The sequence below is a fragment of the Paracoccus sp. L-17 genome, from assembly GCF_056857655.1.
Map to the genome: position 1 here is coordinate 1 of NZ_JBSXNM010000045.1, position 54,796 is coordinate 54,796.

The window sequence follows — 54,796 nt, forward strand, 5'->3', positions numbered from 1 at the left end:
CAATGAACGCCTTCAGCCCATCAAGCGCACTGCGCCAATCCAATGCCGCCGCAGCCCATTCAGACACCGACATCCGCCAAATCCCCCATTCGTTTGGGAAATTGAATCAGAAGTCATCGTAATGCGCAACTGTAGTACTAGGCTGCCTGGCGCCCGTAATAAAGCTGCACGACATGACGCGCCTCGGCGAAGAACAGCCAGCGCGACACGAAGGCGCCGGCCAGATGCAGTGCGAAAGCCAGCCCGAACAGGGCCGGATGCCTGCCGAACAGAAGGACGATCGCGGGCAGGACCGCGATCAGGCCGATGCCGATCAGCCTCAGCTTGGCAGCGTGGCGCCGGGCGACCTGAAAGCCGAATTCCCGAAGCAGGTAATTGCTGCCGCTGTGAGGGGATTCGAACAGGCGCACCCGGCCCGACAGCCCGGTGGCTGAATTCATGTCGTGGCCGCGTTTGGCGAAGCGGCCGTCGCCCGTCAGCCAGCAGACCGCCTGCAAGAGCCCCAGGGCCACCAGCAGCGGAATCGACAGCGCCCATGATCCGGACAGCAGCGCCCCGGCGGTCAGCGCGCAGGCGATGAAATAGGCCGGTGTCAGGGGCGAGTTCCAGCGCGGCACCGTCTTCATCTGCGCATAGATCATCGAGGTGACGAACACGGTCGCGACCGACATGGCCGCGCCGATGATGCCCAGCGGCAGCAGCACCCGGCCGAAGAAGATCGCGGCGATGGCGAAAAGCGCCATCACCAGCAATGTCGTGACCGCCGCCCAGCCTTCGCGCGACAGCCAGCTTGTGCGCCATTGGGTGAACGCCAGCAGGCCGCGCTGCGGATTGCCGAGGTGGAAGATGGACGAGATCAGCCCGCCCGCGGCCATCGCGAAGGCCAGCGCGAATTGCCAGAAGGCCGGCCAGCCTGTCGTGGCGAATCCAAGACCCAGAAAGGCCAGATAGCCGAAGCCCGCGCCCGACAGGACGGTAAAGATGATGACGGAAGGGGCCGGATGCATCAGATCTTCTCCAGCGCGCGGTCGAGCCAGGCGAAGAAGCCTGACGCATCGTGCGGTTGCCGGGCCGGCGCCGACGGGGCCGGCCCGCCATCCAGCCGGTCCCTGGGCCGCGGCGGCAGGTATTTGTTGACCGGTCTGGTTCCCTGTTCCGGCATCAGGTCGAAACCGCCGCGTTCGGCCACCAGCTGGCTGACGGCGCTGTCCGGATCGCCCAGATCGCCGAAATGGCGCGCTCCGGCCGGGCAGGTGCGCACGCAGGCGGGCACGCGGTCCACCTCTTCCAGGTTCTCGTTGTAGATGCGGTCCACGCAGAGCGTGCATTTCTTCATCACGCCCGCGGCCTGATCCATTTCCCGCGCGCCATAGGGGCAGGCCCAGGCGCACAGGCCGCAGCCGATGCAGGCATCCTCGTTGACCAGCACGATCCCGTCCTCGGCGCGCTTGTAGCTGGCGCCTGTCGGGCAGACGGTGACGCAGGGCGCGTCCTCGCAATGCAGGCAGGATTTGGGGAAATGGACGATCTGCGCGCAGCCGCCGCCCTCGGGCTCGATCTCGTAGCTGTGGACGCGGTTCAGGAAGGTGCCGACCGGATCGGCGCCATAGGCATCCATGTCCGACAGCGGCGCGCCGTAATTTTCGGTGTTCCAGCCCTTGCAGCTGATCACGCAGGCATGGCAGCCGACGCAGGTGTCGAGGTCGATGACAAGGCCCAGCTTGCGTTCGGTCCGTTCCGGCAGCGCGGTCATCTGCCCACCTTCCAGCGCAGGTTGCGCGGGCCCCGGCCGACGGGCGAGGCGATGGCCGCGAATCCGGGATCGGCCTCGTCCTGCGGCGGCACCTTCTCGATCTTCACGCGCAGGTCGAACCAGGCTGCCTGACCGGTGATCGGGTCGGAATTGGACCAGCGCATCCCGTCGCCTTTCGGCGGCAGCAATTCATGGATCAGGTGGTTCAAGAGAAAGCCTTTCGTTGCCTCGGGCGCGTCCTCGTCCAACGCCCATGCGCCCTTGCGTTTGCCGATGGCGTTCCAGGTCCAGATGGTGCTGCCGTTCAGCCCGGCATGAAGGGCGACCGGAACGGTGATGCTGCCATGGACCGAACTGAGCCGCGCCCAGTCGCCATCGGCGAAGCCGTGCGATTCCCAGACCCCGCGCGGCAGATACATCGGGTTCCGCCCGTGGATCTGGCGCAGCCAGGCATTCTGGCCACCCCACGAATGATACATCGCCATCGGTCGCTGGGTCAGGGCGTGGATCGGGTATTCGGCGGGATCGGCGTGATCGTCCTCGAACGGGGGATACCAGATCGGCAGCGGCTCCATCACCCGGCGCAGCCGGTCGCGCAGGTGGTCGGGGGGCTGGCGCTCGCCGTGGCCTTCGGCGGCGCGCTGGAACTTGCGCAGCGGCTCGACATAGAGGCTGAAGAGGTAGGGCTGCGGCGCGTCGTAAAGGCCCATGCCGACGGCCCAATCCTGGTAATCCATGTTCCACGGCTTGTAGAAATCGGCGCCCTCGGGGATATGCGAGACGAAGAAGCCGCCATTGTCGACATAGCGTTTCAACTGGTCGGGGTTCGGCGCCCCGCGTCCCACCTCGCGGCCATCGCCGCGAAAGCCCGCCAGCGGACCGATGCCCGGCTTGCGTTCGTGGTTGACGATGTAATCGGCATAATCGCGCCATTTCGGGCGGCCATCCTCGTGCACGAAGCCGGGCAGTTTCATCAGGTTCGCCAGCTGGATCAGCACGGTCTGAAAGCCGCGCACATCGCGGTCGGGTTCGACCACCGGCCAGCGGATCGCATCCGCGGCGGCGCCGGCCTCGGAGATCGGGCGATCCAGCAGGCTGATGCAGTCGTGGCGTTCCAGATAGGTCGTGTCGGGCAGGATCAGGTCGGCATAGGCCACCATCTCGGATGCGTAGGCGTCGGAATAGATGATGCGCGGGATGACGTAATCGCCGTTCTCGTCGGTATCGGTCAGCATCTTCATGACGCCGCCGGTATTCATCGACGAATTCCACGACATGTTCGCCATATACATGAACAGCGTGTCGATCCGGTAGGGATCGCCGGCATGGGCGTTCGAGATCACCATGTGCATCAGCCCATGCGCCGACATCGGGTTTTCCCAGGTGAAGGCCTTGTCGATCCGGGCCGGGCTGCCGTCCTCCTTCAGCGCCAGATCCTCGGGGCCGTGGACAAAGCCCAGATGCGGGCCGTCCAGCGGCGTGTCGGGCGTCACCTTGCAATGCGGTTTCGGATGGGCGGTCGCGGGTTTTGGATAGGGCGGCTTGAAGCGGAACCCGCCCGGCACCTCGATGGAACCCAGCAGGATCTGCAGCATGTGCAGCGCGCGGCAGGTCTGGAAGCCGTTGGAATGGGCCGAGATGCCGCGCATGGCGTGGAAGGCCACCGGGCGTCCGGTCATGGTGTCGTGCCGCTCGCCCCGGAAATCGGTCCAGGGACGGTCCAGCACGATCGCCTCGTCAAAGGCCACGCGCGCGATCTCGTCGGCGACGGCGCGGATGCGGGCGGCGGGGATGCCGCAGCGGTCGGCGACCGCCTCGGGGGCGTATTCGGGTTGCAGATAGCGTTCGGCCATCAGCTGCAACACCGTGCGATGGCCGGGATGGGCGGCATTCAGGTCGGGGCGCACGCCCCTGCCGTCGAAGGCGGCCAGCCCGCCGGTGGCGCGGTCGATCACCAGCGCCCTGCCGTCCTGATCGCGCAGGAACAGGCCGGTCTGCTCATCGACCAGCAGCGGCGCGTCGGTATAGCGCGCCAGATAATCCAGATCGATCCGGCCCGCCGCCATCAGGCAATGGACCAGCGCCAGGATCAGCAGCCCATCCGTGCCCGGCGTGATCCCCAGCCATTCGTCGGCCACCGCATTATAGCCCGACCGGATCGGATTGACGCCGATGATGCGCGCGCCGCGCGCCTTCAGCTTGCCGATGCCCATCTTGATCGGATTGCTGTCGTGATCCTCGGCCACGCCGAACAGCATGAACAGCTTCGCCCGGTCCCAGTCGGGCTGGCCGAATTCCCAGAACGCGCCGCCCATCGTATAGATGCCCGCCGCCGCCATGTTGACCGAACAGAATCCGCCATGGGCGGCATAATTCGGCGTACCGAAGGCCTGCGCCCAGAAGCTGGTGAAGCTTTGCGACTGGTCGCGGCCGGTGAAGAAGGCCAGTTTCGACGGATCGTTCTTGCGAATGGGCGTCAGCCAGTCCTTCGCCAGACCCAGAGCCTCGTCCCAGGAAATCTCCTGAAACCGGCCCGAACCGCGCGGCCCGACCCGGCGCAGGGGCGCGCGCAGCCGGGATGGCGCATTGACCTGCATGATCCCGGCCGAACCCTTGGCGCACAGCACGCCCTTGTTCACGGGATGGTCGCGATTGCCCTCGATATAGGCGACGCGGCCGTCCTTCATGTGGACGTTGATGCCGCAGCGGCAGGCGCACATGTAGCAGGTGGTCTTGCGGATTTCGTCGGAAACCCTGGGCGAGGTGTCGATCCGGGGCTGGTTCATCATCGCTCCTTGGGCTTGGCCTGCGCGGGCTGGCGGCCGATCCGCGTCCGGACCGAGGGCCACAGCGACCACAGCACGAAGATCAGCGCCAGCGACAGGATCGTCGCGCTGATCGGACGTGTAAAGAAGACCGTGTAATCCTGACGGGAATTTGCAATCGAGGTGAGGAAATAGCGTTCCGCAAGCGGTCCCAGGATCACTCCCAGAACCAGCGGCGCCGAGGGAAAGCCCACCCGCTTCATCGCCCAGCCGATGACGCCGAAGACCAGGCAGACATAGACGTCGAAGATGTTGTTGCGCACCCCGTAGGCCCCGATCAGGCTGAGGATGACGATGAAACCGGCCAGGATCGCCGGCGGCGTCCGCATCAGGGTCGAGAACATCTGCGCCACGCCCACGCCCGCGCCGATCATCAGCACGTTGGCGATGATCATGGCGGCGAAGATCGTATAGACCATCGACGGATCCATGATGAACAGCAGCGGGCCGGGATTGACCCCTTGCAGCATCATCGCGGCTAGCATGATCGCGGTTGCCGCGCTGCCGGGAATGCCCAGCGTCAGCAGCGGCACCATCGCCGCCCCGGTGGTGGCGTTCTTGGCCGCCTCGGGCGCGGCCAGCCCGGCCTCGATCCCGGTGCCGAATTCCTTGCCGCGCGGATTGACCTGTTTCTCGACCCCGTATGCGATGACCGCGCCGGGTGTCGCCCCGGCGCCCGGAATGACGCCGATCATGCAGCCCAGGGCGGTGCCGCGCGCGATCGCGCCCTTGACGTTCCAGATGTCGCGAAAGCTGGCGCCGGCGACCTTGCCATCGGCCTTCCTGGGCCGCAGGTCGCGGTCGGTGGCGACCAGATCGACCACCTCGCCGATGGCGAAAAGCCCGATCATCACCACGACGAAGCGGATGCCGCTTTCGACCTCGGGGATGCCAAAGCTGAACCGCGCCTGGCCGTAAAGCGGATCGACGCCGACCGTGCCGATGGCCATGCCGCTGAGCAGCGAGATCATGGTGATGACCGGCTTGTCCTTGGCGATGGCGATGACGCTGACCAGCCCCAGCACGGTGGCGGCGAAGAATTCCGGCTGCGAGAACTTCATCGCGAAGGTCGCGAAGGGCGCCGACAGGAAGGTCAGCAGCAGCGCGCTGACCAGCCCGCCCACGGCGGAGGCTGTGACAGCGATGGTCAGGGCACGCTTGACCTGCCCCTTCTTCGTCATCGCATAGCCGTCCCAGGTCGCGGGCAGCGAGGCCGGCGTGCCCGGCACGTTGATCATGAGGGCCGAGATCGAGCCGCCGAAGACCCCGCCGACATAGATCCCGCCCAGAAACAGCATCGCGTGGGTCACATTCATCGCATAGGTGAAGGGCAGCGCCATCGCCATCGCGTTGACAAAGGAAATACCCGGCAGCGCGCCCGCGATCACGCCGACCAGCAGGCCCGCGACCACCGTCAGGAAGGCGGTGATCTGGAAGGCCGAGGCAAAGCCGGCCATCAGCAGGTCTATCGTCTGCATCGTCGCGCCCTCTCAGTAGATGCCCAGAAGTTGCAGCAGCCAGACGCTGAACCGGTCGAAGACGCCCGCGCCCCGGCTCAGCGGCATCAGCGCCAGACCCATGAACATCCACAACAGCGCCACCGTGCCGATGGTCGGCACCAGCAGCAGGACCGCCGGATGGCGCAGGCCGCCATACAGGCACCAGACCAGCAGAAATCCCGCGCAGGCCAGCGCGAAGCCCACGATCGGCAGCAGCCAGCCGAAGGCGATGACCAGAAGGATGCCGGTCAGCGCCTTTCCGTAATGATAGACATCCTCGTCATGCGGCGTGGCAAGGCTGGTCGAGACGCGGCCCCGGACCAGCAGCCAGACCTCGGAGAAAAGCCAGATCGCCGAACACAGCGCCAGCAGCGCCAGCACCGCGTTCGGCCATGCCGCCGGTCCAAGGCCGGGCACGTCCGGGCGCCGGTCGGAACTGAACATGAAGCCCGGCAGAGCCAGCGAAGCGGCCAGCAGCAGGGCGGGCACCGCGACCGGGATCAACCGTTTGGCGCGCCGCGCCCGCGGGGTCGGCGGCGCGGCGGCCTGTCGTGCCGCATCCTCGGTTCGCATGTTCGGGGCCATCGCCATCCTGCCGCCTCAGCTTGCCAGCTGGTCCGTGATCAGTTGCAGGAAATCGCGGATCATCGCCTGGGCCTCCTCGCCCGTGACCGGCTGGATGCAGCTGTAGGTTTCGGCACAGAAGGTCTGCCATTCCGCGCTGGCCACCGATTCCTCGACCGCCGATTGCAGCTTTTCGACGATGGCCGGATCGGTGCCGGCGCGCACCGCGACGGTGCGGAAATTGTCCAGCCCCGAGATGTCGTAGCCCAGTTCGACCGAGGTCGGAACGTCCGGAAAGGATGGGTGGCGTTCCTTGGAAAACACCACCAGCGGCTTCAGCTGCCCGGCCTTCAGGAATTGCGCGACATCGCCCGGTTCCTCGTACAGCACCGCCGTATGCCCGCCGATGGGCGAGGCATAGCGTTCGCCGGGCGCCTGGAACGGCACATTCTCCATCTGCACGCCGTCACGGGCCAGCAGCTTCAGCGTCACGTCGTCCTGCGTGCCATAGCCCGAGGTCGCCACCGTCAGTTCGCCCGGATTCTCCTTGGCATAGGCGAACAGATCCTCGGCCGTCTGGTAGGGGCTGGAGGCGGGGACGAACAGGAACGAGGGCGAGTTCTGGACCACGGCCAGAACCTGGAAATCCTCGGGCTTGCTGTCGCCCAGCCCGGATGCCCAGGACGCCACGGTCAGCGAGATCAGCGTCCCCATCGTATAGCCGTCGGCGGGATCGGTGCGCAGCCGCGTCAGCCCGGCATTGCCCGATGCCCCGGCGACGTTCGAGACCGGGATCGACACGCCCAGCGGCTTTTCCATCAGCCGCCCCATCTGCCGGCCCATCAGGTCGGCGCCGCCGCCGGGGCCGAAGGTCACGACCATCTCGATCGGGCGTTCGGGGTATTCCTGCGCGGCGGCCATTCCGGCCGATGCGATCAGCGCGGCGCTCCCGGCGCCGGTCAGGGCGGCTTTCAGCAAGGCGTTCAGGGTCATCTTCTTCTCCTCCCAGGGCAAATGTTGATCTTGTGGTTCCGTCCTCTCCTCCCAAAGCGGACGGGTTGCGGCGTCATCCGGTCATGTCCGCCAGCCGCAGGCGTTGAATCTTGCCGGACGGGCCCTTGGGCAGCTCGTCCATCAGGTGAATCACATCGGGCGACTTGAACCGGCCCAGCCGATCCTCGCAAAGCCGGGCCAGATCCGCGATCGTCAGCGCCGATCCCGGCCGCAGCGCCACCGCGGCCTCGACCCGTTCGCCGTAGCGGGCGCATTTGCGGGCGAAGGCGGCGGCCTCGATCACGTCGGGATGGGCGTAAAGCGCCTCGTCGATCTCGCGCGGGGCGATGTTCTCGCCGCCCTTGATGATCAGTTCCTTCAGCCGGCCGGTGACAAAGACATAGCCCTCCGCGTCGATCCGGCCCAGATCGCCGCTGCGCAGCCAGCCATCGGGCGTCAGCGCCGCCGCCGTGGCATCGGGATTGTCCAGATAGCCGCGCATCACGTTCGGGCCGCGCACGCAGATCTCGCCCTCGGTTCCGGGGGGCAGGGGCCGCAACCCGGCATCCATGATCGCCACCTCGTTGCCGATCGCCCGGCCGGGCGATCCGATCTTGCGCAATCCGGGCGGCAGCGGGTTCGACAGGATCTGGGCCGCGGTCTCGGTCAGGCCCATGGTCTCGACGATCGGGATGCCGAAACGCTGCTCGAACGCGCTCTGGACCTCGACCGCCAGCGCGGACGAGGCCGACCGGCCGAACCGGATTCGTGCCCGCGTGGCCGGATCCGGCGCCGCCTCGCCATGCAGCAGATGCGAGATGATGGTCGGCACGACCGAGAACCAGGTGGCGCGGTGTTCCTCGCACAGGGTCCAGAACCGGCCCGCCGAAAAGCGTTCGCAGACGATCGCCGCGCCGCCCGAGACCAGCGGCCCCATGATCGTCACGCACAGCCCGTTGATGTGATAGATCGGCAGCACGCACATCGCGCGGTCCCCGGGCGACAGACCATGCGCCGCGCAGGTGGTCCAGCCGCCCGCCAGCAGGCTGGCATGGCTGTGCAGCACGCCCTTGGGCCGCCCGGTCGTCCCCGACGTATACATCAGCAGCGCGTCGTCGCCGGACCCGTGCGGGTGCGGCGCGCCGGCAGCCCCGTCCCCTGGCCAGTCGAAGCCGTCCGCGCCCGCGGTCACGATCACCGGCCGGTCGGTCCGGGGCAGGGCGCGGTCCAGCAGATCGCGCTGCGACTCCGCCACCAGCACGATCGCCGCCCGCGAATGCGACAATGCATAGCCGATCGCCTCGGCCCCGGCGACCAGGTTGATCATCGTCGCGCGAAAGCCGCCATAAAGCGCACCGAACAGGCCCAGCACGGCGTTGCGCCCATTGGGCATCATCAGCGCGACGCTGGCGCCTTTCGGGATCCCCATCGCGGCCAGGCGCCCGGCAATGTCGGCGGCGCCGTTACGCAGTTCCGACCAGTTCAGGGTGCCGCCATCCTCGGGAAAGACATGGCAGATCCGCTGTGCCTCGTTCTCGGCACGGAAATCCAGCCAGTCGCGGATCGTGCCTTCGGGCGGCCGGTCGGGATCGAATCTCATCGCCCGGCCTCGGCCCAGTAGCCGGCGAAGATCTCGTCCAGTTCCGGTTCGCGGGGCGGGATCGCCCGCACGACGCGCGTTGTCTGCGTGAAATGCCGCCAATGCAGATTGGCGTCGATGGAATTGCCGCCCCAGGAACCGCAGCCCATCGACAGCGAAAAGGGCAGCCCGTTGTCGAAGGCCCCGCCGGTGGCGAAACAATGCGCCTGATTGACGATGACCCGGCAGACCGGCAGGTCGCGGCCTATTGCGACGGGCCGGTCGGGATCGGCCGAATGCAGGCCGATGGAATGACCCGCGCCCTGATGGGTCAGGATCCGGCGGGCGATGCGGGTGGCATCCGCGAAATCGCGCGCGCGATACAGCGCGGCGACCCGGCTCAGCTTTTCGCCCGACAGGGGATGATCCGGGCCGATCCCGTCGGTCTCGACCGCCAGAAAGCGCGTGCCTTCGCGCACCCGGCCGGTCAGGCCCAGCTTCTCGACCGTGACATCGGCGTCGCGCGCGATGATCTCGCGGTTCAGATGTCCGTCGGGCCACAATCTTGCGACGATGCCGCCCGCCTCGGCGGCGGGAACGACCGCGCCGCCTTCGGCCGCCATCGCGGCGAGGAAATCGTCATAGATCGCGTCGACCACGATCAGCGCGTTCTCGGACGAACAGGAGGTCGCGTTGTCGAAGGTCTTCGATGCCGCGATCCTGGCGGCGGCCGCGGCCAGATCGGCGGTCTCGTCCACGATCACGGCGACATTGCCCGCGCCGACCCCGATGGCGGGGGTGCCGCTTTCATAGGCGCGACGCACGTTGTCCTGGCTGCCGGTGACGATGGCCAGATCGCAGGTTTCCAGCAGCCGCTGCGTCTTGGCCTTGCTGCCCGGCGCGGGCAGCATCTGGACCAGCGCCTTGTCCTCGCCGATCTTGTCGAATTCGGCATGGATGTAATCCAGCAGCATCTCGCAGCAGGCCACACCCTTGGGCGAGGGCGACAGGATGATCGCATTGCCGCATTTCAGCGCGTTGACGATGTTGTTGGCCGGCGTCGCCGCCGGGTTGGTCGAGGGCACGACCGCGCCGATCACGCCGATGGGGCGGGCGATTTCGGTAATGCCGGTGGCCGGATCATCCGCGATGATGCCGAAGGTCCGAACGTCCCGGATGTCGCGCATCAGGCCCAGCGTCTTGCGGTGGTTCTTGGTGATCTTGTCGGCGACATTGCCAAGGCCGGTCGTCCTGACGGCCAGTTCCGCCAGCAGGCGGTTCCGCCCCGGCTCCATGATCGCCCAGGCGGCGGCCTGCGCGGCGCGGTCATAGCGCGACTGGCTGCCCTGCGCCTCGTATCCGGCCTGCGCGGCGCGTGCGCGGGTCATCACCCCGTCGACCGAAAGAATGTCATCGGCGATGTTCATCTGCCTCATCCCCCCCTTCGCGCGGCCGTCAAGCCCGGCCCGCGCGGATCCGCCAATCAGCCATTGCCGGATCGCAAGCTCCACGATAGGACATGAAAATAGTCTTGCAAATGTTTTCATGAAAATGCTGACTGTCGCCGGGGAACGATGAAAAAGCAAAGGGATAAGGCTGATATTGTTTCCGTGGCCAGGCTTGCGGGCGTGTCGGCGGCCACGGTGTCGCGGGCGCTGAACCATCCCCAGCTGGTCCACCCCGCGACGCGCAAGAAGATCGATCTGGCGATCCGGAAATCGGGCTATATCCGCAACCGTGCGGCGCAGACGATCCATGGCCGGCGCAGCGCGACGATCGGGCTGGTGGTGCCGACCATCGCCGATGTCATCTTCTCGGAACTGATCCAGGCTTTCAACGATGCGGTCAGCGCGCGCGGCTTTACCCTGCTGCTGGCCGCGCATGGCTATGATCTGGCCAACGAATATGCGCTGGTGCGCAAGCTGCTGGAACACCGGGTCGATGCGCTGGCGCTGATCGGGCTGGACCACGGCGCCGACACCTATCGCGTCCTGCGCGAACAGGGGCTGCCGGTTCTGGCGGTCTGGAACTACGATCCCGCCTCGATGATCTCGTGCCTGGGCGTGGACAATGCCGAGGCCGGGCGGATCGCGGCGGATCATCTGCTGATGCTGGGCCACCGCCGGATCGCTGCGATCTTTCCCGATACGGGCGAGAATGACCGCGCCCGCCTGCGCCGCGCGGCGGCGATGGCGGCGCTGCAGGCGGCCTCGATCCACACGCCCGAAGGCTGGCGCGTCCGCACCCCCTACAGCACCGCGCAGGCCAAGCGCGCCTGCCTGGATTTGCTGGCGGCGGCTGACCGCCCGACGGCGCTGCTTTGCGGCAACGACGTGATCGCCCAGGGCGCGCTCTATGCCGCGCTGAAGCTGGGCCTGTCGGTGCCGCGCGATCTGTCGATCATCGGCATCGGCGATTTCGTGGGCTCGGCCGAGCTGGAGCCGGCGCTGACCACGATCCGCATCCCGGCGCGCCGGATCGGCGCGGCCGCCGCCGAACATCTGGCCGATTCCGTGGACAGCGAGGCCGGTCAGCCGCTGGCCCGCACCCGGTTCGACTGCGAACTGATCATGCGCGCCACGACCGCGCCGCCGCCTGCCTGAGGCGGCATCCCCCGGGCGCCGCGCAAAGGCCGGTTCCCGCGCATCGTGCCAATCGGGCGATGGACGGCGCAGGCGGGCGCGGATATGGCGGGACCATGCTTGGACGTTACGCCCCCCATGTCGCGGCGACGCTGTCGCTGGGCCTGCCGCTGATCGGCAGCCATCTGGCGCGCATGGCCATCGGCGTCAGCGACACGCTGATGGTCGGCTGGCATGGCGTCGAATCGCTGGCGGCGCTGGTCATCGCCACCTCGTTCGTGCAGGTGCTGTTCTTTCTCGGCATGGGTTTCGGCACCGCCGTCATGGGCCTGATGGCCACCGCCATCGCCCGCGGCGACGAAACCCAGGTCCGCCGCGTCACCCGCATGGCGCTGTGGCTGTCCCTGGGCTTCGGCCTGCTGGTCATGCCCTCGATGTGGTTCTCGCGCCCCGTCCTGCTGGGGCTGGGCCAGACGCCTGTGGTGTCGCAACTGGCGCAGGACTACCTGCGCATCGCGGGCTGGGGGCTGATCGCCAACCTCGTCGCGCTGACGCTGAATTCCTATCTGGCCGCGCTGGAACGGACGCAGGTCGTGATGTGGGTCACGCTGGCCGGGCTGCCGCTGAACATCGCGCTGAACTGGGTCTTCATCTTCGGCAATCTCGGGGCGCCGGAACTGGGCGTCCGGGGCGCCGCCATCGCCAGCCTCGCGGTCCAGATCACCGCGGCGGTGATCCTGGCGCTGTATGCCGGCTGGCTGCCGGTCGCGCGCAAATACGAACTTTTCACCCGCTTCTGGCGGTCCGACTGGCAGGCGCTGTGCCGGGTCTTCCGGCTGGGCCTGCCGATCGGCGTCACCCTGCTGGCCGAAGGGGCGCTGTTCGTGGCCTCGAACGTGATGATGGGCTGGATCGGCACGCCGCAACTGGCCGCCCACGGCATTGCGCTGCAACTGACCGCGATCACCTTCATGGCGCATCTGGGGCTGTCGAACGCGGCGACGATCCGGGTCGGGCAGGCCAAGGGGCGCGACGATCGTCGGGGAATGCACGACGCCGCCATGGCGGTGACCGGGCTGGCGATCCTGTTCGCAATCCTTTTCATCGCCATCTATCTGGGTTTCGCGGCGCCGCTGGTGCGGGTCTTTCTGGACCCCGCCGATCCGCAGGCGCCGATGATCGTGTCGCTGGGCGTGACGCTGGTCATGTATGCCGCCCTGTTCCAGTTGACCGACGCGCTGCAGGTTGTCGCGGTGGGCTTTCTGCGCGGCGTCCACGACACCCGCGTCCCGATGTGGATCGCGGCCTTCAGCTATTGGGCCGTGGGGATGCCGGTCGCCTGGGGCCTTGCCTTTCCGCTGGGTTTCGGGCCGGTCGGGCTGTGGCTGGGCCTCTGCGCGGGGCTGTCGCTGGCGGCGGTCCTGCTGATGGGGCGGTTCTGGTCGGGCTGGGCGCGGGGGGACTGGACCGCCCCCGAGACGGCGCGCTAACCTGCCGCCCAGTCCCAACCCAAGAGGTCCCCATGCGCCCCGTCTTCGTCCAGTTCCGCTGCGAGCCCGGCCGCACCTACGAGGTTGCCGAGGCGATCTATGACCGCGAGATCGTCAGCGAACTTTATTCGACCTCGGGCGATTACGACCTGCTGGCCAAGATCTATATCCCCGAGGACGAGGATGTCGGCCGCTTCCTGTCGGACAGGCTGTTCGACATCCCCCATATCAGCCGCACCCTGACCACGATGACCTTCCGCGCCTTCTGAGCGGCGGGCCGATTTTCGTGATATGATCCCTCTGCCTGCAGGCGGCGGAGGGGGCATGGACGAGATTGCGATCAGCGAACCCGCATCGCCGCGCGAACCGGTGACGGGCGATCCGCGGGGCCGGGCCTCGCGGCAGGCATTGCTGCTGGTTCTGGGTGTGCTCTACGGAAATGGCGAATACGATGCGCTGCTGGCCGATCTGGGGGCCGAACGCGACCTCTTCGATCTGCCCGATCCGCGGCCCGGCGGCGCCTTCCGCCTGGCCGACGAAATGCCGCGCCTTGTCGAACGCCATGCCATGCTGCCGCCGTTCGATCCCTTCGCCCCGCGCGACGAGGCCGCGATCGCGGCGCAGGCCGCGGCGCGGCAGGCCGTGATGGACGAGATGACCGCAACGCTCTACGACAGCGCGGATCGGCATGTCGCGCTGGATTTGCTGCTTCTGGCTCTTGGTCATCCGGGCGCAAGCGAACGGGCCGCGGCCGCGATCTCGCTGCTGGACATGGTCAGCGATCCTGCTCTGCCCATTGCGACGCTGGCCGAGGTGGTCGAAGAGGACGCCGACCCGCTGGCGGTGCGGATGGCACGCACGGCGCTGGCGCGGCTGGGCAGGCTGCCGGCGCCCGCCGGTCAGGGGCGGTCCGCGACGCCGCCCTCCGCGCCCGCCGCTGCGGCCCCGGACGCGCTGATCGTCCATGGCACCCATTTCGCCCGCGTGGGCACGCCGCACAGCGATTGGTGGCAGCCTTCGGGGCTGTTCCACGATTATATCCTCCGGAACCATTGCCCCGGTCTCTACGCGGCGCCCGATTTCTTTTCCTGGTCGGGCGGCTGGAGCGATCATGCCCGCCATGCCGGGGCCCGACACCTGTCGGCATGGATCCTGGCCCGTGGCCTGAGCCGGCCGGACATTCTTGCCCACAGTCATGGCGGCAGCGTGGCGATGCATGGCTCAAGCCTGGGCCTGCACCTCAACCGGCTGGTGCTGATGAGCTGTCCGGTCCATCGGGGCCATTACGCGCCCGATCCGTCCCGGATCGCCGCCGTCACCTCGTATCAGATCCACATGGATTTCGTCGTGCTGGCCGATCGCGGAGCGTTCCGGTTTCGCCTGCCGCATGTCCACGACCGCTATCTGGGCCGATGGTTCTGGTCGCATGGCGACAGCCACGACCCGGCGCTGTGGCAGGCCGAGGGGCTGAGCCTGTGACCCGGCGGCGGCGCCACGCCGCCCCGATCCTGTCCGAACCGATCATGCGACACGCGACCGCAGCGACAGCCTGCCACGCGGCCGGCCCTTGGGATTGCCGGCCCGAAAGGTTAGAGTCGGTGCGAACGCAAAAGGAACGCGCCCATGGATATCGGTGTCGTCGAGCTGTCGCGGCTGCAATTCGCCATGACCGCCCTTTACCACTTTCTGTTCGTGCCGCTGACCCTGGGTCTGTCGATCCTGGTCGCCATCATGGAGACGGTCTATGTCATGACCAACCGTCCCATCTGGCGGCAGATGACCAAGTTCTGGGGTTTGCTGTTCGGCATCAACTTCGCCATGGGCGTGGCGACGGGCGTCGTGATGGAATTCCAGTTCGGCATGAACTGGTCCTATTACTCGCAATATGTCGGCGATGTCTTCGGCGCTCCGCTGGCGATCGAGGGTCTGATGGCCTTCTTCATGGAGGCGACCTTTGTCGGCCTGTGGTTCTTCGGCTGGGACCGGCTCAGCAAGGTCGGCCACCTCGTCGTGGGCTGGCTGGTGGCCATCGGGTCGAATTTCTCGGCGCTGTGGATCCTGATCGCCAATGGCTGGATGCAGAATCCGGTCGGCGCGGAATTCAACCCGATCACGATGCGGATGGAACTGACCAGCTTCTTCGAGGTGATGTTCAACAGCGTCGCGCAGGCCAAATTCGTCCACACCGTCAGCGCGGGCTACGTCACCGCCGCGATCTTCGTCCTGGGCGTGTCCAGCTGGTACATGCTCCGGGGGCGGCACCTGGCGCTGGCGCGGCGCTCCATCGCCGTCGCCGCCAGCTTCGGGCTGGCCTCGGCGCTGTCGGTCGTCGTGCTGGGCGACGAATCCGGCTATGATGCCGGGCTGAACCAGAAGATGAAGCTGGCCGCCATCGAAGCCATGTGGGAGACCGATCCCGCCCCCGCCCCCTTCACCCTCCTGGGCATTCCCGATCAGCAGGCGCGCGAAACCAAGTGGGCGGTCCGGATTCCCTATGTCATGGGCCTGATCGGCACCCGTTCGCTGACCCGGGAAATTCCCGGCATCGAGGAACTGGTCCAGGAGGCCGAACAGCGCGTCCGTTCGGGCCTGATCGCCTATGACGCGCTGATGACGATCCAGCAGGACCGTGAAAACACCGATCCCGGGGTAAACGCGGTGTTCCAGCGCCATTCCGACGATCTGGGCTATGCCCTGCTGCTGCGGCGCTATCTGGACGATCCGCGTCAGGCGACCGAGGCGCAGATCGCGCAGGCGGCGGCCGACACGGTGCCGCGCGTCTGGCCGATCTTCTGGTCCTTCCGCATCATGGTCGGGCTGGGCCTGCTGTTCATCGCCGCCACGGGCTATTTCTTCATCATCTCCTCGTTCCGGCGCGGGCGCTATCCGAAATGGGCGCTGCGCGGTGCGGTGATGATGATCCCGCTGCCCTGGGTGGCGGCGGAACTGGGCTGGATCGTGGCCGAATATGGCCGCCAGCCCTGGACCGTGGACGGCATCCTGCCCACCGCCCTGTCGGTCAGCGCCCTGTCCGCGACCGAGGTGCTGCTGACCATCGCGGGCTTTGCCGCCTTCTACACCCTGCTTTTCGTGATCGAGGTCAGGCTGCTGCTGAAATACATCCGCCTCGGGCCGCAGGAGGACGTGCAGATCACCGATGACTGGCGCGCAAGCCATCGCGCCCGCCTGAAACCAGCCGAGTGACGCCATGATCCTGTATGAACTGATCCCGTTCGAATATCTGCGCCTGACCTGGTGGCTGATCCTGGGCGTTCTGCTGATCGGCTTCGCGCTGACGGACGGTTTCGACATGGGCACCGGCGCGCTGCTGCCCTTCGTGGCGAAAACCGATGCCGAACGCCGTGTCGTGATCAACACGATCGGCCCCGTATGGGAGGGAAACCAGGTCTGGTTCATCCTCGGCGGGGGCGCGATCTTCGCGGCCTTTCCACCGCTCTACGCGATCAGCTTCTCAAGCTTCTACCTGGTGATGTTCGCCATTCTCGCGGCGCTGATCGTGCGGCCCGTGGGCTTCAAGTTCCGCAGCAAGCGCGAGGATCCGAAATGGCGCGCGCGCTGGGACGCGGCGCTCTGCTTTGGCGGCGCCGCCCCGGCGCTGCTGTTCGGCGTCGCGGTCGGCAACGTGTTGCTGGGCATTCCCTTCTACCTGACCCCCGACCTGCTTTCGATCTATGACGGCCCCGCCTTCATGAAATTCTTCGGCCTGCTGCGACCCTTCGCGCTGCTGTGCGGGATCGTCTCGCTGGCGATGCTGGTGATGCACGGGGCGGGCTGGCTGGTGCTGAAGACCGAGGGCGCGATCGCCGACCGCGCCCGCCGCCATGGCGTCACGGCGGCGAAGGTGGTGCTGGCGGGCTATGCGCTGGCCGGGCTGTGGCTGGCCTTCTTCATCGACGGCTATGCCCTGGTGAACCCGCCGGACCCGAACGGCGCCTCGAACCCGCTGGCCTCGACCGTCAGCCGGTCGGGAAGCTGGCTTTCGGCCTATGCCGACCGTCCATGGATCGCGATCGCCCCGGCGATGGGTTTTCTGGGCACCTTCATGGCGATGCGGGCGCTGCGTTCGGGCGGGCAATATTCGCCGCTGGGCTGGTCCAAAATGGCGATCTTCGGGATGATTTCCTCGGTCGGGCTGACGATGTTCCCGTTCCTTCTGCCCTCCAGCACCAGTCCCGATTCGTCGCTGACGATCTGGGATGCCTCGTCCTCGCATCAGACCCTGTTCGTGATGCTGGTGGCGACGGTGATCTTTCTGCCGCTGATCCTGGCCTATACCGCCTGGGTCTATCGGGTCCTGTGGGGCAAGGTGACGGAAGACGACGTCTCGGACCCCGAACGTCACAGCTATTGAGGAAACCGCCCATGTGGTATTTCGCCTGGATCCTCGGCCTGCCGCTGGCGGCGATGTTTGCCGTCGTCAACGCGATGTGGCTGGAACTGCAAGAGGACCGCGCCCTTTTCGAGGGCCGCCGCAACCACGACAGCGTCGACGAAGACTGAGACTTGCGGGATCGCGGCGAATGCGCCAAGTCTCGGCCTCATGAGACCCAAGCCCTTCGCCCCGATCCCCGCATCCCTGCCCGCGACCGTGCCCTTCATCGGCCCCGAGACGTTGCAGCGTCGGCGCGGCGCCGCCTTCGATGCCCGGCTGGGCGCGAACGAGAACGGCTTCGGCCCCAGCCCCGCCGCCATCGCCGCCATGCGGGACGAGGCCGCGCGGGCCTGGCAATACGGCGATTCGACCAGCCACGATCTGCGGCACGCGCTGGCCGATCATCACGGCGTTCCGGCCGAAAGCGTGACGGTGGGCGAGGGGATCGACGGACTTCTGGGCAATCTCGCCCGCCTGATGATCGACCGGGGCGATGTGGCCGTCACCTCGGACGGCGCCTATCCGACCTTCAACTACCATGTCGCGGGCTTCGGCGGCGCCTTGCACAAGGTGCCCTATCGCGACGATGCCGAGGATCTGGACGCGCTGTCGGCGGCGGCGCGGAACCGCGGGGCGCGGCTGGTCTATCTGGCCAATCCCGACAACCCGATGGGATCGTGGCACCAGGGTCCGGCGATCCGGGCGATGCTGGACGATCTTCCCGACAGCGCGCTGCTGATCCTGGACGAGGCCTATATCGAATTCGCCCCCGACGGCGCGATCCCGCAGATCGCGGCGGACGATCCCCGCGTGATCCGGATGCGGACATTTTCCAAGGCCTACGGGCTGGCGGGCGCGCGGATCGGCTATGCGATCGGCCATCCCGACCTGATCGCCGGCTTCGAACGCATCCGCAACCATTTCGGCGTCAACCGGATGGCGCAGGCGGGCGCGCTGGCGGCGCTGCGCGATTCCGCCTGGCTGTCCGATATCCGGCACCAGGTGGGCAAGGCCCGCGACCGCCTCGCCGCCATCGCCGCCGCCAATGGCATGACCGCCCTGCCATCCGCGACCAATTTCGTGGCCGTCGATACCGGCCGCGACGGCGCCTTTTCGCGCCGCCTCGTCGCCGCGCTGGAACGGCAGGGGGTCTTCGTCCGCATGCCCGGCGTGCCGCCTCTGGACCGCTGCATCCGCATCAGCTGCGCCCCCGCGCCGGAGCTGGACATCCTGGCCGAGGCGCTGCCGCGCGCGCTGGCCGGTCTCTGAATTTCCGCGCAGCCGGTGCACGGGCTGTGCACGGGCTGTGCACATCCGGTGCACGCGGCATGCCCCGCAAGGCCCGCCCCTTGCCTTGGCCCCAATATCCCCGCCGGAGGCACCCGTCCTCGCCACGAAAGCCGGCGGCCCCGGCCAGGATCACATCGCCGCCAGTTGCGCCAGCGCCGCCTTCAGCCGCGCGATGTCGTCTTGCAGGACGACCAGTTTCCGGCGCGTCTCCTCGATCACCTCGGCCTCGGCATTGGCGGCGAATTTCGGGTTTTCCAGCCGCTTTTCCAGACCCTCGGCATCCTTTCGCGACCTGGCCAGGGCCTTCTGCAACCGTGCCGTCTCGGCCGCCACGTCGATGACATCGCCCAGCGGCAGGGCGAAACTGGCCCCTTGCGCCGAGACCGAGATCGTGCCCTTGCCCGCGGTCCCGTCGCGCGGCGCGTTCACGCGCGCAAGCCGTTCGATCAGCGGAGCGTTGGCGCTCAGCGCGGCGCGGGCCGCGTCATCCGCCTCGGTCACGACCAGATCCAGCGTCGCGCCCGCCGGAACCCCCATCTGCGCCCGCGCCGAGCGCAGCGCCTCGATCAGCGCGATCACCCAGTTCATTTCGCGATCCGATGCCGGATCGATCAGTTCGACGCCGTAATCCGGCCAGTCGCCGTGGACCAGCATCTTCCTCCGCTCGCCGGTCAGCGCCCAGAGTTCCTCGGTCACGAAAGGCATGATCGGGTGCAGCATCAGGTAGCACTGGTCCAGAACCCAGCCCATCGTGGCGCGGGTTTCCTCGGCGCAGGGACCATCGAACAGCGGCTTGGCGAATTCGACATACCAGTCGCAGACCTTGCCCCAGACAAAGGCATAAAGCCCGCTGGCCGCGTCGTTGAAACGATAGCCCTCCAGCGCCGCATCGGTCGTCATGCGGATGCGGGCGACCTCGCCGATGATCCAGCGATTGACATGATGACCGGGTTCGGGCCGCGCGCCGCCGCCGCGCACGCCGTTCATCTCGGCAAAGCGGGTGGCGTTCCAGATCTTGGTGACGAAATTGCGGAATCCCTCGACATGACGCGGCCCCAGCCTGGGATCGCGGCCCATCGCGGCCATGCTGGTCAGGGTCATGCGCAGCGCATCGGCGCCGTATTCGTCGATCAGATCCAGCGGGTCGATGACGTTGCCCTTCGACTTCGACATCTTCGCGCCCTTTTCGTCGCGCACCAGGCCGTGGACATAGACGGTGTGGAAGGGCACGTCGCCCGTCACCTCCAACTGCATCATCATCATCCGCGCGACCCAGAAGAAGATGATGTCGAACCCGGTGACGAGGACGTCGGTGGGGAAATATTTCTGCATTTCCGGTGTCTTGTCGGGCCAGCCCAGCGTGCCGACCGGCCAGAGCCCGGACGAGAACCAGGTGTCCAGAACGTCCGGGTCGCGCCAGACCGGATAGACCAGTTCGGTCGGATTCTGGGACAGATTGTATTCCGCAAGGCTTCTTGCCAGCGTTTCGACCGCGGCGGCGCGGTCGGCGACCTCGATCACGCGACTGGCCTCCAGCGGCGCCGGCAATCCTGCGATATCGTCGCGGAATTTCTGCACGATGCCTTTGAAATCGGCCGCGCAATGCTGGCGCTGGCCGGTATGGACCAATCCATCCACCAGCAATTCGAACAATTCGACCTCGTCCAGAGCGCCGTCGCCCTCGTCATCGACGAAGTTCTCGATCGACAGATCCAGCCCGTACCAGACCGGAATCTGGTGTCCCCACCAAAGCTGGCGACTGATGGTCCAGGGCTCGATGTTTTCCAGCCAGTTGAAATAGACCTTCTTGTGCTGCTCGGGCAGGATCTGCGTGCGCCCGTCGCGTACGGCGTCGATGGCGGGCTGGACGATCCGTTTCGTGTCCACGAACCACTGATCGGTCAGCATCGGCTCGATCACCACGCCGGAACGGTCGCCGAAAGGCTGCATGATCGGCTTGCTGTCGATCACCGGCGCGCCGTTGGCATCGGTGACGGCAAGCCCCTCGGCGGTGATCTCGTCGATGACCTGCCGGCGGGCCTCGAACCGGTCCAGCCCGCGCAGATGGTCGGGGACGAGATTGACGCCCGACACGTCGCCCACATCCTCGCCCTTCGCGGCGCGGGTCGCGATGGCGGCGCTGTCCGCATAGGGCAGCCCGTCCTCGCGCATCGCGCCTTTCGTGTCCATCAGCGCGTAAAGCGGGATGCCGTTGCGGGTGGCGACGCCGTAATCGTTGAAATCATGCGCGCCGGTGATCTTGACCGCGCCGCTGCCGAAATCGGGATCGGGGTATTCATCGGTGATGATCGGGATCAGCCGGCGATGTTCCCTGGGGCCGACCGGGATCTCGCACAGCTTGCCCACGATCGGGGCATAGCGGGCGTCGCCCGGATGGACCGCGACCGCGCCGTCGCCCAGCATGGTTTCGGGCCGCGTCGTGGCGATGCTGATGTAGTCCCGCGTCTCGCGCAGGGTGACGTTGCCGTCTTCGTCGCGCTCCACGTATTCATAGGTCTCGCCGCCGGCCAGCGGGTATTTGAAATGCCACATATGGCCGGGAACCTCGCGGTTCTCGACCTCCAGATCGCTGATCGCGGTTTCGAAATGCGGGTCCCAGTTCACCAGTCGCTTGCCGCGATAGATGATACCCTTGTTGTAGAGGTCGACGAAGACCCGGATCACCGCGTCGTGGAAATTGCCCTCCTCGCCGTCGGGCGCGCCCGGCGCGCCGGACATGGTAAAGGCGTTGCGCGACCAGTCGCAGGAGGCGCCCAGACGCTGCAACTGGTTGATGATCGTGTCCCCGGATTCCTGTTTCCACGCCCAGATCTTCTCGACAAAGGCGTCGCGCCCGATCTCGCGGCGGTTCGGTTCCTGCCGCTGCGCCATCTGTCGTTCCACCACCATCTGCGTGGCGATGCCGGCGTGATCCTGACCCGGCTGCCACAGCGTGTCGAAGCCGCGCATCCGGTGCCAGCGGACCAGGATGTCCTGCAACGTGTTGTTGAAGGCGTGGCCGATATGCAGGCTGCCGGTCACGTTGGGGGGCGGGATCATCACGGTGAAGGTGTCGGACCGCGAGGCGTTGGCGCCCGCGGCGAAGGCGCCCGTGCGTTCCCATTCGGCGCTGATCCGGGCCTCGGCGGCCTGCGCGTCAAAACTCTTGTCCATGTTCATGGCGGCATATCCCCTTGCTTGGCACAGGGATTAGCGAAGCCGGGCGGAAAGGCCAAGGGAATGTGGTGCGAATGCGGCGATGCAGTCAGCCGCCGGCGGTCAGTGAAAGCGGGCGGCGATCCTGTCCGCGGCGCGACACGGGGCTGGCGCGGCGACAGTTGCGGGCCGCGTCATTCCGCCGCCCGGCCGCGCGGCGCGGGCCGCGGGCCCAGCATCGTCCGGCTCATCCATTCACGATCCGGGGGGCTTCGCCGGACCCGTCCCGCGAAAGGCGAGGGCGGCGCCGGTGTCATGCGGCGCGATCAGGGGGCGGCCTGCCTGGGTCCGACCACGGCGAAATGCGCGCCCTGCGGATCGCGGGCGATGGCGATGAAGGCACCGCCGGGCACCTCTTGCGGACCGTGGATGACGGCGCCGCCGCCGGCCTCGATCCGGACCATCGCCTGGGTCACGCCGTCGGTGCCGAAATAGGGCAGCCAGGCCGGTACCGGCGCATTGCCCATGCCCATCATGCCGCCGATATCCGTGCCGTCATGGCTGAAAAGCTGATAGGTTCCCATCTCGCCCATGTCGATGGGCCTCGATTTCGACCAGCCCAGCAACGCCGAATAGAAGGCGAATCCCGCCTTGGGGTCGGTGCTCATCAACTCGTTCCAGTTTCCATGCCCGGCCTTCGACTGATCGAACGCCTGGCCGCCTTGCGCGCCGTCTTCCATCGGCAGCGGTTGCAGGATGCCGAAAGCCGCGCCCTGCGGATCAGAGGCGATGGCGAAGCGCCCGGTGCCCGGGATGTCGGCCGGTTCGCGAAAGATGCGGCCGCCCGCCGCGATGATGTCGGCGGCGGCCCCGTCGGCATCCTCGACGGCGAAGTAGATCAGCCAGTTCGGCGGCATCTGCGAGACGTCGGGGGGCATCTCCATCAGCCCCGCCACCCGGTCGTCCCCCGCGCTGGCGAGGTGATAGGAAAAGTCGTCCATGCCCGCGTCCCGGATCGACCAGCCCAGAACCGCGCCGTAGAAATCTCCGGCGGCGGCAAGGTTGCCCTTGCTGGTGGTCAGTTCATACCAGCAAGGCTTTCCATGAAATCCGGCCATCTGCTTTTCCTCAGCTTTTGTCCATGACGGGCACGAAGCCGCCCCAGAACATGCGCATTCCGTCAAAGGGCATGTCGCCCATGTCCGCGCCGGCCATTTCGGCCTCCATTTCTTTCGCGGCCTTGTCGGCGGTGGCCCTGTCGGGCCATTCGATCCAGGAAAAGACCGGTGTCTCGCCCTCCTTCGCGTCGGCGGCACGGTAGAAGTCGGTCACCTTGCCATGCGGCACGTCGTCGCCCCAGTTCTCGACCATGTGGGTCGCACCCTTGTCGCGGAACATCTGCTCGGCGCTGCTGGCCATCCTGACATAGGCATCCTTGTTTTTCTCGGGGACGGCCAGAACGAAGCCCTGGACATAGCTGCCGGGCTTCGACGCGCCGAAGCTGTAGACAGGCACGAAGCCGCCCCAGAACATCCGCATTCCGTCGAAAGGCATCGGCGGCATGGCCTGAAAATCAGGATGATCCTGCATCTGCGCCCCTGCCTTGTCGGCTGTGGCCTTGTCGGGCCACTCGATCCAGGAAAAGACCGGGGTCTCGTCCTCCTTGCACTGGGTCGCACGATAGAAATCGGTCTGCCTGCCCTTCGGAATGTCTTCGCCCCAGCATTCGACCGCGCGCAAGGCGCCCAACTTCCTGAAGATCGGCCATGCCTGTTGCGCATGTTCGGTATAGGCGTCCTTGTTCGCGGTCGGTACCGCCTGAACGAAACCCCAGAAATACGTCATTTTCCCCTCCATTTCGGCGCGACGACGCTCCCGCGAATCGCATTCTGCGTCTTGTGGTATTAAAAAACAACTTATAGTATCAAAAAATGACTACCGACGGCCGAACTCCCCGCATCCGATATGACGAGGGATGCCTTGCCGCCCACGCGCTGAATGTCGTGGGCGATCGCTGGGCGCTGCTGATCGTCCGCGAGATGCTGCTGGGCCCGAAGCGCTTCCAGGCCCTGCGCCGTGGCCTGCCCGGGATCACGGCGGCGGTGATGACGCAGAGGCTGGCACAACTGGCCGAGGCTGGGGTGGTCGCGCACGACGCGACACTGGGCATCTATGCGCTGACCGAAAGCGGACGGGCGCTGCTGCCGGTGTTGCAGGCGATGTGCCGCTGGGGTGCGGCCCATCCCGGCCACGATCCGCGGCGTTTCATCAGCCCAACCGCGCTGATGATCTCGATGACGGCGATGATCGATAGCACGGCCGCGCAAGGGCGCGATGTCGCGGCGGCGTTCGTCATGCCGCGCGAGGGTTTCGTGCAGCGCCTGTCGGGCGATGGTGTCCTGCGCCCCGAGGTCGCGCCTGCGCCCATTGGCGATTTCGTGCTTGAAGGGGATGGCAACCGGCTGGCGATGGCGGTCTATGGTCCCGCGCCCCTGGCCGATCTGTCCGCGCGCGGCGTGATCGGACTGCGCGGCGACGCCGATGCGGCACAGCGTTTCGTGGATCTGTTCCGGTTGCGCGACGGTCGTGACCGCGATCAACCGGTGCGCGCGGAATCTTCGTGAAATCGTTACCGGTTTCGGGCTATGGACCGCCGAAATCCGCGATTCGCGCCCTTTTCCCCGTGAAACTGGAACAGCAAGGTGCCGATTGGGGTTTTCCACGCGGCCTTGGCCGAACCGAACGATACGCGAAAGGAACCCGCCGATGGGAGAAATGAAGACAGTCTGGGACAATCCGGCCGAGATCATCCGCAATCTTCAGCCCGAACATCCGCTGATGGTGTTCGCCCCGACCGTGCTTCAAAGCCGCGCCCGGACCTTTCTGGCAGGCTTTCCGGGATTGGTGACCTATGCCGTCAAGTCGAACCCCGACGAGGCCGTGATCCAGACCCTTGTCAGCGCCGGGATCAGGGGATTCGACGTGGCATCTCCTTTCGAGATCGACCTGATCGGCCGTGTCGCACCCCGCACCGCGCGCCATTACCACAACCCCGTCCGCGCCCGGCACGAGATCGCCCATGCGGTAGAGGCCGGGATCAGGGCATGGTCGGTGGACAGCCTCAGCGAACTGGAAAAGCTGTTCGCCCTGGTGCCTGCCGAGATCGATGGCAAGGGGGTCGAGATTTCGCCCCGCTTCAAGCTGCCGGTTCTGGGCGCGGCCTATGATTTCGGCTCGAAGTTCGGCGCGACGCCGGATCTGGCGGCCGAGTTGCTGGGGCTGGTGGCCCGTCGCGGCTATGTGCCCTCGCTGACCTTCCATCCGGGCACGCAATGCGTCGATCCGATTGCCTGGGAAAGCTATATCAGCGTGGCGAAGGAAATCTGCGACATGGCGGGCGTCCGGGCGCAACGGCTGAATGTCGGCGGCGGTTTCCCCTCGCATCGGGTCATTGGCGTCGAGCCCGACCTGCAATCCATCTTTACGGAGATCGCCGATACGGTGGCCGACAGCTTTGGCGATGACGCGCCGGATCTGGTCTGCGAACCGGGTCGCGGCCTTTGCGCCGATGCCTTTTCGCTGATCACCCGCGTCAAGGGTATCCGCGATGGCGCCGCCGTCTTTCTCAACGATGGCGTCTATGGCGGGCTGGCCGAACTGCCGATCATCGGCAATATCGACCGTATCCAGGTGCTGGACCCCAGGGGCCAATCGCGCGACGGCGAACGCAGCGGGCGCGTATTGTTCGGCCCGACCTGCGATTCCGTGGACCGGCTGCCTGGCGAACTGGCGCTGCCCGCCGACATCGAAGAGGGCGATTTCGTCATCTTCCACGGCGCCGGAGCCTATTCGACGGTCACGAACACGCGCTTCAACGGCTTTGGTGCGATGAGCCACGCGACCGTGATGGCGCTGGAGTAATTGTTTCCTCACGCTCGCATGCTAGCGTCGGAGGATGGTAACGATTCGCCCGGTTCAGATTCACGTCGTGCTGATGGACGGCACCTTCGCCTCGCTCGATGATGGGCGGCGGTCGTCGATCGGACGTATCCACCGGCTGCTGACCGGCCTTTTCGGCCCTCTGCCCGGTCCGCGGCCACGTATCCATTACGGTCTGGGCCAGCAATGGAACCGCTGGCGAACCCTGCCCGAACTGGCCATGGGCCGGGCAATGGAGGCGCGGATCATCGACGCCTATGGCTGGCTTGCCTCGGGGTATCGTCCGGGCGACCAGATCTTTCTGTTCGGCTATTCCCGCGGCGCCTTTGCGGTGCGCAGTCTCGCCGGCATGATCGGGCGGATCGGCCTGCTGCGCGCGGATGCGGCCACCGAACGCAACACGCGCCTGGCATGGCGGTATTATCGCGACGGCGGATCGGAAAAAGCCATCGCCGCCTTCCACCGACGGCGTTGCCGGTCCGAGGTGCCGATTCGCATGGTCGGCTGTTTCGACACGGTGATGGCGCTTGGGCTGCGGTTGCCGCTGCTGTGGATGCTGACCGAGCCGCGCTTTCGCTTTCACGATCCGCATCTGGGCGGCCAGGTGGAATACGGGTTTCAGGCGTTGGCTCTGGACGAGACGCGGGCTGCCTTTGCGCCGCTGCTCTGGGACGATGCCGGCGGCGCCGGCCATATCGAACAGATGTGGTTTCGTGGCGCCCACGCCGATATCGGCGGACAGCTCAGCGGACTGGAATTTGCCCGTCCGCTGGCGAATATCCCGCTGGTCTGGATGCTGGAGAAGGCCGAAGGCGCGGGCCTGCCGCTGCCCCATGACTGGCAGGCACATTTCCCCGGCGATCCGACCGCGCCCGGTATCGGCTCATGGCGCAAATGGGGCAAGGCATTCCTCTCGCGTGCGCCGCGCGTGGCCGGAACCATCGCCAGCGAGGCTCTGCATCCGACGGTGCCCGATCCCTATCCCGGCCCGGCACTGCTGACCGGTCATCTGGCCGGTCACGCACTGGACATGCCGCGCCGAATATCGCGCCGCTGGAAGCGCGCGCAGCCCGCATCGGACGCCGCCTCGGACAATATCTGAGCGCCGGATCGGCCAAAGCCCGAAACGCGAAGCCCGCGACCCGGATCCCAAGTCCGCGCGCGACGTCGGTGACGCGGCGATGCAGAAGCCTCTGGCGCGTCCTGATTGGGCCAACCTTTGGACCTCTCTGGAGCAGGTAGGCATCGCCGCGCCCGCCCCAAGGGATGCCGGGCCACGACTTTCCGGCGTCTTCAGGCCGGGCCGGTTCGGATCGGCAAGCGCGGCTTCAGGCCACTGCCTCCAGTTCGCGGACGGGTTGCACGCCAAGTGCGGCGCAGACGTCGCGGGTCATTTCGGGCCGGTTCAGCGTATAGAAATGCAGCCGGTCCACGCCGCCCTCGATCAGCGTGTCACACAACTCGGCGCAAATGGCGGTGGCCAGAAGCCGTTCGCGGTCGCCGCCGTCGCGGATCGCGGCTGCAAAGGCATCCTCGGCCCAGGCGGGAATGGTCGTGCCGCAGCTTTGCGCGAACCGTTTGGCGCCCGCCCAGCCCTGAATCGGCAGAATGCCGGGAATGATCGGCACGTCGATGCCCGCCTTGTCGCATTTGTCGCGGAAACGGAAAAAGGTTTCGGCCTCGAAGAAGAACTGGGTGATGGCGCTGGTCGCACCGGCGTCGATCTTGCGTTTCAGCCAGGCGACATCGGCGTCACCATCGGCACTGTCGGGATGCGGTTCGGGATAGGCGCCGACACGGATCGTCATGTCGCCCCGGGCGGCGATCGCCTCGATCAGTTCGACCGAATTGACGAAGCCGTCATCGTGCGGCGTGAAGCGGTCCTGCCCCTTGGGCGCATCGCCGCGCAGGGCCACGATTTCGCGGATTCCGGCATCGGCATAGGATTGCACGATCTCCATCGTCTCGGCGCGCGTGGCCTCGACGCAGGTCAGGTGGGCGGCGACGTTCAGCCCGTAATGGCGGTTGATCGTCGTCACCGCGTCATGGGTCAGCTTGCGCGTGGTGCCGCCCGCGCCATAGGTGACCGACACGAAATCGGGGTTCAGCGGGGCCAGGGCGCGCGCGGCTTCCCACAGACGGAACGAGGCGTCCAGCGTCTTGGGCGGAAAGAATTCGAAGCTGATCTTCGGCGCGGTGCGGGTCATGGCGATTCCTTTGTCTTGCGCCTCTTGTGCCATCATCGGGGCCGTGAGACAAATTCATAATTCTCAAGATAAACTTGAAACGGGCTCAACATGCATCTGGAACTGCGCCATCTGCGAACGGTTCAGGCGATCCACGAACAGGGTGGCCTGGCGCGGGCGGCCGAAGTACTGAACATCACCCAATCGGCGCTGTCGCATCAGGTCAAGGCGCTGGAGCAGCAGGCCGGGGTGGAACTGTTCGTTCGCCGGGCCAAGCCGATGCGGCTGTCTGCGGCCGGAATGCGCGTCCTGCGGCTGGCCGAGCAGGTATTGCCCATGGTCGCGGCGACCGAAGCCGAGTTCAAGGGCGTCGAGGCAGGCCGAATCGGCCGGCTGCATATCGCGATGGAATGCCACGCCTGTTTCGACTGGCTGCTGCCGGTGCTGGACATCTTCCGCCGGGCATGGCCCGACGTGGACGTGGACATCCGCCAGCGGCTGGCCTTCGGCGCGCTGCCCGCGCTGGCGCGCGAAGAGGTCGATCTGGTCATCTCCTCCGACCCCGAGGATGTGCCGGGCGTGATCTACCAGCCGCTATTCGACTATGCGCCCACGCTGGTGGTCCCGGCCGGGCATCCGCTGACCATCAAGGGCTATGCCGACCCGCGGGATCTGGCGGATGAAACGCTGATCACCTATCCGATGGAGCGTGCGCGGCTGGACGTGTTCAGCCAGTTCCTGACCCCCGCCGGGATCGAGCCCGCCCGCCAGCGCACGGTGGAACTGACAGCGGTGTCGCTGATGCTGGTCGCCTCTCGGCGAGGTGTGGCGGTGATGCCCGACTGGGTTCTGCGTCGCGAATCCGCCAATCCCGATATCGCCATGTTGCCTCTGGGCCCGGGCGGCATCCTGCGCCGCCTCTATGCCGCGATCCGCGAAGAGGATCTGTCGCAGCCCTACATGGCCCATGTCCTGCGGCTTTCGCGCACCGAGCCGCTGCGGATGCTGCGTGGTTCGGCCTCGTGACGCCGCGCGCGGCTTCACATTCCGCGCGCCAGCCCCTATGAGGCGGCGATCCCCATTCCGGAGCATGTGATGGCAAGCGCCAATCTGAACGTCATGATCAAGGCCGCCCGCAAGGCGGGACGCGCGCTGGTCAAGGATTTCCGCGAGGTCGAGAACCTCCAGGTCAGCGTCAAGGGCGCGGGCGATTTCGTGACCCGCGCCGACCGCGAGGCCGAGCGGGTCATCAAGGAGGAACTGCGCAACGCGCGGCCCAATTACGGCTGGCTGGGCGAAGAGACCGGCGAGGATGCTGGCGAGGATCCGACGCGGCGCTGGATCGTCGATCCGCTGGACGGGACCACCAATTTCCTGCACGGCCTGCCGCACTGGGCCGTCAGCATCGCGCTGGAGCACAAGAGGGAAATCGTCGCGGCGGTGATCTTCGATGCCGCCAAGGACGAGCTGTTCACCGCCGAAAAGGGTGCCGGCGCCTTCATGAACGACCAGCGCCTCCGCGTCTCGGGCCGGCGCCATCTGGGCGAGGCGCTGTTCGCCACGGGCATTCCCTTCGCCGGGCGCGGTCCCTTGCCGGCCGCCTTGCAGGATCTGGCCCGGCTGATGCCGATCAGCGCCGGTGTCCGCCGCCTGGGCGCGGCCTCGCTGGATCTGGCCTATGTCGCGGCCGGGCGATACGATGGCTACTGGGAACGCGGCAACAAGCCCTGGGACGTGGCGGCGGGCATTCTGATTGTGCGCGAGGCCGGCGGTTTCGTCGAAGGCATCGGCGAGGGCGACGATGCGCTGGAAACGGGCCGCATGATTGCCGCCAATCCGCAGATATTCCAGCCCTTCGCCAAGGTGATTCGCAGCCGCGACTGACCGCGCGGTCGCGCCGGGCCGATCTGCGGCAAGCGCATTCCGGCCATGACTTGACGTAGCCTCGCGCGCCGCGCATGGGCGGTATACAGAGGACCGCGCCCATGCCCGACGATCGTCACGACCCGCCCCATGCCGCCTCGGCGGCCGCGGCCTCTGCGCCGCCGCCCGTGCCGCCGCGGATGTCCCCGCCCGCGCAGGACAGGACCGGGCTGGGGATCCTGCTGATGTCCGCCAGCGCGCTGATCTTTTCGATGCAGGATGGCTTTTCGCGGGTGCTGGGCGCGGAATATCCGCCGGTTCTTGTGGTGATGATCCGATACTGGGTCTTCGCGGCTTTCGTCATCGTCTTGGTCTCGCGTCAGCCGGGCGGTCTGAGGCGGGCGGTGCGCACCAGGCGGCCGCTGACGCAGATCGCGCGGGGCGTGCTTCTGGTGCTGGAGGTCGTGGTCATGGTCGAGGCTTTCGTCCGCCTCGGCCTGGTCGAGACGCAGGCCGTCTTCATCGCCTATCCGCTGCTGGTCGCGGCCCTCTCCGGCCCGGTCCTGGGCGAGAAGGTCGGCTGGCGCCGCTGGGCGGCGATCGGGATCGGCTTTTCGGGCATTCTCGTGATCCTGCAACCCGGCGGCGGCGTCATGCGGATCGAATCGCTGCTGCCCTTTCTCGCGGCGTTCATGTTCGCGCTCTATGGTTTGCTGACGCGGCATGTCTCGCGCGACGATCCCTCGATGGTCAGCTTCTTCTGGACCGGCGTCGCGGGGGCGGTGGCGATCACGCTGATCGGGATCTGGGACTGGCGCTGGCTGGCGCCGGTGGACTGGATCTGGATGGCGGGATTGTGCATCTGCGGCATGAGCTCGCATTATCTGATGATCCGCGCCTATGAACTGGCCGAGGCCTCTGCGCTGCAGCCCTTTGCCTACACGCAACTGGTCTGGGCCAGTCTGATCGGCGTGTTCGTCTTCGGCGAGGTGCTGCGCCCCAGCGTCGTTCTGGGTGCCATGATCGTGGTGTTGGCCGGCCTGTTCACGCTGTGGCGCGCGAGGGTCAGATCGGCCTGAGATCTCGAGGCGCGGAACCGGGGACCGGAACGAGATGTCGGCCCGGTGCGCCCGACCGATTGCGGATGCCTGGCGCCGTTCCTGACCACGCCTCAATCGGACGCGACCGCCTCGACCGCAGGATTGATCCGGCCTTCGGGCAGGCGTGGCCCGATGAAGGGTTTTCCGGGTGGCCGGGACGACAGCGCCAGCGTCAGCCGCAGCGGCGGCGGCGGCATCAGCCCGCCGCCGGTCAGATCGAAGGTCGGCACGATCGGGGCGGGCTTGCCGCTGATGCGGGCGCGATAGATCGCCATCGCCTCGGTCACGCGCATGACATAGTTGCGCGTCTCGTCGAAGGGGATCAGTTCGACCCAGTCCACCGGATCGAAATCGCGCCGCAGATCGCCGAAATCCGACAGCCAGCGCGCCGGCCGGCCGGGCCCGGCATTGTAGCCCGAGGCGGTCAGCGCGGTCGAGGTCCCGAACCTTTCGCGCAGGCCCTCCAGATAGGCGGCGCCCAGCCGGGCATTATAGGCCGGATCGGCGGTCAGCCGCGGCAGGTCGTAGGGCAGGCGCAATCGGCGGGCCATCTGTTCGGCCGTTCCGGGCATCAGCTGCATCAAACCGCGCGCGCCGACCGGGCTGCTGGCCGTGTGGTTGAATTCGGATTCCTGTCGCGCGATCGACAGGATCAGTTCGGGAGGCAGCCCCAGATCGGCCTTTTCCAGCCCGGTCAGCGGGAATTGCGCGGCGGGATAGATCACGCCCTTGCCGGCGGCCTGCTTGGACAGGCGCAGGCCATGCCAGGGCGCCCGCGCCTCGATCATCAGCCGGGCCATGCGGGCGATGTCCTCGGGCTCGGCCGTTTGCGAAAGTTGCAGGAAAAATCGCTGTGCTTCATCCACCCGCCCGACCGCCAGCAGCCACAGCCCGGCGCGAAAGACGTCGTTCTCGGCCAGCCGAGCGCCGCGCCAGTCGGGCAGGGTCTCGACCGCCTTGCCGGGGACCGCAAAGGCGGGCGGCATGGTGGCGCGAACCTTTTCTGCGGCAAGCTGGCCATAGAAGACGCCGGGCTGCCGCGCCGCCCCGGCATAGGCTGCCCGCGCCGCCGCCTGATCGCCAAGCGCCTCTTGTGCGCGGCCCTGCCAGTAAAGCGCCCGCGCAGTGCTGATCGCGCTGCCGACGACGGTTTCCAGATGGCGGAAATGATCCAGCGCCCGCTGCCCCGCGCCCTGATGCAGCGCCGCGAATCCGGCCAGCCATTCAAGGTCGGAATAATGCGGATTGTCCGGCGTCAGGAAATGCTGCGCGGCCAGCCTTTCGGCCAGCGCCCAGTCGCCCTGCCGCATCGCCAGGCGCGCGTAGTCGACCCGCATCTGCGCCCAGAGTTCGGGCACCCGCAATGCCTCGGCGCTGGTCGAGGCCGCAAGCATCAGATCCCGCGCGCCGTCGTGGAACTTTGCCTTCACCCGCCACCGAAAGCGGTCCATGGTCAGGCCGGGATCCTCGCGCTGGTCGGCCGGCAGGGCAAGGATCATGTCATCGACACCCGGCTGGCGCGCCTGAAGCGCGATCCGGGCGGCGATCAGGGGGCGGTCGGTCTGGGGCAGGCGTTCCAGCAGCCGCTGGGCCTGCGCCCATTCCTGCCGGTCCAGCATGGCCACCGCGCGCGCCGTCATCAGCGGCGCAAGTTCTTCGCCATAGCGATCCAGGAACGCCGTTTCTTCCTCGCCTTCCAGCGGTGTTTCGGTCCAGAACCGTGCGCGTTCGGCGCGGGCCTCGTCGGGGTCCAGAACCGCCAGCAACGCGGTTTCGGCCCGCAGCGACCGGGGCGGCTCATCGCCCAGCCAGTCGCGGATGTCGGCCTCGGGCAGGGTGGCGGGCAGTTTCGCCTCGCCGCGTCTGCGCAACAGGTTCAGACCTGGCCAATCCGGATGCCGGCGGATGAAGGCGAGGTAATCGGCGAAATCGCCGTAGCCCGCGCGCAGGGCCTGCCAGCCGACCAGCGATTCGGCCACGGGGCCCGACCGTTTCGCAGCATCGCGCGCGGTCACCCAGTCGCGCACATCGGCGGCGGCCAGCGCCAGCGCCAGCGCGCCGCGCTCTTCGGCGTGGGCGGGGGTGGCAAGCGGCAGGGCGGCAATCAGCCCTGCGGCCAGAATGTCACGCAGAAATCCCATCTCCACCCCATCTCGCCGCCCGACGCCCGCGACGCAATTCACAACCTTGGCAAGACCGGCGCCGGGGGCTAGTTAGGCGCGGCGAAATCCAATCTTCAAGGAGCGTGTCATGTTCAAGGGATCTTTGCCCGCGCTGGTCACGCCGTTCACCCCGGACGGCGAGCTGGATCTGGACACGCTGAAGATGCTGGTCGAATGGCATGTGGATCAGGGCAGCCACGGTCTGGTGCCGGTCGGCACCACCGGCGAAAGCCCGACGCTGACCCATGACGAACACCGGCTGGTCATCGAAGAGGTGGTCAGATCCGCTGCCGGTCGCATCCCGGTAATCGCGGGGGCGGGGTCCAACTCGACCCGCGAGGGGATCGGCCTGATCCGGCACGCGGCCGATGTCGGCGCGGATGCCGCGCTGGTGGTGACGCCCTATTACAACAAGCCGACGCAGGCCGGACTGATCGCGCATTACACCGCCCTGACCGAGGCGGTGGATCTGCCGATCATCATCTACAACATCCCCGGCCGTTCGGTCATCGACATGCTGCCCGAGACGATGGGCGTGTTGTCGCGGCTGCCGGGGATCATCGGCGTCAAGGATGCGACCGGCCGGCTGGAACGGGTCAGCCAGCAGCGCATCACCTGCGGGCCGGACTTCATCCAGCTTTCCGGCGAGGACGGCACCGCGCTTGGCTTCAACGCTCATGGCGGGATCGGCTGCATCAGCGTCACGGCCAATGTCGCGCCGAAACTTTGCGCCGAGTTTCAGGAGGCGACCCTGCGCGGCGATTATGCCGCGGCGCTGGAATATCAGGACCGATTGATGCCGCTGCATCTGGCGATCTTCGTGGAACCCGGATTGGTCGGTGCGAAATATGCCATGTCGCGGCTGGGCCTGTGCGACGAACGCGTGCGTCTGCCGCTGGTGGGCCTGACCGATCCGACGCGCCGGCTGATCGACGCGGCGCTGGACCATGCCGGCCTGAACTGAGGTCAAGGCCGGGCTTCGGGGCGTAGCCCCGCGTCCGCCGGTCCCTCGATGGGCCGGAGGAGGCTGCGCCCTCGTCGTTCCGGCCGTCGCGACGGCTTGCCCTGGCCCGGTCGCGGGGCGATTGCGGTGGCAACTTTGGTGTTCATCTGTAATCTTTCCCTGGATCGATCGGCCGGCGGCCTTGCCGTCCCGGAAGCCCATTCGCCCGATTGCGGGGTTCCGCCATGCGGATCGCGGACAGGGAAGCGAGAGACATTTCCGGCGGCGGCTGTAACGCCCGCGCGGAATCAGGCGTAAGGACATGCGATGAGTGATGCTGGCGGTTCGGAAGACTGGTCCGACCTGATGCGCGCCGCCAATACGGGCGACAGGGCGGCCTATCACCGCCTGCTGACGCTGATGACCCCGGTTCTGCGCGGTATCGTCCGGGCACGCGCTGCGGGGATGGATGTCGACTGGTGCGAGGATGTCGTGCAGGAAACCTTGCTGGCGATACATTTGAAGCGCGCAACCTGGGACGAGGCGCTGCCTTTGCGTCCCTGGGCCTATGCGATCGCACGACACAAGCTGGTCGATGCCTTCCGCCGTCGCGGCCGCGCGGTTCACCTGCCGGTGGAGGATTTCGCCGAGACCCTGGAATCGGCGCCCGAACCCGACCCGACCGAACGCCGCGATGCGGCCGTCCTGATCGGCCGCCTGCCCGAACGCGACGCCGCGCTGATGCGCTGCCTCGCGCTGGAAGGTCGTGACAGCGAGGAATGCGGCGGCCGTCTTGGCCTGAAGCCGGGCGCCCTGCGTGTCGCCCTGCACCGTGCCCTGCAACGGCTGGCCCGGCTGCGATTGGAGGATGAACGATGAAGACCGACGATCTGATCAGTCTGCTGGTGCGCGACGACACAATCCCGCCCGCCGTGACGCCGCGGCTTGTTTCGGCGATCCTGCTGGCGCTTGCACTGGTGGCGGGACTGCTTGTGTCGCTGGTGGGCGTGCGGGCCGATCTGGCGCGGGCCTTGGCGGACCCGGTCACGCGGATGAAGTGGCTGCTGCCGCTGGCACTGGGACTGCCGGCCCTGGTTGCGGCCTTGCGGCTCAGCCGTCCGCAGACGCGCGGATCGCCGGGGTTGCTTTTCGCCGCGCTGGTGGCGGCGGCGGCAATGCTGTGGCTGGTGCTGGCCATCAAGGCGACCCCGGCCGGCATGGTATGGCCGCGGATCAAGGGCAACTCGGCCATGATGTGCTTCTTTGCGATCATGCTGGTCTCGGCGCTGCCGCTGGCGGCGGGCCTGCGCGTGCTGGGTGGCGGCGCCAGCCCCGCGCCGATGCTCAGCGGTGCCGCACTGGGTCTTGCGGTCGGCAGCCTGGCCGCGACGCTTTACGCATTTTTCTGCACCCAGGATTCGCCGCTGTTCTTCCTGACCTGGTATGGGCTGGCCATTGCCGTGGTCACGCTGGCAGGCGCGGTCGCCGGGCGCGGGATGCTGCGCTGGTAGCCGGTCACCTTTCGTGATGTGCGGAATGTGCGACCAGGTCCCAGCGGCGATCCTGCACCGATGCGCGTGAAATTGCCGCGGATTGTCACGGCCTCCTTTTCAAGCCGACACATTGGTCCCATATTGATGGCGAGGAGAGATTGCCCCATGCCGCTGCCGCAGTTCCTGTTGATGATCCTGACCGTTCTGCTGGCTGCGGCGCTGTCGCTGCTGGCAGCCATCGCCCTGGACCTGCCGGGGGTCGCGCTGATCTTCGCGGTGCTGACGGGCGCGGCGCTGATCCATTTCGGTCATCGCGATGGCCGCGACAATCACGACGGCTGAATCGCTGCCCCGCTGCCTGATGCTGGCCTGCGGGGCCTTGGCGCGCGAATTGCTGGCCATCCGGGATGCCAATGGCTGGGATCATCTGGATCTGCATTGCCTGCCTGCCGAACTGCATCTGCGTCCCGAGAAAATTCCCGATGCGGTCAGCGCGGCGGTCGCCCGTTTCGCCCCCGACTATGACCGGATCGTGGTTGTCTATGCCGATTGCGGCACGGGCGGGCTGTTGCAGGCGCGCTGCGCGGAATTGGGGGTCGAGATGATTCCCGGACCGCATTGCTATGCCTTCTTCGACGGGATCGAGGCGCATGCCATGCGCGCCGAACGCGAATTCACCGCCTTCTACCTGACCGATTTCCTGGTCCGCCAGTTCGATGCCTTCGTCTGGCGCGCCATGGGTCTGGATCGGCATCCGCAGTTGCGCGACATCTATTTTGCCCATTACGAAACGCTGATCTATCTGGCCCAGACCGAGGATTCGGCCCTTGACGCCAAGGCGCGCGAGGCCGCCGAACGGCTGGGTCTGCGCTATGAACGCCGAACGACGGGATATGGCGATCTGCCGGGGGTTCTGGCTCAGCTTTCCAGTTCGGCATCCCAGTAGAGGAAATCCATCCAGCTGTCATGCAGGTGGTTGGGGGGGAAACGCCGCCCGACGGCGTGCATTTCGCCGGGGCTCGGCTGGCGCGGCTTGCGACGCAGGTTCATCCCCGAATGACGCAGGCTGCGGTTGGCCTTGCGCAGATTGCAGGGCGAACAGGCGGCGACCACGTTTTCCCAACTGGTGACGCCGCCGCGCGAGCGGGGCACGACGTGATCGAAGGTCAGATCGCCCTTGGCGCCGCAATACTGGCAGCAGAATTCGTCCCGGAGAAAAAGATTGAAGCGCGTGAAAGCCACGCGCTTCTGGGGTTTTATGTAATCTTTCAAGACGACGACCGAGGGTATCCGGAAAGCCTGCCGCTGACTTCGGACCACCTCGTCATATTCGGCGATGATCGCGACCCGGTCCAGAAACACCGCCTTGATCGCTTCCTGCCAAGGCCACAGCGATAGCGGATAATAGCTGAGCGGCCGGTAATCGGCATTCAGCACCAGCGCCGGGTGATGGCGCAGACCGGCGGGTTCGCGAACGAAATGGGTCCGGAAATCCGTATGATGACGCTCGTTCAGCATGTCGCCTTTTCCAGCCGGTCCCGAATTGGCAAGGTCCGGGGCCTTGGTCTATCCACGGGACCGACTATATATCGGGCTACCCGTCTGGCAAGCCCCCGCATGTATTCGAACCACCGATCGGATAGCGCGTTTGCGTGACGACAGCGTGACGATTTGCCCGCTGCCCGGCCGCGTGGCAGAATGCGGCCATGACCACCACAGCCCCGCCCCTTCTGGGCACGCTGGAAAGCGCGCTCTATGCCGACGATCTGGAGGCCGCCACGAGGTTCTGGCGGGAGGTGATGGGGCTTTGCGATTTTCAGTCCGTTCCCGGACGGCACGTCTTCTTCCGGGTCAGCGATGGGCCGCCCCCGCAGGTTCTGCTGGTCTTCCGCCCAGACGCCACCGAAACGCCACCGGCACCGGATGCGACACTGCCGGTGCCGCCCCATGGCGCGCGCGGGCCGGGCCATGTCTGTCTGGCCGCCGGTCCCGAAACTCTGGACGCCTGGCGCGACCATCTGCTCGCGCATGGTATCGAGATCGAGGCCGACTTTCGCTGGCCGAATGGCGCCCGCTCGTTGTATTTTCGCGATCCGGCGGGCAATTCGGTCGAATTGGCCGATCCCGCGATCTGGGGCTGAGAGATCTTCGTCACGGCCGCCTGTCCGTCGGCCCTATTTCCCCAGCCGGTCCTTGATAAAGGCCAGCGCCACGGACAGCCCGTCCGGCGCAATGCCGTGGCCGGTGCCCTCCATGACATGGGCGAAGACCTCGAACCCGGCGGCCTGCAGCGCATCGCCCGCCAGCCCCATGTCCTGGAACGGCACCATCGGGTCCTGGTCGCCGTGGATCAGCAGGACCGGAGGCTTGACGCGGGCCTCGTCCTCCAGCATCTCGGGCACCAGCAACCGGCCGGAAAAGCCGACGATGCCCGCCACTTCGGCGTCCCGGCGCGGCAGCACATGCAGCGCCATCATCGTGCCCTGCGAAAAGCCGATCACGATCATGCGGTCCGCTTCCAGCCCCTCATCGGCCAGAACCCTGTCCAGAAAAGCGTTCAACGCGGTGATCGACCGACCCATTGCCGCTTGCGCCTGCGCCTCGGTCGAGCCGTCCAGCCAGGGGATCGGAAACCACTGATAGCCCATCGGATTGTTGATGCTGCGTTCCGGCGCGTCGGGGGCATGGAAGGCCGTGCCCGGCAGATGCGGCGACAGCGGGTCGGCAAGGCCCAGAAGATCGGCCCCATCGGCGCCGTAGCCGTGCAGGAAGACCACGACGGCATCGGCCTTTTCGGGGCCCTTGCGGGCGGATGTCAGGTCGGTCATCGAATTCCCTCGCGTCCTTTGGCCTGCCGGTAATAGGCCCACAGCCCGCGCGCCGCAACCGCGCGCCAGGGCCGCCAGGGCTGCGACAGCGCGCGCAGGGCGGCGGGGCCGGGACGGGCCTCCAGCCCATACATCATGCGCGCGGCCTCTTGCAGCGCCAGATCGCCCGCGGCCAGCACGTCGGCCCGGCCGAGCGCGAATTTCAGATAGATCTCCGCCGTCCATGTCCCGACTCCGGGCAGGGCGACCAGCGCGGCGATGGCCCTGTCATCGGACAGCGTGCGCAGCCCCTGCCAGTCCAGTCCCGCGTTCGCGATCCCCTTCAGGTAGCGCAGCTTGGGCCGCGACAGTCCGGTTGCGCGCAGGGCATCGTCATCGGCCGCCGCGATGGCCTCGGGCGCGACCAGCCCCGCCGCCTGCATCCGCGCCCAGATCGAGGCAGCGGCCGCGACCGAAATCTGCTGACCGGTAATGGCCTGGGCAATGGCCTCGAAGCCGTCGCCGCTGCGGCGCAGCGGCAGCGGGCCAAGCCGCGGAAGCACCCGTGCCCAGACCGGGCAGACCGCCGCCAGATGGGCCGCGCCAAGGGCCAGATCGGCCTCGGTCTCGATCAGCCGCATCTCTCAGCCGGGAACCCGCGCCGCCCGACCTCCGCGCCGCCGGGGCTGCCCCCCGGCCCGCGCCTGCGCGCCCTCGACCAGAACGCCGACCATCGGATGGGGCTGATCGCCCGGCGCGGCCTTGGGCGCGTAGTGATCCAGCAGAAACCGGATCGCCCGGACCGCATCGACGCCCGGAGGCAGCGACAGGGCCCAGTCCACGAAGATCGATCGGCATTCGCCAATTCCGATTCCCTCGATGCGGAAGCTTTCGCGGATCAGGTTCTTGGGATCGGCCTCGGCCATGATCAGCGGGGGTTCAGTCATGATCGGCCTGCGCCTCCAGTTTCAGCCTTGTCTCCCAGGCCATCGAGATATGTCTGCGCAGGGCCGAATCCGCCGCCGCGCCATCGCCGGCCGCAATTGCCTCGACGATCCGGCGATGTTCGACCAGCGCGGTTTCGCTGCGGCCCTCGGCTGCCAGCGAGGTGCGCGCCATCAGCGCCATGCTGCGATGGACAAGGTCCAGTTGCTGCACCAGGTATCGGTTGTGCGAGGCCAGATGAATCTGGTGGTGAAACCGCTTGTTGGCGCGAGCCAGCGCCTCGGGGTTGCGGACGCATTTCTGATCCTCGTCCAGCATCTGCGCCAGAACGCGCACCTCTTCGGGGGTGGCGTGGCGGGCGGCCAGGCGCGCGGCCAGCGCCTCCAGTTCGGCGCGCACGGTGTAAAGCTCGGCCAGTTGGTTGTGATCCAGCGAGGCGACGATCAGGCTGCGTCCGTCGCGGACCAGCATTGCCTGCGTCTCCAGCCGTTGCAGGGCCTCGCGGACCGGGGTGCGGCTGACGCCGAACCGCTCGGCCAGTTCGGATTCGACCAGCCGGTCGCCGGGGCGATAGGTGCCGGCCTCGATGGCCGTCAGGATCAGGGAATAGGCGTCCTTCATGGGCGCCACGATTGGCCGCGCCGGCGCGAATTGCAAGCGCGAGCATACCGGTCTAGGCAGGGTCATGGATTTCGCCGAAGCCGATATCTGGATCTTCGATCTGGACAACACGCTCTATCCGCCCGAGATGGCGCTGTTCCCGCAGATCGAGGCGCGGATGACCGAATGGGTCATGCGCATGCTGTCCGTCGAACGCGAGGCCGCCGACCGGCTGCGCCGCGATTACTGGATGCGGCACGGCACGACGCTGGCCGGACTGATGGCCGAACATGCGATCGACCCTGCCGCCTATCTGGGCCATGTCCATGACATCGACTTCACCGGCCTCGTGCCCGCGCCCGGACTGGCCCGCGCCATCGCGGCCCTTCCGGGGCGCAAGATCGTCCATACCAATGCCGACAGCGCCTATGCCGCCAGGGTTCTGGCGGCGCGGGGGCTGGACGTCTTCGAGGCTGTCTTTGGCGTCGAGGAGACGCATTTCCACCCCAAGCCCGATCCCCGCGCCTACGAGGCGGTGATCGACATGGCCGGGATCGACCCCGCCCGCGCCGTCTTTTTCGAGGACGACCCGCGCAATCTGCGCGTGCCGCACCGGCTGGGGATGCGGACGGTTCTGGTCGGGCCGGGGCGCCACGGTCCGAACGACAGCGCGCCCGAGGCCGAGATCGGCAATCACGTCGATCACCGGATCGGCGACCTCGAAGCGTTCCTGTGCCGGATTGTCCCCGGGCAGCCGCCGGGGCAGAATGGCGGCCGGGATCGCAATGTCCGGGGCCGCCGATGTCGATGATCAGGAAACCTGCCGCCGATGAGGTCGATGTCCTCGTCTCGGGCGGCGGAATCGCCGGGCTGATCGCCGCGGCCGCGTTCGGCGCCGAGGGCTTGTCGGTCTTGTGCGTCGATCCCGCGCCTCCGGTCACGGATGCAGGCGCCTCGGGGGCCGATCTGCGCACCACCGCCTTTCTGGCCCCTTCGGTCGATCTGCTGCGGCGGATCGGACTCTGGGACCGGCTGGCGCCCCATGCGACGCCCTTGCAGGTCATGCGGATCGTGGATGCGGGCGGCGCGCGCCCCGAGCCGCGGCTGATCCGCGATTTCGATGCCGCCGAGATCGGCGACGCGCCTTTCGGCTGGAACCTGCCCAACTGGTTGCTGCGCCGCGAGATTGCGGCCCGGCTGGGCCAGTTGCAGAACGTGCGGTTCCAGCCCGGAACCGGCACCGCCGGGGTGGTCGCGCGCGACGAGGCGGCGCTGGTCACGTTGACCGATGGTCGGCGCCTGCGCGTCCGGCTGCTGATCGGCGCCGATGGGCGCGATTCACCCGTGCGGCAGGCCCTGGGCATCGGCGTGCGGACGTTCCGCCATGGCCAGAAGGCGCTGGCATTCGCCGTCACGCATGAGCAGCCGCACGGCAACGTCTCGACCGAGGTGCATCGCTCGGGCGGTCCCTTCACGCTGGTGCCGCTGTCCGATCGCGACGGGCGGCCCTGTTCAGCCGTGGTCTGGATGGAAAACGGGCGCGAAACCGCGCGTCTGGCCGCGCTGCCGCCAGAGCAATTCGAGGCGGCCCTGAACGCGCGTTCGGCCGGGGTCATGGGACATCTGACCCAGGCGACACGGCTGACCGAATGGCCGATCATCAGCCAGATCGCGGACCGGTTCTGCGGCCCGCGCACCGCGCTGATCGCCGAGGCAGCCCATGTCCTGCCGCCGATCGGCGCGCAGGGACTGAACATGAGCCTGGCGGATCTGACCGCGCTGCTGGATCTGATGCGCGCGGCGCCGGGCGATGCGGCAGGGCTTGCGGCCTATGACCGTTCCCGTCGGCCCGAAGCCCATGCAAGGCTTCTGGGCATTGATACGCTGAATCGCGCCAGCCAAGCGCAGGCGCGGCCGCTGCGCGACCTCAGGGCGGCCGCACTGGGCGGGCTTTATGGCATCGGTCCGGTGCGACGGATGATGATGCGGGCCGGTCTGGGGCTGCGCTGAAACCCGCGGCTTGCCCGCGCAGGGCCCCCCGCGAAACGGAACGGGGCGTCGGCGGACGGCCTTGAAAGCGCCGCCAACCGGACCCATCTGGCTGGTTCCGGGGACGACCTCGCCTTCATGATCTGCATTGCCGGGACGACCCGGCCCGCCTGAGGTCGTTGCCATGCCCTGGATCATTCTCATCATCGCCGGTCTGCTGGAAATCGTCTGGGCCGCTGCGATGAAGCAGTCGCACGGCCTGACCCGCCCGCTGCCCACCGCGATCATGCTGGCCGGAATGGTCGGCTCGTTCTGGCTGCTGGCGGTTGCCATGCGGCAATTGCCGCTGGGCACCGCCTACATGGTCTGGACGGGGATCGGTGCCATCGGCAGTTTCTTGCTGGGAATCGCGCTGTTCGGCGAGGCCGTCAGCGCCGGCCGGCTGGCCGCGGCCGCGCTGATCGGGACCGGCATTCTGGTGATGAAGCTGTCATCGTGACGCCTGCCGGCAGGGCGGCAGATGGCACGGCCCAGACGTCGCACAGGGCAATTTCCTTCCGGCAGAGGCGGTGTTAAAGGACCGCCAGCCACAGGAGATCAGCCATGCCCGCCTATCGTTCCCGCACCACAACCCATGGCCGCAACATGGCTGGCGCACGCGGCTTGTGGCGCGCGACAGGCGTCCGGGACGAGGATTTCGGCAAACCCATCATCGCCATCGTCAACAGCTTCACCCAGTTCGTGCCGGGCCATGTCCATCTGAAGGATCTGGGCCAGCTGGTCGCGGCCGAAGTCGAGGCAGCCGGCGGCATCGCCAAGGAATTCAACACCATCGCCGTCGATGACGGGATTGCGATGGGCCATGACGGGATGCTGTATTCGCTGCCCTCGCGCGAGATCATCGCCGACAGCGTGGAATACATGGTCAATGCCCATTGCGCCGACGCGATGATCTGCATCAGCAATTGCGACAAGATCACGCCGGGAATGCTGATGGCGGCGCTGCGGCTGAACATCCCGGTCGTGTTCGTTTCGGGCGGGCCGATGGAGGCTGGCAAGGTCGTGCTGGAGGATGGCCGCGTCAAGACGCTGGATCTGGTCGATGCCATGGTCGCCGCCGCCGATGACAGCGTGTCCGAGGCCGATGTGGCCGCCATCGAACGATCCGCCTGCCCGACCTGCGGGTCATGCTCGGGCATGTTCACCGCCAATTCGATGAACTGCCTGACCGAGGCCTTGGGCCTGTCGCTGCCCGGCAACGGCTCGACCCTGGCCACCCATGCCGACCGCAGGCGGCTGTTCGTCGAGGCGGGACACCTGATCGTCGATCTGGCGCGGCGGTATTACGAGGGCGACGATGCCTCGGTCCTGCCGCGTTCCATCGCCGGATTCAACGCCTTCAGGAACGCGATGACGCTGGATATCGCGATGGGCGGGTCCACGAACACCGTGCTGCATCTGCTGGCCGCCGCGCATGAGGGCGAGGTGGATTTCACCATGTCCGATATCGACAAGCTGTCGCGACAGGTGCCGGTCCTGTGCAAGGTCGCACCGGCCAAGTCGGATGTGCATATGGAAGATGTCCACCGCGCCGGCGGCATCATGGCGATCCTGGGCGAACTGGACCGGGCCGGGCTGCTGGACACCTCGGTCGGCAACGTTCATTCCGGCACGCTGGCACGGGCGCTGGACCGCTGGGACGTGGCGCGCACGGACGCCGCATCCGTCCATGATTTCTATCGCGCCGCGCCCGGCGGCGTGCCCACGCAGACCGCCTTTTCGCAGGACCGCCGCTATGACAGCGTCGATCTGGACCGTGCGGGCGGCGTGATCCGCGATGCCGCCCACGCCTTTTCGCGCGATGGCGGGCTGGCTGTCCTGTATGGCAATCTGGCCGAGGATGGCTGCATCGTGAAGACGGCGGGCGTGGACGAATCGATCCTGACCTTCACCGGTCCGGCGCATATTTTCGAAAGCCAGGATGACGCGGTTTCGGGCATCTTGACCGGCAAGGTCAGGGAAGGCGAGGTCGTGCTGATCCGCTATGAGGGGCCGCGGGGCGGACCAGGCATGCAGGAAATGCTGTATCCCACCAGCTACCTGAAATCGAAGGGGCTGGGAAAGGCCTGTGCGCTGGTCACGGACGGGCGGTTCTCGGGCGGCTCATCGGGGCTGTCGATCGGCCATGTCTCGCCCGAGGCGGCCGAGGGCGGCACGATCGGTCTGGTCGAACAGGGAGACCTGATCCGCATCGACATTCCCAACCGGGTGATCGCGCTGGAGGTCGATGACGCCACGCTGGCCGCCCGCCGGGAAGATCGCGAGGCGTGGGGCTGGAAGCCTGCAAGACCGCGCCGGCGCAAGGTCTCGACCGCGCTGCGCGCCTATGCCGCGATGACCACCAGCGCGGCCAGGGGCGCGGTGCGGGTGGTGCCCGAATAGTATTGGCCGCGTCTGACGATCAAAGGGCGCTTGGCCTTGGGGCGATGGCCGTGGCGATGCTGATCCTGCCGGCCGGCGACGCGATCTCGAAGGCTTTGATGAGCTTTGCCGGACCGTTCGAGGTCACCTTGTGGCGCAGCGTCGCCAACGGGATGCTGTTCGGCCCCGTCGCCATCCTGGCGCGGCGCAGGCTGGGCGGTCCGCCGGTCTCGGGGGCGGCGGTGTTCTCTGGCCTGTTGCTGATCACCATCTCGTTCCTGCTGATCTCGGCCTTCCAGCGGATGCCGATTGCCACCGCCATCGCGATCTTCTTCGTCGAACCGCTGCTGCTGACCCTGCTGGCCGGACCGTTTCTGGGCGAGGTGCCCGGCCCGCGTCGGCTGGTCGCGGTCGGCGTGGGATTGATCGGCGCGCTGATCGTGATCCGGCCGAATTTCCAGATCTTCGGCCCGGTCGCCCTGATGCCGGCCCTGGCGGCGCTGGCCTATGCGGCGAACATGATCGTGCTGCGGCGCGCCAGCATGCGGCAATCGGCGCTGAGCCTCCAGATCGGCGCGACGCTGACGGCGGCCCTGCTGGCCGCTCTTGCCGCGCTGACGGCCGCCTTGTCCGGCCGTGGCGGGCCTTCGTATTTCCTGGCACCGGTCTGGGTGCAACTGGCCGTCCCTGCTGCGGCGATATTGTTCGCGGCGGCCTTCCTGCTGATCACCTTCGCCTTCAGCCGCTGCGAGGCCAGCACGCTGGCGCCGCTGCAATATCTGGAAATCGTCGGCGCGACCCTTGTCGGCCTGATCTTTTTCGGCAGCCTGCCTGATGCCTGGACCTGGATCGGCACTGCCATCATCCTCGGCTCGGGCCTGTATATCCTGCATCGCGACCGACGGGCCTAGATCACAAATAGCCGCGTCAGCGTGAACAGGCCCATGGCGATCATCACCAGATTTTCGGTCAGCGACACGAAGCCCAGCGGCACGTTGCTGTTGCCGCCGACGCAGGCGCATTTCAGTTCGCGTTTCTCGATATAGACGGCGCGAAAGACCGACCATGCGCCGAAACAGCCGATGAACAAGGCCACGGGGCCGGACAGCCAGGGCAGCAGCCCCGCGATCATCAGCAGTCCCGCGCCGGTTTCGAGAAACGGATAAACATAGCCGTAGGGCACCCATTTCTGGGCCAGCAGATCGTAGTTCAGGAACATCGTGGAAAAACTTTCCACGTCTTGCAGTTTTTGCAGACCCAGCAGGACCATCGCGGTTGCGGCGAAATGCGGCAGCACCATCCAGAGCGGCCCGCCGGCGAAGGCGAAGATCGCCAGCGCGATCAGCGCCGAGACGGCGAAGATGGCGATTACCGGCGTGTAGCTGGTTGTTTCCGCGTCAGGCAGAGGCTTGCCGAAGAAGGCACGGAGATCATCATAACCGCCGATCCGCTTGCCGTCGATCCAGGCCTGCGGGGTCGTCTCGACCTCATGTTTCCGCATGAAATCGTCGGTTTCCTCGCGGGTGCGCAGCGGGTGATCCTCGACCTGGTAGCCGTTATGTTCCAGCAGCCACTTGGACTTGCGGCCATAGGGGCAGAGATGCTTGGGCATGACCATTCGGTAAAGGGCGGCGCTTCGGGCCATGGCATTCTCCTTGGACTGAACCTTGGGTCCAACGCACCGGGCCGCGATTCGTTCAGTCGGGCGCGCCCAGCGGACCCGGTCGGCGTTCTTCGGACAGCATCACATTCGCCTCGACCTGCCCGACGCCGGGCAGGGTCATGATCCGGCGACGCAGGATGCGTTCGAAATCGGATATGTCGCGGGCGGTGACGCGCAGGCGATAGTCGAACTGGCCAAGGACGTGCTGGACGATCTGGACCTCGGGGATCGCGGTCACGGCGCGTTCGAAATCTTCCAGGCTTGTTCGGCCCTTGGTGGCAAGCCGCACACCCAGGAATACCGACACCCCGAAACCGAGGGCGGTGTTGTCCACCACCACGCGCCGCCCGGCAAGAATGCCCTGATCGGTCAGCTTGCGGATGCGCCGCCATGCGGCGGGCTGGCCGATGCCGACCGCGCGCCCGATCCGGGCGGCGCTTGTGGTCGCGTCAGAGGCGAGGATGCGCAGGATCGCCAGATCGGTCGGGTCCAGGTCGCTCACAGCGCCAGCTCCACGCTGTCCTTGATCGTCGACACCAGCATCAACGCGTCGCTGTCCGAGACATGCGGTAGCCGCAGGATCCGGTCGCGATAGATTTGCTGCCAATGCGCCATGTCCCGCGCGATCACCGACAGACGCAGATCGACGCTGCCGAGGAAGGTCTGGATTTCCAGGACCTCGGGCACCTCGCGGGCGGCGGCGATGAAGTCGTCGAAAGCGCGCGGATCGGTCTTGTCCAGCGTGAAGCGCAGGCTGACCTGCACTTCGTAGCCAAGCGCGCGCCAGTCGATGCGGCCCTGGATCGCCGCGATGATCCCTGTCGCGCGCATCCTGTCCAGCCGCCGCCACAAGCTGGCCTGCGTGACGCCCGCCCGCTGCGCCAGATCGCTGTTCGGGGCGTCGGGATCGGCCAGAAGATGGCGCAGGATGCGGCGGTCGGTGGCGTCGTGCATGAATTATTCACATGAAGGGTCAACAGGCATGATCTTCGCGCTTTATTGCCATATTTCGATCAGAATGACCAAACGTCTTGTCCCGATTGATCGTAAAACCCGCTGATCGAGAGGAAAGGAAGAACCGATGCGTGTTTACTATGACCGCGATTGTGACGTGAACCTGATCAAGGACAAGAAGGTCGCGATCCTGGGCTATGGGTCGCAAGGCCACGCCCATGCCCTGAACCTGCGCGATTCCGGCGCCAAGAACGTCGTCATCGCCCTGCGCGAGGGCAGCCCCTCGGCGAAGAAGGCCGAGGCTGAGGGCCTGAAGGTCATGGGCATCGCCGAGGCAGCCGCCTGGTGCGATCTGATCATGTTCACCATGCCGGACGAATTGCAGGCCGAGACCTACCGGAAACACGTTCACGACAATCTGCGTGAGGGCGCAGCGATCGCCTTCGCCCACGGTCTGAACGTGCATTTCGGCCTGATCGAGCCGAAGCCCGGTGTCGATGTGATCATGATGGCCCCCAAGGGCCCCGGCCACACCGTGCGCGGCGAATACGTCAAGGGCGGCGGCGTGCCATGCCTGGTCGCGGTGCACAACGACGCGTCGGGCAAGGCGATGGATCTGGGCCTGTCCTACTGCTCGGCCATCGGCGGCGGCCGTTCGGGCATCATCGAGACCAATTTCCGCGAGGAATGCGAGACCGACCTGTTCGGCGAACAGGCGGTGCTGTGCGGCGGTCTGGTCGAACTGATCCGCATGGGATTCGAGACGCTGGTCGAGGCCGGCTACGAGCCGGAGATGGCCTATTTCGAATGCCTGCACGAGGTAAAACTGATCGTGGACCTGATCTATGAGGGCGGCATCGCCAACATGAACTATTCGATCAGCAACACGGCCGAATACGGCGAATATGTCAGCGGCCCGCGCATCCTGCCCTATGACGAAACCAAGGCGCGGATGAAGGCGGTTCTGCGCGACATCCAGTCGGGCAAGTTCGTGCGCGATTTCATGCAGGAAAACAGCGTCGGTCAGCCGTCGTTCAAGGCCACGCGCCGGATCAACGACGAACACCAGATCGAAAAGGTCGGCGCCAAGCTGCGTGAGATGATGCCCTGGATCAGCAAGGGCAAGATGGTGGATCGCACCCGCAACTGATCGCGGGGGACGGAAAACAGGGAAAGCCCGGGCCGGTCCCGGGCTTTCCGCTGTCAGGATTGCGGATCCAGCTTGTCCTGCGTCCTGGTCGCGAAATCCGATGCGTCGTGGCGTTCCCACAACTGCCCGGACGGCTCGCCCGAGGTCCTGTTCACCATGATGCCGCGTTTGACGGCGGGGCGGGCGGCAATTTCGGCTTCCCAGCGGGCGACGCTGGTATAGCTGGCGCCGTCAAGGAAGGTTGCCGCGTCGCCATAGGCGCCGCCTCTGATCAACCGACCATACCAGGGCCAGATCGCCATATCGGCAATCGTGTATTCATCGCCCGCCATGAAACGATGATCGGCCAGATGGCGGTCCAGCACGTCAAGCTGGCGTTTCACCTCCATCGCGAAACGGTCGATCGCATATTCGATCTTCGTTGGCGCATAATGATAGAAATGGCCAAAACCGCCGCCCAGATAGGGGGCCGAACCCATTTGCCAGAACAGCCAGTTCAGGGTCTCGGTCCTCAGGCTGGGGTCATGCGGCAGGAAGGCATCGAACTTTTCGGCCAGATACAGCAGGATCGCGCCCGATTCGAAGACGCGGCGCGGCGGCGTCACGGAATGATCCATCAGGGCGGGGATCTTCGAATTGGGGTTCACCTCGACGAAACCGCTGCCGAACTGGTCGCCATCGCCGATCCTGATCAGCCAGGCGTCGTAGTCGGCGGACTTGCCGGCCTCCAGCAATTCCTCCAGCAGAATCGTGACCTTCTGCCCGTTCGGCGTGGCCAGCGAATAAAGCTGGATGGGATGCTTGCCGACGGCCAAGGGCTTGTCATGGGTCGGCCCGGCGACCGGTCGGTTGGTGCTGGCGAATTGTCCGCCGTTTTCCTTTTCCCAGGTCCAGACCTTCGGCGGGGTGTAGTCGTCGTTCATCACATCTCCTGTCGGCTGCCGTGGTTGCAGCCAAGATGTGATGCGCGCGGCCGAAGTTCAACGTGAAGGCGTCGCACAGGTCATGTGCGCCCGTCCGAAGGACATCAACCCGCCGAAAGCTGGTTGTGCCTGCGCGCGATGAAGGTCTTGGCGGTTTCCACCGCGACGGCCGCATCCCGGCAATAGGCGTCGGCGCCGATGGCACGGCTGAATTCCTCGTTCAGGGGCGCGCCGCCGACCAGCACGATGTAGTCGTCGCGAATACCCCTTTCCTTCATCGTGTCGATCACGACCTTCATATAGGGCATGGTGGTGGTCAGCAGGGCCGACATGCCCAGGATGTCGGCCTCTTCCCGCGCAATGGCTTCCAGATAATTCTCGACCGGGTTGTTGATGCCCAGATCGACCACCTCGAAGCCGGCGCCCTCCATCATCATCGAGACCAGGTTCTTGCCGATGTCGTGGATGTCGCCCTTGACGGTTCCGATCACCATCTTGCCCATGCGCGGCGCGCCGGTTTCGGCCAGAAGCGGTTTCAGAATGGCCATGCCGCCCTTCATCGCACCCGCCGCCAGCAACACTTCGGGCACGAACAGGATGCCGTCGCGGAAATCATGGCCGACGATGGTCATGCCCGCGACCAGCGCCTTGGTCAGCACGTCATAGGGCGCCCAGCCACGGTCCAGCAGGATGTGGACGGCTTCCTCGATCTCGTCCTTCAGACCGTCATAGAGGTCGTCCATCATCTGCTGGACAAGCTCGTCGTCATCCAGTTCGGACAGGATGATCTCGTCGTCGTTCTGGGCCATCGGCACGACTCCTGATGCGTTTCACCGCGAAATGGACGCGATTTGACGAAATTGGAAAGCTGCAAAGCGACATGGCGGATCCCGCGCGCGACTTGTGTGTCGAATCGCTGGAAAGTGTTGCCATAATGTTCTAGATTTGCCGCATGTTGCCGCCCAGAAATCCCGATGAGCGCCTGAAGGCCCGCGGAGCCGATACCCGGCCCGATGGCCGGTTCGAGGTCCATAGCCGCGCGCGCGAGCATGACGGCTGGGAGATCCCCGAGGACGAGACGCTGCTGCGCACCGAAGTCGTGACCGAACAGCCGCGCAGCATCATCACCCGAAACACCTCGCCCGATATCTCGTTCGACCGGTCGATCAATCCCTATCGCGGCTGCGAACACGGCTGCATCTATTGCTATGCGCGGCCGAGCCACGCCTATCTGGGCCTGTCGCCCGGGCTGGATTTCGAAACCAGGATCACCGCCAAGCCCGATGCCGCGCGGCTGCTGGAACGCGAACTGGCCCGCCCATCCTACAGGCCCGCACCGATCGCGCTTGGCACCAATACCGATCCCTATCAGCCGATCGAGGCGAAGCTGGCGATCATGCCCGGTATCCTGCGGGTGCTGCGGGACTGGAATCATCCGGCGACACTGGTGACGCGCGGCCAGACCGTCCTGCGCGACCTGGACTTGTGGGCCGAGATGGCGGCCAGGGATCAGGCGGCCGTCGGCATCAGCATCACCACGCTGCAGCAGGATCTGGCACGCGCGATGGAGCCGCGCGCGCCCGCACCCGCGACCCGGTTGCGGATGATCCGCGAATTGTCGCGGGCGGGCGTGCCGGTGCGGGTCATGGTCGCGCCCGTGATCCCGGTCCTGACCGAACCCGAGATCGAGGCGATCCTGACTGCCGCGCGCGAGGCCGGCGCGACCACCGCCAGCATGATCCCGCTGCGCCTGCCCTACGAGGTCGCGCCGCTGTTCCGCGACTGGCTGGAACGTCACCGTCCCGGCATGGCCGCCCATATCATGAACCGGGTCCAGGCGATGCGGGGCGGACGCGACAACGATCCGCGCTTCGGTCACCGCTTCAAGGGCGAGGGGGTCGAGGCGCAACTGGCCTTGCAACGCTTTCGCCTGGCGCGCAAGCGACTGGGCTATCGCGAGGGCAGCCCGCCGCTGGATTGTTCGCGCTTCGGGCCGCCGCCGCGTGCGGGCGATCAATTGTCCCTGTTCTGACGCGCGCGATCGCGCCAGAGTGACCCGATGCGCCCGTTTCTGGACAATCAGACCGCCCGCCGCCTGTTTCTGGACCGGCATCTGCTGCTGCGCCCGGCATCCGGCCCCGGCCAGGGCGCCGATCTGCAATCGGTGCTGGACGATCTGGGCTTCGTGCAGGTGGACAGCGTCAACACCCTGGCCCGCGCCCATGACCTGATCCTGTGGTCCCGGCGCGGGCAATACCGGCCGCGGGGCCTGTCGCGCCTGGTCTCGCACCGCCGCTCGGCATTCGAACACTGGACCCATGACGCCTCGGTCATCCCGATGCAGTTCTACCCGATGTGGCGGCTGAAATTCGCGCGCGACGAGGCGCGGATGCGCCTGCGCTGGCCGGGGTGGCGCGGCAAGGGTTGGGACGCCGAGATTGACGGGGTTCTGCAACAGGTGGCCGATCATGGGCCGGCCTCGTCCCTGGAGGTGGGCGGCGGCGACAAGAAAGCCTCGTCAGGCTGGTGGGAATGGCATCCCTCGAAGACCGCGCTGGAATTCCTGTGGCGGTCGGGTCGGCTGGCAATCTGCCACCGCGCGGGCTTTCGCAAGTATTACGACCTGGCCCAGCGGGTTATCCCGGCCGAGCATCTGAACCGGCGGCTCGATGATGCCGAGATCGTCGATTGGGCCCTGTCTCGGGCGCTGTCGCGGCTGGGCTTTGCCAGCAGCGGCGAACTGGCCGCCTTCTTTGCCATTGCCACCCCCGCCGAGGCGAAATCATGGTGCGCCGGGGCGCTGGCGCGGGGCCGCATCATCGAGGTTGATGTGGAAATGGCCGATGGGTCGCGCCGCCGCAGTCTGACGTCGCCGGCAATGCTGGACGCGGCCCGGTCGCTGCCCGAGCCGTCCAATCGCGTGCGGCTGCTGTCGCCCTTCGATCCGGCCCTGCGCGACCGGACCCGCGCCGAGAGGCTGTTCGGTTTCCACTACCGGATCGAGATCTTCGTGCCCGAAACGCAGCGGCGATTCGGCTATTACGTCTTTCCGGTCATGCAGGGTGATCGCCTGATCGGGCGGCTGGATGCGAAACGCGAGGGCAGGACGCTGGCGGTTCGCGCCTTCTGGCCCGAAACCGGGGTGCGGATGGGCAAGGCACGCATGGCCGGGCTGTCGGCGGAACTGGACCGGGTCCGGCATCTGGCTGCGGCAGATGAGGTGACTTTTGCCGCGAACTGGCTGCGCTAGCCGCGCCGGCGGCCGCGCCGCTCGCGCACGGGACCGCCCTCGCCGGTGCCGTCGCTGGACGAACTGAACCCGCCCAGCTGTGACGCAATGGTTTCCAGCGAGGGGCGATCGCCGCGCGGGCGGGTTTCCAGCGCCTCGCGCATGGCGCGCAGGTGATCGGGCATGGTGCCGCAGCAGCCGCCGATGATCCTGACGCCCAGATCGCGGGCGAGGCAGGCGTAATCGGCCATCAAATCCGGCGTGCCGTCGTAATGGATGTGACCCGCCTCGAATCGCGGTATCCCGGCATTGCCCTTGGCGATAAGCGGGCGCTCGTTGCCCGAGGCGGCGAAACCCGTCACCGTCCGCAGCAGATCGGCGGCGCCGACGCCGCAATTCGCGCCATAGGCGACGGGCGGATTGGCCAGCTTTTCGACCGAGGCGGCCAGCTCGGCCGAAGTCACGCCCATCATCGTACGGCCGGCGGTGTCGAAGCTCATCGTGCCGCACCAGGGCATCCCGGCCAGCCTCGCGGCCTCGGCCGCGGCGCCGAATTCCTCGAAGGCGCTGATCGTCTCGACCCAGAGAACGTCCGCACCCCCGTCCTTCAGAGCCTCGGCCTGTTCGTGGAACATCTCGACCGCGGCCTCGCGGGTCAGGGTTCCCATGGGCGCCATGATCTCGCCCGTGGGGCCGATGCTGCCGGCGACGATTACCGCCCGGCCCGCCCTGTCGGCCACCTCGCGCCCCAGTTCGGCCGCTGCGCGGTTCAGTTCGGCCACCCGGCCCTGGGCCTTGTGCAGCTTCAGGCGGCTGGCATTGCCGCCGAAGGAATTGGTCAGGAACAGGTCGGACCCGGCCTCGACCGCGCCGCGATACAGCGTGCGGATCCTGTCGGGCTGATCGACATTCCACAATTCCGGCGGCTCGCCCGATTCCAGTCCCATGTTGAACAGGTTGGTCCCGGTCGCGCCATCGGCCAGCAGCCAGTCGTTTTGGTCCAGAAGTCGGCTCAGCGGATCGGTCATTTCTCTAACCTCGGTCATCGGGGCGAAAACCGTCCGGGGACGGTCACATGTCAACTGGTCCATGCTAGAAGCAGATCCGCCCGGACACAATTTCCGACCGAACGAATGAAAGACCGCGCCGGTTTCCCGACGCGGCTTCGATCTTTGTGTATTCGCGGAGGAAAGATCAGCGATCTTCCGCGTCGTCTTCGTCCGATGCGCCGCCGATATCGTCGAACAGCTCCGAGATCTCGAATTCGGCTTCGGCATCGGCTTCGGCCGCCAGGTCCTGGATCGATTTGCCCTGCGCCTGAAGCTCGGCCTCTTCGGGCGAGCGGGCGACGTTCAGGGTCACGTCGGCGGTGACTTCGGGGTGCAGCACGACGTTGACGACGTGCAGACCCAGATCCTTGATCGGGTTGCCCAGCACGACCTGCTTGCGGTCGATGCTGAAACCCGCCTCGGTCGCGGTGTCGGCCACGTCGCGAGTCGTCACCGACCCGTAAAGCGCGCCGGCATCCGAAGCCGAGCGGATGACCACGAAGGTCTTGCCGTCCAGCGACTTGGCGATCTTTTCGGCCTCGGCCCTGGTTTCGGAATTGCGTGCTTCCAGTTGGATCTTGCGATCCTCGAAGGCAGCGATGTTGGCGTCGGATGCGCGCAGCGCCTTGCCCTGGGGCAGCAGGAAGTTGCGGGCATAACCCTCTTTCACCTTCACCACTTCGCCCATCTGGCCCAGCTTGGCCACGCGTTCCAGCAGGATGACTTGCATGTTCCGGTCTCCTTACTTCACGGCATAGGGAAGCAGGGCAAGAAAGCGGGCGCGCTTGATCGCGCGGGCCAGCTCACGCTGCTTCTTGGCCGAGACGGCGGTGATGCGCGAGGGCACGATCTTGCCGCGTTCGCTGATATAGCGTTGCAGCAGACGGGTATCCTTGTAGTCGATCTTCGGCGCGTTATCGCCCGAGAACGGGCAGACCTTGCGACGACGGAAGAACGGTTTGTTCGCCATTTTTCTGATCTCCTCAGTTCCGGTCGCGACGGTCGCCGCGATCGCCGCCCCGGCGGTCGCCGCGCTCTTCGCGCTTCTGCATCTGGATCGAGGGACCTTCCTCGTGCTGGTCCACGCGGATGGTCATCACGCGCATCACATCGTCATGCAGCCGGGCCAGTCGCTCCATTTCCTGCACGGCGTCCGAGGGGGCGTCGCTGCGCAGGAAGGCGTAATGGCCCTTGCGGTTCTTGTTGATCTTGTAGGCGAGGGTGCGCACACCCCAGTATTCGTTGTCCACGACCTT

55 protein-coding genes (1 of these 55 cut by a window edge) are annotated in these 54,796 nt (G+C 66.7%); 28 read left to right on the top strand and 27 right to left on the bottom strand.

Translation table 11 applies throughout. The features are described from left to right. Positions 1-137 precede the first annotated feature (137 nt). The 8 genes from AC13CR_RS15810 to sauS all read right to left on the bottom strand — a co-directional run bounded on the left by AC13CR_RS15810 (position 138) and on the right by sauS (position 10,640). Positions 138-1,007 (bottom strand): dimethyl sulfoxide reductase anchor subunit family protein, encoded by an 870-nt coding sequence (locus AC13CR_RS15810; RefSeq protein WP_292951656.1) that lies wholly within the window; start codon positions 1,005-1,007, stop codon positions 138-140. Next, entirely contained in the window at positions 1,007-1,753 is a 747-nt protein-coding gene (locus tag AC13CR_RS15815) for a 4Fe-4S dicluster domain-containing protein (protein ID WP_292978048.1), read from the bottom strand. The genes AC13CR_RS15810 and AC13CR_RS15815 overlap by 1 nt, the downstream gene beginning before the upstream one ends. Next, positions 1,750-4,542: a molybdopterin oxidoreductase family protein gene (locus AC13CR_RS15820; protein WP_446236506.1), complete on the bottom strand. Its 2,793-nt coding sequence runs from the start codon at positions 4,540-4,542 to the stop codon at positions 1,750-1,752. Before AC13CR_RS15820 ends, AC13CR_RS15815 begins: the two co-directional genes overlap by 4 nt. Then, positions 4,539-6,056 (bottom strand): tripartite tricarboxylate transporter permease, encoded by a 1,518-nt coding sequence (locus AC13CR_RS15825; RefSeq protein ID WP_482900687.1) that lies wholly within the window; start codon positions 6,054-6,056, stop codon positions 4,539-4,541. The genes AC13CR_RS15820 and AC13CR_RS15825 overlap by 4 nt, the downstream gene beginning before the upstream one ends. 12 nt (positions 6,057-6,068) lie before the next feature. Further along, the gene (locus AC13CR_RS15830) at positions 6,069-6,668 is read right to left on the bottom strand and encodes a tripartite tricarboxylate transporter TctB family protein (RefSeq protein ID WP_292951668.1); all 600 of its coding nucleotides are present in this window, start codon (positions 6,666-6,668) and stop codon (positions 6,069-6,071) included. A gap of 9 nt (positions 6,669-6,677) precedes the next feature. Further along, positions 6,678-7,634 (bottom strand): Bug family tripartite tricarboxylate transporter substrate binding protein, encoded by a 957-nt coding sequence (locus tag AC13CR_RS15835; protein ID WP_292951671.1) that lies wholly within the window; start codon positions 7,632-7,634, stop codon positions 6,678-6,680. A gap of 73 nt (positions 7,635-7,707) precedes the next feature. Further along, positions 7,708-9,234 (bottom strand): AMP-binding protein, encoded by a 1,527-nt coding sequence (locus AC13CR_RS15840; RefSeq protein ID WP_446236288.1) that lies wholly within the window; start codon positions 9,232-9,234, stop codon positions 7,708-7,710. Continuing rightward, complete coding sequence (gene sauS / locus AC13CR_RS15845) at positions 9,231-10,640, bottom strand: acylating sulfoacetaldehyde dehydrogenase (protein WP_482900706.1); 1,410 nt, start codon at positions 10,638-10,640, stop codon at positions 9,231-9,233. The genes AC13CR_RS15840 and sauS overlap by 4 nt, the downstream gene beginning before the upstream one ends. Positions 10,641-10,787: 147 nt before the next feature. Here sauS and AC13CR_RS15850 point away from each other — a divergent pair, with 147 nt between their 5' ends. The 8 genes from AC13CR_RS15850 to AC13CR_RS15885 all read left to right on the top strand — a co-directional run bounded on the left by AC13CR_RS15850 (position 10,788) and on the right by AC13CR_RS15885 (position 18,947). Then, positions 10,788-11,816 (top strand): LacI family DNA-binding transcriptional regulator, encoded by a 1,029-nt coding sequence (locus tag AC13CR_RS15850; RefSeq protein WP_292978045.1) that lies wholly within the window; start codon positions 10,788-10,790, stop codon positions 11,814-11,816. Between the two features lie 95 nt (positions 11,817-11,911). Then, positions 11,912-13,285, top strand: a complete 1,374-nt coding sequence (locus AC13CR_RS15855) for an MATE family efflux transporter (RefSeq protein ID WP_292951683.1) — start codon at positions 11,912-11,914, stop codon at positions 13,283-13,285. A gap of 32 nt (positions 13,286-13,317) precedes the next feature. Continuing rightward, positions 13,318-13,554, top strand: a complete 237-nt coding sequence (locus tag AC13CR_RS15860; protein WP_292951686.1) for an Lrp/AsnC ligand binding domain-containing protein — start codon at positions 13,318-13,320, stop codon at positions 13,552-13,554. A gap of 55 nt (positions 13,555-13,609) precedes the next feature. Then, positions 13,610-14,764, top strand: coding sequence for a hypothetical protein (locus AC13CR_RS15865; RefSeq protein WP_482900688.1), 1,155 nt, complete (start codon positions 13,610-13,612; stop codon positions 14,762-14,764). Positions 14,765-14,908: 144 nt separating this feature from the next. Then, positions 14,909-16,489 carry a cytochrome ubiquinol oxidase subunit I gene (locus tag AC13CR_RS15870; RefSeq protein WP_292951692.1) on the top strand — a complete coding sequence of 527 codons (1,581 nt, stop codon included), beginning with the start codon at positions 14,909-14,911 and terminating at the stop codon, positions 16,487-16,489. 4 nt (positions 16,490-16,493) lie between these two features. Next, positions 16,494-17,657: a cytochrome d ubiquinol oxidase subunit II gene (gene cydB, locus AC13CR_RS15875; protein ID WP_292951695.1), complete on the top strand. Its 1,164-nt coding sequence runs from the start codon at positions 16,494-16,496 to the stop codon at positions 17,655-17,657. An 11-nt stretch (positions 17,658-17,668) separates the two neighbouring features. Then, complete coding sequence (gene cydX / locus AC13CR_RS15880) at positions 17,669-17,806, top strand: cytochrome bd-I oxidase subunit CydX (RefSeq protein ID WP_292951698.1); 138 nt, start codon at positions 17,669-17,671, stop codon at positions 17,804-17,806. A gap of 40 nt (positions 17,807-17,846) precedes the next feature. Beyond that, positions 17,847-18,947 (top strand): pyridoxal phosphate-dependent aminotransferase, encoded by a 1,101-nt coding sequence (locus tag AC13CR_RS15885; protein ID WP_482900689.1) that lies wholly within the window; start codon positions 17,847-17,849, stop codon positions 18,945-18,947. A 150-nt stretch (positions 18,948-19,097) separates the two neighbouring features. Here the strand turns inward: AC13CR_RS15885 and AC13CR_RS15890 are convergent, their stop codons facing one another. The 3 genes from AC13CR_RS15890 to AC13CR_RS15900 form a co-directional block, all read right to left on the bottom strand. Continuing rightward, a complete protein-coding gene (locus AC13CR_RS15890; protein WP_292951707.1) occupies positions 19,098-22,148 on the bottom strand; it encodes a valine--tRNA ligase in 3,051 nt (1,016 codons plus the stop codon). A 302-nt stretch (positions 22,149-22,450) separates the two neighbouring features. Beyond that, the gene (locus AC13CR_RS15895; protein ID WP_292951710.1) at positions 22,451-23,242 is read right to left on the bottom strand and encodes a VOC family protein; all 792 of its coding nucleotides are present in this window, start codon (positions 23,240-23,242) and stop codon (positions 22,451-22,453) included. 10 nt (positions 23,243-23,252) lie between these two features. Continuing rightward, on the bottom strand, positions 23,253-23,969 hold the full coding sequence (locus AC13CR_RS15900; RefSeq protein WP_292951713.1) for a DUF1428 domain-containing protein: 717 nt from the start codon (positions 23,967-23,969) through the stop codon (positions 23,253-23,255). A gap of 86 nt (positions 23,970-24,055) precedes the next feature. Here AC13CR_RS15900 and AC13CR_RS15905 point away from each other — a divergent pair, with 86 nt between their 5' ends. From AC13CR_RS15905 to AC13CR_RS15915, 3 genes are all read left to right on the top strand, one after another. Further along, positions 24,056-24,748, top strand: a complete 693-nt coding sequence (locus AC13CR_RS15905; protein ID WP_446235135.1) for a winged helix-turn-helix transcriptional regulator — start codon at positions 24,056-24,058, stop codon at positions 24,746-24,748. Positions 24,749-24,890: 142 nt separating this feature from the next. After that, entirely contained in the window at positions 24,891-26,045 is a 1,155-nt protein-coding gene (locus tag AC13CR_RS15910) for a type III PLP-dependent enzyme (RefSeq protein ID WP_292951719.1), read from the top strand. Between the two features lie 34 nt (positions 26,046-26,079). After that, positions 26,080-27,165, top strand: coding sequence for a DUF2235 domain-containing protein (locus AC13CR_RS15915; RefSeq protein ID WP_292951722.1), 1,086 nt, complete (start codon positions 26,080-26,082; stop codon positions 27,163-27,165). Between the two features lie 226 nt (positions 27,166-27,391). Here AC13CR_RS15915 and metF read toward each other — a convergent pair whose 3' ends face one another. Further along, positions 27,392-28,270, bottom strand: coding sequence for a methylenetetrahydrofolate reductase [NAD(P)H] (gene metF, locus AC13CR_RS15920; RefSeq protein WP_292951725.1), 879 nt, complete (start codon positions 28,268-28,270; stop codon positions 27,392-27,394). Between the two features lie 90 nt (positions 28,271-28,360). Here metF and AC13CR_RS15925 point away from each other — a divergent pair, with 90 nt between their 5' ends. The 3 genes from AC13CR_RS15925 (at position 28,361) to AC13CR_RS15935 (ending at position 31,191) form a co-directional block, all read left to right on the top strand. Beyond that, on the top strand, positions 28,361-29,275 hold the full coding sequence (locus AC13CR_RS15925) for a LysR family transcriptional regulator (protein ID WP_292951728.1): 915 nt from the start codon (positions 28,361-28,363) through the stop codon (positions 29,273-29,275). A 66-nt stretch (positions 29,276-29,341) separates the two neighbouring features. Next, the gene (locus tag AC13CR_RS15930) at positions 29,342-30,133 is read left to right on the top strand and encodes an inositol monophosphatase family protein (RefSeq protein WP_292951731.1); all 792 of its coding nucleotides are present in this window, start codon (positions 29,342-29,344) and stop codon (positions 30,131-30,133) included. A gap of 101 nt (positions 30,134-30,234) precedes the next feature. Then, the gene (locus tag AC13CR_RS15935; protein ID WP_292951734.1) at positions 30,235-31,191 is read left to right on the top strand and encodes a DMT family transporter; all 957 of its coding nucleotides are present in this window, start codon (positions 30,235-30,237) and stop codon (positions 31,189-31,191) included. A gap of 92 nt (positions 31,192-31,283) precedes the next feature. Here AC13CR_RS15935 and AC13CR_RS15940 read toward each other — a convergent pair whose 3' ends face one another. Then, positions 31,284-33,353 (bottom strand): lytic transglycosylase domain-containing protein, encoded by a 2,070-nt coding sequence (locus tag AC13CR_RS15940; protein ID WP_482900690.1) that lies wholly within the window; start codon positions 33,351-33,353, stop codon positions 31,284-31,286. 109 nt (positions 33,354-33,462) lie between these two features. On the opposite strand from AC13CR_RS15940, the gene dapA reads away from it, so the two are divergent. From dapA to AC13CR_RS15965, 5 genes are all read left to right on the top strand, one after another. Further along, the gene (gene dapA, locus AC13CR_RS15945) at positions 33,463-34,338 is read left to right on the top strand and encodes a 4-hydroxy-tetrahydrodipicolinate synthase (protein ID WP_292978042.1); all 876 of its coding nucleotides are present in this window, start codon (positions 33,463-33,465) and stop codon (positions 34,336-34,338) included. A 306-nt stretch (positions 34,339-34,644) separates the two neighbouring features. Then, the gene (locus AC13CR_RS15950) at positions 34,645-35,196 is read left to right on the top strand and encodes a sigma-70 family RNA polymerase sigma factor (protein WP_292951743.1); all 552 of its coding nucleotides are present in this window, start codon (positions 34,645-34,647) and stop codon (positions 35,194-35,196) included. Next, positions 35,193-35,828 carry an NrsF family protein gene (locus AC13CR_RS15955; protein WP_292951746.1) on the top strand — a complete coding sequence of 212 codons (636 nt, stop codon included), beginning with the start codon at positions 35,193-35,195 and terminating at the stop codon, positions 35,826-35,828. Before AC13CR_RS15950 ends, AC13CR_RS15955 begins: the two co-directional genes overlap by 4 nt. A 147-nt stretch (positions 35,829-35,975) precedes the next feature. Then, positions 35,976-36,152 (top strand): hypothetical protein, encoded by a 177-nt coding sequence (locus AC13CR_RS15960; protein WP_292951749.1) that lies wholly within the window; start codon positions 35,976-35,978, stop codon positions 36,150-36,152. Then, a complete protein-coding gene (locus AC13CR_RS15965) occupies positions 36,127-36,756 on the top strand; it encodes a DUF1638 domain-containing protein (protein ID WP_292951752.1) in 630 nt (209 codons plus the stop codon). Before AC13CR_RS15960 ends, AC13CR_RS15965 begins: the two co-directional genes overlap by 26 nt. Here the strand turns inward: AC13CR_RS15965 and AC13CR_RS15970 are convergent. After that, on the bottom strand, positions 36,729-37,328 hold the full coding sequence (locus tag AC13CR_RS15970; RefSeq protein ID WP_292951755.1) for an HNH endonuclease: 600 nt from the start codon (positions 37,326-37,328) through the stop codon (positions 36,729-36,731). The genes AC13CR_RS15965 and AC13CR_RS15970 overlap by 28 nt on opposite strands. Positions 37,329-37,516: 188 nt before the next feature. On the opposite strand from AC13CR_RS15970, the gene AC13CR_RS15975 reads away from it, so the two are divergent. Beyond that, complete coding sequence (locus AC13CR_RS15975) at positions 37,517-37,951, top strand: VOC family protein (RefSeq protein ID WP_292951758.1); 435 nt, start codon at positions 37,517-37,519, stop codon at positions 37,949-37,951. 33 nt (positions 37,952-37,984) lie between these two features. On the opposite strand, the gene AC13CR_RS15980 is transcribed toward AC13CR_RS15975, so the two are convergent. Genes AC13CR_RS15980 through AC13CR_RS15995 form a run of 4 tightly spaced genes read right to left on the bottom strand, consistent with a single transcriptional unit; the run spans position 37,985 to position 40,183 of the window. Beyond that, positions 37,985-38,638: an alpha/beta hydrolase gene (locus AC13CR_RS15980; RefSeq protein WP_292951761.1), complete on the bottom strand. Its 654-nt coding sequence runs from the start codon at positions 38,636-38,638 to the stop codon at positions 37,985-37,987. Beyond that, positions 38,635-39,258, bottom strand: coding sequence for a DNA-3-methyladenine glycosylase family protein (locus AC13CR_RS15985; protein ID WP_292951764.1), 624 nt, complete (start codon positions 39,256-39,258; stop codon positions 38,635-38,637). Before AC13CR_RS15985 ends, AC13CR_RS15980 begins: the two co-directional genes overlap by 4 nt. A gap of 3 nt (positions 39,259-39,261) precedes the next feature. Continuing rightward, on the bottom strand, positions 39,262-39,564 hold the full coding sequence (locus AC13CR_RS15990; protein ID WP_292951767.1) for a hypothetical protein: 303 nt from the start codon (positions 39,562-39,564) through the stop codon (positions 39,262-39,264). Continuing rightward, positions 39,557-40,183 (bottom strand): GntR family transcriptional regulator, encoded by a 627-nt coding sequence (locus AC13CR_RS15995; protein WP_292951770.1) that lies wholly within the window; start codon positions 40,181-40,183, stop codon positions 39,557-39,559. Before AC13CR_RS15995 ends, AC13CR_RS15990 begins: the two co-directional genes overlap by 8 nt. Between AC13CR_RS15995 and AC13CR_RS16000 the strand changes: the two genes are divergently transcribed. From AC13CR_RS16000 to AC13CR_RS16020, 5 genes are all read left to right on the top strand, one after another. Then, positions 40,182-40,973 (top strand): pyrimidine 5'-nucleotidase, encoded by a 792-nt coding sequence (locus AC13CR_RS16000; RefSeq protein WP_414692125.1) that lies wholly within the window; start codon positions 40,182-40,184, stop codon positions 40,971-40,973. The genes AC13CR_RS15995 and AC13CR_RS16000 overlap by 2 nt on opposite strands. Then, the gene (locus tag AC13CR_RS16005) at positions 40,964-42,172 is read left to right on the top strand and encodes a UbiH/UbiF family hydroxylase (protein ID WP_446232526.1); all 1,209 of its coding nucleotides are present in this window, start codon (positions 40,964-40,966) and stop codon (positions 42,170-42,172) included. Before AC13CR_RS16000 ends, AC13CR_RS16005 begins: the two co-directional genes overlap by 10 nt. Before the next feature lie 163 nt (positions 42,173-42,335). Continuing rightward, positions 42,336-42,650: a DMT family transporter gene (locus AC13CR_RS16010; RefSeq protein WP_292951776.1), complete on the top strand. Its 315-nt coding sequence runs from the start codon at positions 42,336-42,338 to the stop codon at positions 42,648-42,650. Between the two features lie 104 nt (positions 42,651-42,754). Beyond that, a complete protein-coding gene (gene ilvD, locus AC13CR_RS16015; protein WP_292951779.1) occupies positions 42,755-44,593 on the top strand; it encodes a dihydroxy-acid dehydratase in 1,839 nt (612 codons plus the stop codon). Positions 44,594-44,637: 44 nt separating this feature from the next. Next, positions 44,638-45,483 carry a DMT family transporter gene (locus tag AC13CR_RS16020; protein ID WP_292951782.1) on the top strand — a complete coding sequence of 282 codons (846 nt, stop codon included), beginning with the start codon at positions 44,638-44,640 and terminating at the stop codon, positions 45,481-45,483. Here AC13CR_RS16020 and AC13CR_RS16025 read toward each other — a convergent pair. From AC13CR_RS16025 to AC13CR_RS16035, 3 genes are read right to left on the bottom strand one after another with little or no spacing between them, the layout of a single operon-like run. Beyond that, positions 45,480-46,217 (bottom strand): MauE/DoxX family redox-associated membrane protein, encoded by a 738-nt coding sequence (locus tag AC13CR_RS16025; protein WP_292951785.1) that lies wholly within the window; start codon positions 46,215-46,217, stop codon positions 45,480-45,482. The two genes, AC13CR_RS16020 and AC13CR_RS16025, sit on opposite strands and share 4 nt — an antisense overlap. Positions 46,218-46,269: 52 nt before the next feature. Further along, the gene (locus AC13CR_RS16030; RefSeq protein WP_292978036.1) at positions 46,270-46,737 is read right to left on the bottom strand and encodes an Lrp/AsnC family transcriptional regulator; all 468 of its coding nucleotides are present in this window, start codon (positions 46,735-46,737) and stop codon (positions 46,270-46,272) included. Further along, positions 46,734-47,189: an Lrp/AsnC family transcriptional regulator gene (locus AC13CR_RS16035; protein ID WP_292951791.1), complete on the bottom strand. Its 456-nt coding sequence runs from the start codon at positions 47,187-47,189 to the stop codon at positions 46,734-46,736. The genes AC13CR_RS16030 and AC13CR_RS16035 overlap by 4 nt, the downstream gene beginning before the upstream one ends. Before the next feature lie 127 nt (positions 47,190-47,316). Here AC13CR_RS16035 and ilvC point away from each other — a divergent pair, with 127 nt between their 5' ends. Further along, positions 47,317-48,339 carry a ketol-acid reductoisomerase gene (gene ilvC, locus AC13CR_RS16040; RefSeq protein WP_446233442.1) on the top strand — a complete coding sequence of 341 codons (1,023 nt, stop codon included), beginning with the start codon at positions 47,317-47,319 and terminating at the stop codon, positions 48,337-48,339. Between the two features lie 53 nt (positions 48,340-48,392). Here the strand turns inward: ilvC and yghU are convergent, their stop codons facing one another. Together yghU and AC13CR_RS16050 are read right to left on the bottom strand one after the other, a co-directional pair. Next, complete coding sequence (gene yghU, locus AC13CR_RS16045) at positions 48,393-49,262, bottom strand: glutathione-dependent disulfide-bond oxidoreductase (protein ID WP_482900691.1); 870 nt, start codon at positions 49,260-49,262, stop codon at positions 48,393-48,395. Between the two features lie 104 nt (positions 49,263-49,366). Further along, positions 49,367-50,071 carry a corrinoid protein gene (locus AC13CR_RS16050; RefSeq protein WP_292951800.1) on the bottom strand — a complete coding sequence of 235 codons (705 nt, stop codon included), beginning with the start codon at positions 50,069-50,071 and terminating at the stop codon, positions 49,367-49,369. A 143-nt stretch (positions 50,072-50,214) separates the two neighbouring features. Between AC13CR_RS16050 and AC13CR_RS16055 the strand changes: the two genes are divergently transcribed. Together AC13CR_RS16055 and AC13CR_RS16060 are read left to right on the top strand one after the other, a co-directional pair. Further along, a complete protein-coding gene (locus AC13CR_RS16055; protein WP_293015407.1) occupies positions 50,215-51,294 on the top strand; it encodes a PA0069 family radical SAM protein in 1,080 nt (359 codons plus the stop codon). A 27-nt stretch (positions 51,295-51,321) separates the two neighbouring features. Next, positions 51,322-52,512, top strand: a complete 1,191-nt coding sequence (locus AC13CR_RS16060; protein ID WP_292951806.1) for a winged helix-turn-helix domain-containing protein — start codon at positions 51,322-51,324, stop codon at positions 52,510-52,512. Here AC13CR_RS16060 and bmt read toward each other — a convergent pair. The 4 genes from bmt to rpsF all read right to left on the bottom strand — a co-directional run. Beyond that, complete coding sequence (gene bmt, locus AC13CR_RS16065; RefSeq protein ID WP_293015482.1) at positions 52,509-53,519, bottom strand: betaine--homocysteine S-methyltransferase; 1,011 nt, start codon at positions 53,517-53,519, stop codon at positions 52,509-52,511. The genes AC13CR_RS16060 and bmt overlap by 4 nt on opposite strands. 166 nt (positions 53,520-53,685) lie before the next feature. Further along, positions 53,686-54,270 carry a 50S ribosomal protein L9 gene (rplI, locus tag AC13CR_RS16070; RefSeq protein WP_292951809.1) on the bottom strand — a complete coding sequence of 195 codons (585 nt, stop codon included), beginning with the start codon at positions 54,268-54,270 and terminating at the stop codon, positions 53,686-53,688. A gap of 12 nt (positions 54,271-54,282) precedes the next feature. Continuing rightward, positions 54,283-54,510, bottom strand: a complete 228-nt coding sequence (gene rpsR, locus AC13CR_RS16075) for a 30S ribosomal protein S18 (RefSeq protein WP_037205280.1) — start codon at positions 54,508-54,510, stop codon at positions 54,283-54,285. 13 nt (positions 54,511-54,523) lie between these two features. Further along, positions 54,524-54,796: the 3' portion of a 30S ribosomal protein S6 gene (gene rpsF / locus AC13CR_RS16080; RefSeq protein ID WP_292951820.1), read on the bottom strand. It continues 105 nt past the right edge of the window; 273 of the gene's 378 nt are visible here — the last part of the coding sequence; the start codon falls outside the window, past its right edge; the stop codon is at positions 54,524-54,526.

Bases quoted from the DNA above. Each gene is read 5' to 3' on its own strand.
- AC13CR_RS15955 (WP_292951746.1), top strand. From the start codon at position 35,193: ATGAAGACCGACGATCTGATCAGTCTGCTGGTGCGCGACGACACAATC.
- cydB (WP_292951695.1), top strand. From the start codon at position 16,494: ATGATCCTGTATGAACTGATCCCGTTCGAATATCTGCGCCTGACCTGG.
- AC13CR_RS16025 (WP_292951785.1), bottom strand. From the start codon at position 46,217: ATGGCCCGAAGCGCCGCCCTTTACCGAATGGTCATGCCCAAGCATCTC.
- AC13CR_RS16000 (WP_414692125.1), top strand. From the start codon at position 40,182: ATGGGCGCCACGATTGGCCGCGCCGGCGCGAATTGCAAGCGCGAGCAT.
- AC13CR_RS15965 (WP_292951752.1), top strand. From the start codon at position 36,127: ATGGCCGCGACAATCACGACGGCTGAATCGCTGCCCCGCTGCCTGATG.
- bmt (WP_293015482.1), bottom strand. From the start codon at position 53,519: ATGACCGATCCGCTGAGCCGACTTCTGGACCAAAACGACTGGCTGCTG.
- AC13CR_RS15850 (WP_292978045.1), top strand. From the start codon at position 10,788: ATGAAAAAGCAAAGGGATAAGGCTGATATTGTTTCCGTGGCCAGGCTT.
- AC13CR_RS15925 (WP_292951728.1), top strand. From the start codon at position 28,361: ATGCATCTGGAACTGCGCCATCTGCGAACGGTTCAGGCGATCCACGAA.
- AC13CR_RS16050 (WP_292951800.1), bottom strand. From the start codon at position 50,071: ATGGCCCAGAACGACGACGAGATCATCCTGTCCGAACTGGATGACGAC.
- AC13CR_RS15950 (WP_292951743.1), top strand. From the start codon at position 34,645: ATGAGTGATGCTGGCGGTTCGGAAGACTGGTCCGACCTGATGCGCGCC.
- AC13CR_RS15830 (WP_292951668.1), bottom strand. From the start codon at position 6,668: ATGGCGATGGCCCCGAACATGCGAACCGAGGATGCGGCACGACAGGCC.
- rpsR (WP_037205280.1), bottom strand. From the start codon at position 54,510: ATGGCGAACAAACCGTTCTTCCGTCGTCGCAAGGTCTGCCCGTTCTCG.
- AC13CR_RS15895 (WP_292951710.1), bottom strand. From the start codon at position 23,242: ATGGCCGGATTTCATGGAAAGCCTTGCTGGTATGAACTGACCACCAGC.
- ilvC (WP_446233442.1), top strand. From the start codon at position 47,317: ATGCGTGTTTACTATGACCGCGATTGTGACGTGAACCTGATCAAGGAC.
- AC13CR_RS15885 (WP_482900689.1), top strand. From the start codon at position 17,847: ATGAGACCCAAGCCCTTCGCCCCGATCCCCGCATCCCTGCCCGCGACC.
- ilvD (WP_292951779.1), top strand. From the start codon at position 42,755: ATGCCCGCCTATCGTTCCCGCACCACAACCCATGGCCGCAACATGGCT.
- AC13CR_RS16005 (WP_446232526.1), top strand. From the start codon at position 40,964: ATGTCGATGATCAGGAAACCTGCCGCCGATGAGGTCGATGTCCTCGTC.
- AC13CR_RS15840 (WP_446236288.1), bottom strand. From the start codon at position 9,234: ATGAGATTCGATCCCGACCGGCCGCCCGAAGGCACGATCCGCGACTGG.
- metF (WP_292951725.1), bottom strand. From the start codon at position 28,270: ATGACCCGCACCGCGCCGAAGATCAGCTTCGAATTCTTTCCGCCCAAG.
- AC13CR_RS16035 (WP_292951791.1), bottom strand. From the start codon at position 47,189: ATGCACGACGCCACCGACCGCCGCATCCTGCGCCATCTTCTGGCCGAT.
- AC13CR_RS16055 (WP_293015407.1), top strand. From the start codon at position 50,215: ATGTTGCCGCCCAGAAATCCCGATGAGCGCCTGAAGGCCCGCGGAGCC.
- rplI (WP_292951809.1), bottom strand. From the start codon at position 54,270: ATGCAAGTCATCCTGCTGGAACGCGTGGCCAAGCTGGGCCAGATGGGC.
- AC13CR_RS15910 (WP_292951719.1), top strand. From the start codon at position 24,891: ATGGGAGAAATGAAGACAGTCTGGGACAATCCGGCCGAGATCATCCGC.
- AC13CR_RS15915 (WP_292951722.1), top strand. From the start codon at position 26,080: ATGGTAACGATTCGCCCGGTTCAGATTCACGTCGTGCTGATGGACGGC.
- AC13CR_RS15995 (WP_292951770.1), bottom strand. From the start codon at position 40,183: ATGAAGGACGCCTATTCCCTGATCCTGACGGCCATCGAGGCCGGCACC.
- AC13CR_RS15990 (WP_292951767.1), bottom strand. From the start codon at position 39,564: ATGACTGAACCCCCGCTGATCATGGCCGAGGCCGATCCCAAGAACCTG.
- AC13CR_RS15900 (WP_292951713.1), bottom strand. From the start codon at position 23,969: ATGACGTATTTCTGGGGTTTCGTTCAGGCGGTACCGACCGCGAACAAG.
- AC13CR_RS15855 (WP_292951683.1), top strand. From the start codon at position 11,912: ATGCTTGGACGTTACGCCCCCCATGTCGCGGCGACGCTGTCGCTGGGC.
- AC13CR_RS15835 (WP_292951671.1), bottom strand. From the start codon at position 7,634: ATGACCCTGAACGCCTTGCTGAAAGCCGCCCTGACCGGCGCCGGGAGC.
- AC13CR_RS16060 (WP_292951806.1), top strand. From the start codon at position 51,322: ATGCGCCCGTTTCTGGACAATCAGACCGCCCGCCGCCTGTTTCTGGAC.
- AC13CR_RS16010 (WP_292951776.1), top strand. From the start codon at position 42,336: ATGCCCTGGATCATTCTCATCATCGCCGGTCTGCTGGAAATCGTCTGG.
- AC13CR_RS15935 (WP_292951734.1), top strand. From the start codon at position 30,235: ATGCCCGACGATCGTCACGACCCGCCCCATGCCGCCTCGGCGGCCGCG.
- dapA (WP_292978042.1), top strand. From the start codon at position 33,463: ATGTTCAAGGGATCTTTGCCCGCGCTGGTCACGCCGTTCACCCCGGAC.
- sauS (WP_482900706.1), bottom strand. From the start codon at position 10,640: ATGAACATCGCCGATGACATTCTTTCGGTCGACGGGGTGATGACCCGC.
- AC13CR_RS15975 (WP_292951758.1), top strand. From the start codon at position 37,517: ATGACCACCACAGCCCCGCCCCTTCTGGGCACGCTGGAAAGCGCGCTC.
- AC13CR_RS15870 (WP_292951692.1), top strand. From the start codon at position 14,909: ATGGATATCGGTGTCGTCGAGCTGTCGCGGCTGCAATTCGCCATGACC.
- cydX (WP_292951698.1), top strand. From the start codon at position 17,669: ATGTGGTATTTCGCCTGGATCCTCGGCCTGCCGCTGGCGGCGATGTTT.
- AC13CR_RS15865 (WP_482900688.1), top strand. From the start codon at position 13,610: ATGGACGAGATTGCGATCAGCGAACCCGCATCGCCGCGCGAACCGGTG.
- AC13CR_RS15980 (WP_292951761.1), bottom strand. From the start codon at position 38,638: ATGACCGACCTGACATCCGCCCGCAAGGGCCCCGAAAAGGCCGATGCC.
- AC13CR_RS15890 (WP_292951707.1), bottom strand. From the start codon at position 22,148: ATGAACATGGACAAGAGTTTTGACGCGCAGGCCGCCGAGGCCCGGATC.
- AC13CR_RS15810 (WP_292951656.1), bottom strand. From the start codon at position 1,007: ATGCATCCGGCCCCTTCCGTCATCATCTTTACCGTCCTGTCGGGCGCG.
- AC13CR_RS15960 (WP_292951749.1), top strand. From the start codon at position 35,976: ATGCCGCTGCCGCAGTTCCTGTTGATGATCCTGACCGTTCTGCTGGCT.
- yghU (WP_482900691.1), bottom strand. From the start codon at position 49,262: ATGAACGACGACTACACCCCGCCGAAGGTCTGGACCTGGGAAAAGGAA.
- AC13CR_RS15970 (WP_292951755.1), bottom strand. From the start codon at position 37,328: ATGCTGAACGAGCGTCATCATACGGATTTCCGGACCCATTTCGTTCGC.
- AC13CR_RS15820 (WP_446236506.1), bottom strand. From the start codon at position 4,542: ATGATGAACCAGCCCCGGATCGACACCTCGCCCAGGGTTTCCGACGAA.
- AC13CR_RS15825 (WP_482900687.1), bottom strand. From the start codon at position 6,056: ATGCAGACGATAGACCTGCTGATGGCCGGCTTTGCCTCGGCCTTCCAG.
- AC13CR_RS15860 (WP_292951686.1), top strand. From the start codon at position 13,318: ATGCGCCCCGTCTTCGTCCAGTTCCGCTGCGAGCCCGGCCGCACCTAC.
- AC13CR_RS16020 (WP_292951782.1), top strand. From the start codon at position 44,638: ATGGCCGTGGCGATGCTGATCCTGCCGGCCGGCGACGCGATCTCGAAG.
- AC13CR_RS15940 (WP_482900690.1), bottom strand. From the start codon at position 33,353: ATGGGATTTCTGCGTGACATTCTGGCCGCAGGGCTGATTGCCGCCCTG.
- AC13CR_RS15815 (WP_292978048.1), bottom strand. From the start codon at position 1,753: ATGACCGCGCTGCCGGAACGGACCGAACGCAAGCTGGGCCTTGTCATC.
- AC13CR_RS15905 (WP_446235135.1), top strand. From the start codon at position 24,056: ATGACTACCGACGGCCGAACTCCCCGCATCCGATATGACGAGGGATGC.
- AC13CR_RS15985 (WP_292951764.1), bottom strand. From the start codon at position 39,258: ATGCGGCTGATCGAGACCGAGGCCGATCTGGCCCTTGGCGCGGCCCAT.